At 52.4% G+C, this 57387-nt stretch carries 55 protein-coding genes and 1 tRNA gene (1 of these 56 only partly in view); 28 read left to right on the top strand and 28 right to left on the bottom strand.

From position 1 onward, the window contains the following. The first annotated feature begins 248 nt into the window (after window positions 1-248). The 4 genes from GGE09_RS11225 to GGE09_RS11240 all read left to right on the top strand — a co-directional run bounded on the left by GGE09_RS11225 (window position 249) and on the right by GGE09_RS11240 (window position 3159). Entirely contained in the window at window positions 249-380 is a 132-nt protein-coding gene (locus tag GGE09_RS11225; RefSeq protein ID WP_309746225.1) for a hypothetical protein, read from the top strand. A gap of 127 nt (window positions 381-507) precedes the next feature. Continuing rightward, a complete protein-coding gene (locus GGE09_RS11230; protein WP_309746226.1) occupies window positions 508-1227 on the top strand; it encodes a VPLPA-CTERM sorting domain-containing protein in 720 nt (239 codons plus the stop codon). Window positions 1228-1406: 179 nt separating this feature from the next. Further along, window positions 1407-1616, top strand: coding sequence for a hypothetical protein (locus GGE09_RS11235; RefSeq protein WP_405048547.1), 210 nt, complete (start codon window positions 1407-1409; stop codon window positions 1614-1616). A gap of 640 nt (window positions 1617-2256) precedes the next feature. Continuing rightward, window positions 2257-3159 carry a GIY-YIG nuclease family protein gene (locus tag GGE09_RS11240; RefSeq protein ID WP_309746227.1) on the top strand — a complete coding sequence of 301 codons (903 nt, stop codon included), beginning with the start codon at window positions 2257-2259 and terminating at the stop codon, window positions 3157-3159. Between the two features lie 105 nt (window positions 3160-3264). Here GGE09_RS11240 and GGE09_RS11245 read toward each other — a convergent pair whose 3' ends face one another. Beyond that, window positions 3265-3519, bottom strand: coding sequence for an integrase core domain-containing protein (locus GGE09_RS11245; protein WP_309746228.1), 255 nt, complete (start codon window positions 3517-3519; stop codon window positions 3265-3267). Window positions 3520-3551: 32 nt separating this feature from the next. Between GGE09_RS11245 and GGE09_RS23430 the strand changes: the two genes are divergently transcribed. Further along, window positions 3552-3797 (top strand): type IIL restriction-modification enzyme MmeI, encoded by a 246-nt coding sequence (locus tag GGE09_RS23430; protein WP_405048551.1) that lies wholly within the window; start codon window positions 3552-3554, stop codon window positions 3795-3797. Window positions 3798-3979: 182 nt separating this feature from the next. On the opposite strand, the gene GGE09_RS11250 is transcribed toward GGE09_RS23430, so the two are convergent. Beyond that, window positions 3980-4300 carry a hypothetical protein gene (locus GGE09_RS11250; protein ID WP_309746229.1) on the bottom strand — a complete coding sequence of 107 codons (321 nt, stop codon included), beginning with the start codon at window positions 4298-4300 and terminating at the stop codon, window positions 3980-3982. 18 nt (window positions 4301-4318) lie between these two features. Then, window positions 4319-4564, bottom strand: a complete 246-nt coding sequence (locus tag GGE09_RS11255; protein ID WP_309746230.1) for a hypothetical protein — start codon at window positions 4562-4564, stop codon at window positions 4319-4321. 198 nt (window positions 4565-4762) lie between these two features. Here GGE09_RS11255 and GGE09_RS11260 point away from each other — a divergent pair, with 198 nt between their 5' ends. Continuing rightward, a complete protein-coding gene (locus GGE09_RS11260) occupies window positions 4763-5098 on the top strand; it encodes a hypothetical protein (RefSeq protein ID WP_309746231.1) in 336 nt (111 codons plus the stop codon). A 202-nt stretch (window positions 5099-5300) separates the two neighbouring features. Here GGE09_RS11260 and GGE09_RS11265 read toward each other — a convergent pair whose 3' ends face one another. Both GGE09_RS11265 and GGE09_RS11270 read right to left on the bottom strand, forming a co-directional pair. Continuing rightward, a complete protein-coding gene (locus GGE09_RS11265; RefSeq protein ID WP_309746232.1) occupies window positions 5301-5738 on the bottom strand; it encodes a hypothetical protein in 438 nt (145 codons plus the stop codon). A 271-nt stretch (window positions 5739-6009) separates the two neighbouring features. Then, a complete protein-coding gene (locus GGE09_RS11270; RefSeq protein ID WP_309746233.1) occupies window positions 6010-9423 on the bottom strand; it encodes a TM0106 family RecB-like putative nuclease in 3414 nt (1137 codons plus the stop codon). Window positions 9424-9760: 337 nt separating this feature from the next. Here GGE09_RS11270 and GGE09_RS11275 point away from each other — a divergent pair, with 337 nt between their 5' ends. The 3 genes from GGE09_RS11275 (at window position 9761) to GGE09_RS11285 (ending at window position 10685) form a co-directional block, all read left to right on the top strand. Next, complete coding sequence (locus GGE09_RS11275) at window positions 9761-9982, top strand: hypothetical protein (RefSeq protein ID WP_309746234.1); 222 nt, start codon at window positions 9761-9763, stop codon at window positions 9980-9982. After that, window positions 9979-10197, top strand: coding sequence for a hypothetical protein (locus GGE09_RS11280; protein WP_309746235.1), 219 nt, complete (start codon window positions 9979-9981; stop codon window positions 10195-10197). The genes GGE09_RS11275 and GGE09_RS11280 overlap by 4 nt, the downstream gene beginning before the upstream one ends. Before the next feature lie 146 nt (window positions 10198-10343). Further along, the gene (locus GGE09_RS11285) at window positions 10344-10685 is read left to right on the top strand and encodes a hypothetical protein (RefSeq protein WP_309746236.1); all 342 of its coding nucleotides are present in this window, start codon (window positions 10344-10346) and stop codon (window positions 10683-10685) included. A gap of 103 nt (window positions 10686-10788) precedes the next feature. Here GGE09_RS11285 and GGE09_RS11290 read toward each other — a convergent pair whose 3' ends face one another. Next, on the bottom strand, window positions 10789-11892 hold the full coding sequence (locus tag GGE09_RS11290) for a hypothetical protein (protein ID WP_309746237.1): 1104 nt from the start codon (window positions 11890-11892) through the stop codon (window positions 10789-10791). Between the two features lie 754 nt (window positions 11893-12646). Here GGE09_RS11290 and GGE09_RS11295 point away from each other — a divergent pair. After that, on the top strand, window positions 12647-13147 hold the full coding sequence (locus GGE09_RS11295; RefSeq protein WP_309746238.1) for a hypothetical protein: 501 nt from the start codon (window positions 12647-12649) through the stop codon (window positions 13145-13147). A gap of 550 nt (window positions 13148-13697) precedes the next feature. Here GGE09_RS11295 and GGE09_RS11300 read toward each other — a convergent pair. The 7 genes from GGE09_RS11300 to GGE09_RS11330 all read right to left on the bottom strand — a co-directional run bounded on the left by GGE09_RS11300 (window position 13698) and on the right by GGE09_RS11330 (window position 23061). After that, a complete protein-coding gene (locus GGE09_RS11300; RefSeq protein WP_309746239.1) occupies window positions 13698-14345 on the bottom strand; it encodes a PEBP family protein in 648 nt (215 codons plus the stop codon). A 32-nt stretch (window positions 14346-14377) separates the two neighbouring features. After that, window positions 14378-14983 (bottom strand): YbhB/YbcL family Raf kinase inhibitor-like protein, encoded by a 606-nt coding sequence (locus tag GGE09_RS11305; RefSeq protein WP_309746241.1) that lies wholly within the window; start codon window positions 14981-14983, stop codon window positions 14378-14380. After that, window positions 14980-15957, bottom strand: coding sequence for a YHYH protein (locus tag GGE09_RS11310; protein ID WP_309746242.1), 978 nt, complete (start codon window positions 15955-15957; stop codon window positions 14980-14982). Before GGE09_RS11310 ends, GGE09_RS11305 begins: the two co-directional genes overlap by 4 nt. Window positions 15958-17414: 1457 nt before the next feature. After that, a complete protein-coding gene (locus GGE09_RS11315) occupies window positions 17415-18413 on the bottom strand; it encodes a hypothetical protein (RefSeq protein ID WP_309746243.1) in 999 nt (332 codons plus the stop codon). Window positions 18414-19265: 852 nt separating this feature from the next. Then, entirely contained in the window at window positions 19266-20078 is an 813-nt protein-coding gene (locus GGE09_RS11320) for a hypothetical protein (RefSeq protein WP_309746244.1), read from the bottom strand. Window positions 20079-20238: 160 nt separating this feature from the next. Continuing rightward, the gene (locus GGE09_RS11325; RefSeq protein WP_309746245.1) at window positions 20239-21687 is read right to left on the bottom strand and encodes an HD domain-containing protein; all 1449 of its coding nucleotides are present in this window, start codon (window positions 21685-21687) and stop codon (window positions 20239-20241) included. Window positions 21688-21969: 282 nt separating this feature from the next. Continuing rightward, window positions 21970-23061 (bottom strand): hypothetical protein, encoded by a 1092-nt coding sequence (locus GGE09_RS11330; protein ID WP_309746246.1) that lies wholly within the window; start codon window positions 23059-23061, stop codon window positions 21970-21972. A 145-nt stretch (window positions 23062-23206) separates the two neighbouring features. Between GGE09_RS11330 and GGE09_RS11335 the strand changes: the two genes are divergently transcribed. The 4 genes from GGE09_RS11335 to GGE09_RS11350 all read left to right on the top strand — a co-directional run bounded on the left by GGE09_RS11335 (window position 23207) and on the right by GGE09_RS11350 (window position 27930). Next, window positions 23207-23632, top strand: a complete 426-nt coding sequence (locus tag GGE09_RS11335) for a DNA adenine methylase (protein WP_309746247.1) — start codon at window positions 23207-23209, stop codon at window positions 23630-23632. Between the two features lie 641 nt (window positions 23633-24273). Next, complete coding sequence (locus GGE09_RS11340; protein ID WP_309746248.1) at window positions 24274-25233, top strand: hypothetical protein; 960 nt, start codon at window positions 24274-24276, stop codon at window positions 25231-25233. A 322-nt stretch (window positions 25234-25555) separates the two neighbouring features. Then, a complete protein-coding gene (locus GGE09_RS11345; RefSeq protein WP_309746249.1) occupies window positions 25556-26257 on the top strand; it encodes a hypothetical protein in 702 nt (233 codons plus the stop codon). Window positions 26258-26973: 716 nt separating this feature from the next. Beyond that, complete coding sequence (locus GGE09_RS11350) at window positions 26974-27930, top strand: HNH endonuclease signature motif containing protein (protein ID WP_309746250.1); 957 nt, start codon at window positions 26974-26976, stop codon at window positions 27928-27930. A gap of 180 nt (window positions 27931-28110) precedes the next feature. Here the strand turns inward: GGE09_RS11350 and GGE09_RS11355 are convergent, their stop codons facing one another. Next, window positions 28111-28911 (bottom strand): OST-HTH/LOTUS domain-containing protein, encoded by an 801-nt coding sequence (locus tag GGE09_RS11355; protein WP_309746251.1) that lies wholly within the window; start codon window positions 28909-28911, stop codon window positions 28111-28113. 81 nt (window positions 28912-28992) lie between these two features. Beyond that, window positions 28993-30080 (bottom strand): IS3 family transposase gene (locus GGE09_RS11360; protein WP_309746252.1). Its coding sequence is split into 2 segments (ribosomal slippage): window positions 28993-29819 and window positions 29819-30080, totalling 1089 coding nucleotides; the frame shifts between segments, so codons are not numbered across the junction. 828 nt (window positions 30081-30908) lie between these two features. Between GGE09_RS11360 and GGE09_RS11365 the strand changes: the two genes are divergently transcribed. Then, the gene (locus GGE09_RS11365; protein ID WP_309746253.1) at window positions 30909-31910 is read left to right on the top strand and encodes an LLM class flavin-dependent oxidoreductase; all 1002 of its coding nucleotides are present in this window, start codon (window positions 30909-30911) and stop codon (window positions 31908-31910) included. A 12-nt stretch (window positions 31911-31922) separates the two neighbouring features. Here GGE09_RS11365 and GGE09_RS11370 read toward each other — a convergent pair whose 3' ends face one another. The 9 genes from GGE09_RS11370 to GGE09_RS11410 all read right to left on the bottom strand — a co-directional run bounded on the left by GGE09_RS11370 (window position 31923) and on the right by GGE09_RS11410 (window position 39216). Beyond that, window positions 31923-32423 carry an OsmC family protein gene (locus tag GGE09_RS11370; protein WP_309746254.1) on the bottom strand — a complete coding sequence of 167 codons (501 nt, stop codon included), beginning with the start codon at window positions 32421-32423 and terminating at the stop codon, window positions 31923-31925. Then, the gene (locus GGE09_RS11375; RefSeq protein ID WP_309746255.1) at window positions 32420-33448 is read right to left on the bottom strand and encodes an SMP-30/gluconolactonase/LRE family protein; all 1029 of its coding nucleotides are present in this window, start codon (window positions 33446-33448) and stop codon (window positions 32420-32422) included. The genes GGE09_RS11370 and GGE09_RS11375 overlap by 4 nt, the downstream gene beginning before the upstream one ends. Before the next feature lie 3 nt (window positions 33449-33451). Continuing rightward, window positions 33452-34381, bottom strand: coding sequence for a fumarylacetoacetate hydrolase family protein (locus tag GGE09_RS11380; RefSeq protein ID WP_309746256.1), 930 nt, complete (start codon window positions 34379-34381; stop codon window positions 33452-33454). A 5-nt stretch (window positions 34382-34386) separates the two neighbouring features. After that, window positions 34387-35163, bottom strand: coding sequence for a cyclase family protein (locus GGE09_RS11385; RefSeq protein WP_309746257.1), 777 nt, complete (start codon window positions 35161-35163; stop codon window positions 34387-34389). 15 nt (window positions 35164-35178) lie between these two features. Further along, window positions 35179-36492, bottom strand: a complete 1314-nt coding sequence (locus GGE09_RS11390; RefSeq protein ID WP_309746258.1) for a TRAP transporter large permease — start codon at window positions 36490-36492, stop codon at window positions 35179-35181. Continuing rightward, the gene (locus GGE09_RS11395) at window positions 36489-37058 is read right to left on the bottom strand and encodes a TRAP transporter small permease (protein WP_309746259.1); all 570 of its coding nucleotides are present in this window, start codon (window positions 37056-37058) and stop codon (window positions 36489-36491) included. Before GGE09_RS11395 ends, GGE09_RS11390 begins: the two co-directional genes overlap by 4 nt. A 64-nt stretch (window positions 37059-37122) precedes the next feature. Then, a complete protein-coding gene (locus GGE09_RS11400; RefSeq protein ID WP_309746260.1) occupies window positions 37123-38196 on the bottom strand; it encodes a C4-dicarboxylate TRAP transporter substrate-binding protein in 1074 nt (357 codons plus the stop codon). A gap of 38 nt (window positions 38197-38234) precedes the next feature. After that, a complete protein-coding gene (locus GGE09_RS11405) occupies window positions 38235-38912 on the bottom strand; it encodes a TetR/AcrR family transcriptional regulator (RefSeq protein ID WP_309746261.1) in 678 nt (225 codons plus the stop codon). A 214-nt stretch (window positions 38913-39126) separates the two neighbouring features. Further along, window positions 39127-39216 (bottom strand) — tRNA-Ser (locus GGE09_RS11410). Between the two features lie 125 nt (window positions 39217-39341). Here GGE09_RS11410 and GGE09_RS11415 point away from each other — a divergent pair. The 8 genes from GGE09_RS11415 to GGE09_RS11450 all read left to right on the top strand — a co-directional run bounded on the left by GGE09_RS11415 (window position 39342) and on the right by GGE09_RS11450 (window position 47164). Then, window positions 39342-41279, top strand: a complete 1938-nt coding sequence (locus GGE09_RS11415; protein WP_309746262.1) for a sulfotransferase — start codon at window positions 39342-39344, stop codon at window positions 41277-41279. 204 nt (window positions 41280-41483) lie between these two features. Next, window positions 41484-42158 carry a 50S ribosomal protein L21 gene (locus tag GGE09_RS11420; RefSeq protein ID WP_309746263.1) on the top strand — a complete coding sequence of 225 codons (675 nt, stop codon included), beginning with the start codon at window positions 41484-41486 and terminating at the stop codon, window positions 42156-42158. 11 nt (window positions 42159-42169) lie between these two features. Then, window positions 42170-42439 (top strand): 50S ribosomal protein L27, encoded by a 270-nt coding sequence (rpmA, locus tag GGE09_RS11425; protein ID WP_309746264.1) that lies wholly within the window; start codon window positions 42170-42172, stop codon window positions 42437-42439. An 84-nt stretch (window positions 42440-42523) separates the two neighbouring features. After that, a complete protein-coding gene (locus tag GGE09_RS11430; RefSeq protein ID WP_309746265.1) occupies window positions 42524-43123 on the top strand; it encodes a LysE family translocator in 600 nt (199 codons plus the stop codon). Between the two features lie 3 nt (window positions 43124-43126). Then, a complete protein-coding gene (locus GGE09_RS11435; protein WP_309746266.1) occupies window positions 43127-43669 on the top strand; it encodes a GNAT family N-acetyltransferase in 543 nt (180 codons plus the stop codon). A 71-nt stretch (window positions 43670-43740) separates the two neighbouring features. After that, window positions 43741-44772 carry a GTPase ObgE gene (gene obgE, locus GGE09_RS11440; protein WP_309746267.1) on the top strand — a complete coding sequence of 344 codons (1032 nt, stop codon included), beginning with the start codon at window positions 43741-43743 and terminating at the stop codon, window positions 44770-44772. Next, window positions 44760-45902, top strand: a complete 1143-nt coding sequence (proB, locus tag GGE09_RS11445; protein ID WP_309746268.1) for a glutamate 5-kinase — start codon at window positions 44760-44762, stop codon at window positions 45900-45902. The genes obgE and proB overlap by 13 nt, the downstream gene beginning before the upstream one ends. Further along, entirely contained in the window at window positions 45899-47164 is a 1266-nt protein-coding gene (locus GGE09_RS11450; protein ID WP_309746269.1) for a glutamate-5-semialdehyde dehydrogenase, read from the top strand. Before proB ends, GGE09_RS11450 begins: the two co-directional genes overlap by 4 nt. Window positions 47165-47286: 122 nt before the next feature. Here the strand turns inward: GGE09_RS11450 and GGE09_RS11455 are convergent, their stop codons facing one another. Continuing rightward, window positions 47287-47865: a DUF882 domain-containing protein gene (locus GGE09_RS11455; RefSeq protein ID WP_309746270.1), complete on the bottom strand. Its 579-nt coding sequence runs from the start codon at window positions 47863-47865 to the stop codon at window positions 47287-47289. A 314-nt stretch (window positions 47866-48179) separates the two neighbouring features. Between GGE09_RS11455 and GGE09_RS11460 the strand changes: the two genes are divergently transcribed. From GGE09_RS11460 to GGE09_RS11475, 4 genes are all read left to right on the top strand, one after another. Further along, window positions 48180-49787: a L,D-transpeptidase family protein gene (locus GGE09_RS11460; protein ID WP_309746271.1), complete on the top strand. Its 1608-nt coding sequence runs from the start codon at window positions 48180-48182 to the stop codon at window positions 49785-49787. 80 nt (window positions 49788-49867) lie between these two features. After that, window positions 49868-50962, top strand: a complete 1095-nt coding sequence (lpxD, locus tag GGE09_RS11465; protein WP_309746272.1) for a UDP-3-O-(3-hydroxymyristoyl)glucosamine N-acyltransferase — start codon at window positions 49868-49870, stop codon at window positions 50960-50962. Between the two features lie 38 nt (window positions 50963-51000). Continuing rightward, window positions 51001-51267, top strand: a complete 267-nt coding sequence (locus GGE09_RS11470) for an acyl carrier protein (RefSeq protein WP_405048548.1) — start codon at window positions 51001-51003, stop codon at window positions 51265-51267. A 4-nt stretch (window positions 51268-51271) separates the two neighbouring features. After that, a complete protein-coding gene (locus tag GGE09_RS11475) occupies window positions 51272-52486 on the top strand; it encodes a beta-ketoacyl-[acyl-carrier-protein] synthase family protein (RefSeq protein ID WP_309746274.1) in 1215 nt (404 codons plus the stop codon). Between the two features lie 54 nt (window positions 52487-52540). On the opposite strand, the gene GGE09_RS11480 is transcribed toward GGE09_RS11475, so the two are convergent. Continuing rightward, entirely contained in the window at window positions 52541-53170 is a 630-nt protein-coding gene (locus GGE09_RS11480; protein WP_309746275.1) for an invasion associated locus B family protein, read from the bottom strand. 409 nt (window positions 53171-53579) lie between these two features. Between GGE09_RS11480 and GGE09_RS11485 the strand changes: the two genes are divergently transcribed. Next, entirely contained in the window at window positions 53580-55151 is a 1572-nt protein-coding gene (locus GGE09_RS11485; RefSeq protein WP_309746276.1) for a DUF853 domain-containing protein, read from the top strand. Window positions 55152-55234: 83 nt separating this feature from the next. Here GGE09_RS11485 and GGE09_RS11490 read toward each other — a convergent pair whose 3' ends face one another. Together GGE09_RS11490 and GGE09_RS11495 are read right to left on the bottom strand one after the other, a co-directional pair. Further along, a complete protein-coding gene (locus GGE09_RS11490) occupies window positions 55235-56551 on the bottom strand; it encodes an HlyC/CorC family transporter (protein ID WP_309746277.1) in 1317 nt (438 codons plus the stop codon). Window positions 56552-56676: 125 nt separating this feature from the next. After that, a protein-coding gene (locus GGE09_RS11495) for a site-specific tyrosine recombinase XerD (protein WP_309746278.1) crosses the window boundary here: on the bottom strand, window positions 56677-57387 show its 3' portion. 210 nt of this gene lie beyond the right edge of the window; 711 of the gene's 921 nt are visible here — the last part of the coding sequence; its start codon lies off the right edge, out of view; its stop codon occupies window positions 56677-56679.

Here is a 57387-nt window from a genome sequence, read left to right on the forward strand (position 1 = left end):
CGTCTGAAGTTTGTGACGCGCGCGCATCGGCTGACGGATAAAGAGATTGGTCCGGCGATCGCAAGACGGTTGCGGCTGGCTGTTCAAACCGCGCGGTGAGGATGGGAAAAAGCCATTGGGTCCTTCCGGGCCCTGGGTGTCACGGGGGTAATTCGCGCCCCATGAGTTTTGTGTGTTTGGGAATTTTTTGAGGGGAAGATTAGGGTTGGTGTTGTTGTTGTGCAGACGCCCTGACGGAAAGGGCGATCATGACACCTGCACCTCCTGAACCTCTGTTGAACCGCGGGCAGATTGCCCAGTGTTTTAACGTCTCGGAAAACACCATCAACAAATGGGTCGGCAAAGGCATGCCGGTGGAGACGGAGGGTGGCAAACCGTAGCGAACGGCAGCAAGGAGCCCAGAGTGACAGACGCATCGTGATGAACGAATGTCTGTCTGTCATTTTAAATTGCATTCTAGGAATTTTTGTGTAGCATTAATAACATCTATTGAGTTTGGAATACTTAATGCCACGCATCCCTTTTCTATCCATTGCTATAATATCAGGACTGATTGGCTTTGGCTCAATCGGTTCAGCTGCAACATTGGCAATCGATGCGACCCGTCTCGGATACACTAGTAAAGGCGGTATCAACCAAGCTAGAACCGTCCCGATTACGGGTACGTTTGCAACGTACGGTGACGTCTTCAAAGCCCACTACATTTTCGACTTTTCCAGTTTCGTGGGTAGCGATATTAATGTTACCTCGTTGACGCTAGAACTTGGAGTTCACAGCTTCATGAGTGGTCAGGTTGAGACACTGACAGTCGGCGGTTATTCAGGTGACCTGTCGGTTCTAAAGACGGACAATTTCCGAAGTCCGACATTTGCGACCAATAGGAATATCTACCCTGATCTTGTCGAGGCGCCATTCGGCGAAGTGACGCTGGGTAGCCAAACCTCCGCAGGTGACGTCCTATCGATTGGCTTGAATGGTGATGGCCAAAATGCGGCGCAGGTTGTAGCAGATACGGATGGTTTGACTGAGTTTGCGCTTGGTACTTCGTTTGGCATCCCGGTTTGGGGTGCTGAAAGCCGTTATCTGGGCTCTAGTAGTGCGCGACTAATTGTAAACTATGATGAGCTGAATACCCCTACGCCTGTACCGCTTCCGGCCGGTCTTCCGCTGTTGCTGGCTGGCCTCGGGGGACTGGGGCTGCTTTCTCGACGCAAGCGCTCATCCTAAACCTCCATCACAGCACCTTTCCAATAGGCCACCCAATCGGGTGGCCTATTTCTCGTTGGCCTGTTGCTATGTGACAGCCTGAGACACTCATTTTAACACATTTTACAGCACGCAATATTCGACAGAGCCACTGTCCGCCGCATGAGATAAAAATTTCGGTTCAGGACCTAAATGGGACCATGCACAAACTGCTTTATGAGGCAGCCAACATCCTGATCCAACGTGTGTCGCGCTTCTCACCGCTCAAGGCGTGGGCCATGCGGCTTGTCGCACGAAGGGGAATGAAAAAAGCCATCGTTGCAACGGCGCGAAAACTGGCTGTCATCATGAGCCGCATTTGGCGCGACGGCACGACCTTCGCCTGGACCAAAGAGGAGCTGCCTGCATGAGATAGCCCAATATCGAATACGCCCGTCCGGGTGTAAAGACGTCCCATCGGGACGGTGGCCGGATGACCTCGTTGTCGAATGTCGATGCGCCTGAAGTCAGGTGACCTCGCAGCAGACCTTTTTGAGGCACCAGTCCCCGACGCCATTATGAGGCGGCACTGCCGACCTCGGAGAGAACCATGAACCCGATGAGACCGAAATACACTCTTGATTTAATGGCCGCAGATAGAGAACATTAACTGGCCTTCTATTTTTTCAATCCACAAGCGGCTCTCTATGCGCAGTTGCACGACCCGCACACGGCATGTTAGCCCAGCCATAGCCATTCCTGGGTATGCTGCTTAGGTGTCGGTTAGGGCCGTTCGTGTAGGTCTCATGTAGGCTGATCTCCTATGATGTTGCAAAGCGGAGAACGGCGGCTTCGAGCCCTCTTTGTCACTTTTGTACAGTGCGGCGAAGGTCTGCTACCACAGCATTTGCAAAAAATGCTAAATTGCCAACTGTGTTTCGAAAGGGAATTTTAGCAGCTTCAAACGGGGTGGTTGGCATACAAAAAAGTGTCGTTTGTTCCGAGCTATATTTTGATTGCAAACACAGATAATATTAAGTTTTACCTGACCCTCGCCAGAAAAGAGATTACATGTTTGACGTTTCAAAAATTGCTTTTGAAGGTGACCGCATTCTAGCAAATGACTTTGTGAGAACCCTCCCTAGAGGCTCGTTTTACACCTATCTGCTTTTGACCCCTGAACTGGAGCCGTTCTACGTCGGAAAGGGAAAAGGCATACGGCTTCTACAACATGAAACAGAAGCGCTTAGGGAAACAGAAATTTACAAGACTAACCCCTTTAAATGTAACAAAATACGCAAGATAGTGAGTTTGGGGAAGCACGTTACTTATAGAGTGGATCGAGTGTTCGGAAGCGATGAAGAAGCCTGCTTGCGTCGCGAGGAAGAGCTCATTTCATTTTATAAAAGGCGTTGTGACGGTGGCATTCTTACCAACCTCGCAGCAGGTCTTGGCAGTCTTTCATCACGTGATCCCCTTACGGCAGGCCGACAGGCCGCTACACTTTCTGGCGTGGTTCACGGCAATCCTGAGCGGACTACAATGAATCTATTCCTCCAATCTTTAGGGCAGGTTGCCAGTGTACCTATTAAGCCTCTCAATGAATATCGAACCAGGCTCGTAGGTGCCTATCCGAGCCCAAAGTCACTAAAGAATGTGACGATGAGAAACGGACTTACGATAATTGCAAGTGCCTTGGCTTCAGGCCTCAAGATCGAGCCAAGAGTTATCATACCTCGAAAATTCACTATCGCTCCTGAGTTGGAAAACTGGCCCTTGGAAACTCCGCCACCAACAAAGGTTGAAGGCGTAATTGAGAATGGTGCTGCGAGCGATATTTTGAAGCTTAACCTTGTGACGCTTGTTCCTGCCGAGCTACCAGAAGACGAGGCGTTTGAGTTAAACTCTGCACAGGCGCAGCGGATTATAAGCCTTGTCGGAGAAAAGACATTGTTGGAGTTCGACCTTATCTAACCACGTTTTTTAAGGGCTCAACCGAAGCCGACATTGAGGCAACCTGAAGTGGTCCCACTTATTTGGACAGTTTTGCGGCTGAGCTAAGATGTAATCGGGTTGGTGTCATGCCGCTTTTCGTATTTCCGCTTGGGTAAAGTATGCTGTGTCCGGCGTGCGCTTATCAAGAGCGGTGTGAGGGCGCTCGGAGTTGTAGAACTCGATCCAGTTATCGATGATCCGTTTGGCTTGGAACCCGTCCTGTAATTCGTGCAGATAAACGGCCTCCTGCTTGAGTGACCGCCACAACCGTTCGATGAAGATGTTATCGAGATAACGGCCTCGACCATCCATTGAGATTTTGACATTTGCCTCGGTCAAGGTGGTGATCCAGGCTGCACCTGTGAACTGCGATCCTTGACGCCCGCGCAAAATACCCTGATGTCAGCTTGGCCGACCTCTACGATCCCGACATTATGCCCACCGACCTACGCCGTGCCCACCAGGCAAATGACAAGGCTGTGGACCGGCTCTATCGCAGGGCTGTGTTCAAGTCCGAACGCGAGCGCGTTGAACACCTGTTCCAACTCCATGAGAAAATGACAGACCCATTGCTGGCGAAGCCTGCTAAGAAGCGACGGGGCAAGCGGGTTTCGTGAATTTGGTCTGAAATGGTCGCTGCCCTTTTCTGTGCGTCTAATACCTTGCTGCAACACAGCTTTCGGATTTTAGTTTACTGCTTTCAGGGAAAGGCTGGATGAGCTGTACCTCAGAACAAGGTGGCTCATTTCCTTCACAACGGAAAGCACCTGCGAAATACCTTAAACGCACAACACTCAGATCACCTTTTGAACATAAATCCCAAGACTACGCCGAGGATAGTGGACAACAAAGACATGCCGAGTTGGATTGCCGTCTGCTGTTTCGTGAAAACCCCGATTATCATAGAAATTGCTCCAAGAGCCAGGCAACAGAGGATCACGATTTTCGCAAGCCAAAGCTGCATGTCACGCGACTCTATGTCTTTGTCATGATGGTCCTGTTCGCGTGAAACTTGTACATCGTCGGGTGCGGTGACCTGTTGTGCCTGCTCTATAACTGTTCGCATGCCAGTAGTTTCCAAAACATCGGCACTTATAGGTTTAGCATCATCTTCTGGCATCACCGCCCCCAATCTATGTTAACTTAATCCGACGAATTCACGCTCGATCCGAACGCGGTTATCCTTATCTTCTTTCCAAGCCCCAACAGTCATTGAGTCATGCCGCGCATCTTGCGCTCTCAAGAGGAAATCTATCGCCAATCTCATGAGTTCGGATTTCGTTTTTCCTGTCTCATCGCCAATGTCCTCCAGCTGCTTGTTGATAGCTTCCGACAAATCGAGGGTGAGCCGAACTTTATCTTTTTTTGCCATGATATTACCCATAATCCTTTCCGCATTTTTGCGAGAAGAAGTAGCGGTAGGGTGCTAGCCTTTTTACTACTCCAAACGTGTTCTGAGCCACCTATATGCTCCTCTAAATCTGCAAAAGCAATGAATTTTACATTATTATTTACTGCAAATGGGTGACAATACCACACACCTATGTTACTAAGGCGGGCAACCCGCTTCTAGGATTGTCTCATGAGCATACACGATACAGCCCGCAGTTTTTCACTTGATAACCTACTTGCCCTTGAGGGTCAGGCTATCGATTTTTTTTCCGAACTCAATGAGTTAGAGAAGTCCGAATTTAGATCAGCATGTGGTTTCTTGGTTTCGGCGATTCTAAGAGTCGGTATAGGGAAAGAGCTGGGTCAGTCGATGTCGATTCAAGACTGGTCGCTCATACACTTGTTTTCAGATCATGACAGATGGCCACTGACAGTGACCTTGGGAAGTTACGTTATGAAAATTTCCAAGAGTATCGGCCAGCAGCCCTTTGTTTGCTTTGCCGCATGCAGGGCACTGCCCGCATAAATTATCGAGAATATCTCAGCTCGGACAAAACCCGCAGACAACCAGCATATCCTGCCAATGTGCCCCCAATGTGCCCAATGCCCTAACTTCGCATTAAAACCGATTAAGCCTCAGAAGATCAGTGGGTTTTCGAGCTGACTGGTAGGCGAACAAAGACCCCCCTATTTCCTGCCAACTTCGCACGCCTCTAAATCAACCAATTTTAGAAACGGTGTTTGTCTTCTAGATTAAACCCGAACTGCTCAGCAAGGCCAGCCAAAGCACGACTTACGAAACGGTCATGTTTCCAGCGCAAGCGGTCAAAGGTGGCGTGATGCATCCCCTTTGGCCTGTTCCAGGGTTCCGCGCCGTTCAATATTCCAGCTTCCCAGCCCAGCTTATCCCTGATCCTATCAGCCTTGCGGGCCGCTCTATCCCCCGGCTTTTCACGCTGAGAAGGATAAGCCAGCCGGTAGCAATGGCAGCACGCGAAGATTGCGCCGCCGTAGAGGACAGCAACGCGACGACCGCACCCACGGGCAGGGCAGAGGAACCAATGCCTCTCACCGCCCATGTGGCAGGGTGTGGTGTCGAGATGGACCGGATATTTCTCGGCCCGCCATTCGCCGCCATGATCACGCTGGCGATAGTCCAGGACCACGCGGCCTTGCCTAGAGCCAGTAGGCTTTCGATCTCAACGTGTACTGAGGATCTCGCTCCCGTGCCATCATTGAATTTGATGCCGCCCTCCGCTTATATATGTTCTATACGAATAGCAGCTTCGGCGCGCCGCAATGCAGCATACTGGTCTCGGATCCAATGTCGGAAACGGGCCAGACTTGTCGTTCTACATTCATGGCGGGAAGCATGCGTAATTGGGCTGCTGCACACTTTGGTCTGACGCCAACGCGTTGTTGCAGCTTGTGAAAGCTTCAAGTCTCGATTTTCTGACTCATCTCAAGATACCGGCAGAATGCATTGATCAACTGCATTTGGCGTGGTGTCTGACAATCAGCCTCAAAAACCTGAGGCGACGCGACCAAAATGGCCAGACACTGCGCTCGAGAAATGGCCACGTTGAAGCGGTTCCCGCTGTAAAGAAATTCCATGCCTCTTGGCGCATCCGCATGATTTGACGTTGCCATCGAATAGATCGCAATCGGTGCCTCCTGACCTTGGAATTTATCAACGGTTCCAACACGTGCAGTCGGCAGACGCTTCTGAATTTCAATCACTTGCGCGTTGTACGGCGCAATGATCAGAATATCCTCAAGTGTGACCGGCTTGGTCACCCCATCCCGATCCGTCCATGCTGCGCCTTGGTTTAAAATATCTTCCACCAAGGATTTGACCATGTCGGCCTCTTCAATAGACGAGCTGGTGTTGCCGCTGTGTGCTACCGGTAGGAAGCGCATTCCAGCACCCGATGCAGCGCTCTCCGTTTCAACGAGTTGCTGCTCGCACCCTTCAACTGCATGCAGTTTGCTTTCGTAGAAAAGTTCGGAATTAAACGCGCAAATCTCTGAGTGTAGGCGATAGGTTGTTCCAAGGAAAAGGCCTTGGCTCGGCTCGATTGTTTGACGACCCCCAAGCAAGTGATCCAGTGCTGAAACGCCTGTTCCATCTGGATGCGTCCCTTGCGTTGGCTGTTCGAGTTGCTGTGGATCACCTAACATGATCACCGTTTGTGCCGCTTGGGAAACGGCCAAAACATTAGCAAGAGACATCTGACCAGCTTCATCAACAACAAGCACATCAACGGCTTCAAATGCATCTTCTCTTGCCCAGAAGAAGTGGGTCGCACCAGCGACCTGAGCTTCACCGTTAGCAAGCTTGCCTAAAACATCATCATTGTTTTTTGCGAAGATGAGGTTCGGTCCGTCGGCCTCCTGATTACCCTGCTCGGGCTTTTGAATGCAGGTCAGATCGACGCCCATTGTTGGCGCAGCTTCAATCACTTTATCCATCAGGTTACGGATCACTTTGTGGCTGTTTGCCGTTATCCCGACCTTCTTACCTTGCCGTACAAGCTCGCAGATCATTCGCGCTCCAGTGAAAGATTTACCTGTTCCTGGAGGTCCTTGAATAGGTAGCACACCGCCATCCATCTCTCCTGCAACACGCAATGCCGCATCAAGCGTTCCTTCGCCGTCCGCTTGGAAGGGTTCGCCTCCAATATCCATCGGTGCCCGAAGCAATAATTCGCGCGCGCTTTTATAAGGTCCATCACCTTCGATGCCGTTTTTGGCGACGTATTCACCTAGGCGAAACAGCGAGGCCGCTTGTTCCTTAGGATCGATGAACTTGTGCGCGAAAACGGCTTCGGGATGAACATCGGCAGTCGCTTTTGACTTCTTGATATCGACTGTTTGATTTTCTGACGATACAGCCACAGCCGTACCAACTTTATCGCCGCCAACATTATGCAGGCCTTCGTCGCCTCTGATGTCTGTATCCTGCGCGTCAAATCTATAGCGATGTGTGGGAATTCCGGTTTTGGATGTCTCAACAACATCGATCAATTGCAGGCGACCAATGCCCGCCTTTTCCTCCAGAAGTTCGATGCCGCTCAATGCTTGAAGTCGGAACTTTTCCCACCACACAGCTTTGTTTTCACGGCGATGCCAATCAAGAACATAAGCCAATATCCAGCGCGCTTGTTGTTCTGATGAGCGCTCTTCAGGATCAACGGGGATGTCATGGGTAAGCTGTTCAATCAGAGCCAGAACGCGCTGTTGCTGTTCGCTAAGCTCTTCGCTTGGGCCATCTTGCCCAGGCTCAGGACGCGGGATTTCGGTGCCCTCTGCCAATCTTGATGCCCTTAAGTCTTCGAGCCAATCACGCAAGCTCTTCGTCGCAAAGCAATCATCGGCATTGTAAGCCGCGACGACCGCCTTTGTGTCCACGTCAATGGATGGAATGTCGTCGAGCTCTAAGCCTGCGGTCACTCTCGTCAGTGCCATGTTGGCATCTCGCAATGAAACCTTGCGCTCATATCCACAGAATGGCTCAAGTTTCTTAAGTGAATAGCTTTCAACGCTGGCACGAATAGCGTGTTTTGTGACTGTCAAAAGATCGACCAAAACCTTGCCTCGGAGAAGATTATCCACTTCATCTTCGCGTGTTGCGTACCGTCCCATTAGTCGTTTCAAAGCCCCAGCTTCATAACCGCCAAAGTGATAGATGTGCATGTCTGGGCGATCTACACGCCGTGCGGTCACAAAATCAACAAAGCGCTCAAAGCAAGCTTTCTCGCTCGCGCGATCAAATGCCCAATCTTGTTCGTATTGCTCAGCACCAGCATCATCAAAGTAGCTGTAGCCAAACAGATATTCTAACCCTTTCTCGCCAACAAACTGATCACTTTCAATGTCAAAGAATACGTCTCCAGTCGAGGGTTTGGGCAGTGCAGCAAACCCGAATTCGGGAACTACATCCAAAAACTCAAACTTTCGCTCACCTGTCTCTCGCGCAGACACCTGGATTGCAGCTTGCGCACGCACTCTCTCAAATGATGCCGGTGCACCTCGTTGAGGTTGGAAAGGCATTGGGCTTGGCATGTCTGCCAACGTCTTTGCCGTACCGAAACCATTGGCTTGGAGCTCGGAGATTTGGTTTTTTGATATGCCCGCCACCAAGCAGAGATGATCATCGGCACGTCGCCTCTTGTCACACTGCTGTTCCCATCGACACACATCGCAGTGACTTTTTGGGTCAGGATATTCGACTTGGTCTTCTGGCAACTCCAGAGCATTTTCTGCAGCCGCCTTCACACGCCTGAAATACGCAGCATAGTCCGCAAACCGAAACTCCTGCGGCTGATAGTCAGACCACGGCGCGACGACAAAAACCTTTTCAGGCGGACGCCCCTGCGCATTGGCGAGAAGATCAGCATAAAGGCAAAGCTGAAGGACCGTGCCGCCTTTTGTTTCTCGTGCCAGCTTGGTGTCGATGATCTCATAGGAAAAATCCCCCAAATCACTCGGGGTCTCCACTCGCCGTAGAACATCCGCTCGGCCACTCCATCGTCCATGTCGAAGTGCTGCTTGAATAATGATTTCTGAGCCACTGCGCATGGCTTCGAGGGTCGCATCGACAGTAGCGTCGGTGATATCGACGCCTTCTATCTTGATCAGTTGATGACCAGCATCTCGAAGATGTTGAATATATGCGTCTTCATGCCTTTGACCTCTTTCACGGAGGATTTCGAGCAGTGGGTCGTAGTTTTCAGGCTTCTTCAGCGCACCCATTGCAACCTGCACATCAAGTGCTGTTAGGTGTCCGCAATTGAGATGACCAACAAGGTCTGTGGCGCTGAGTTGTATTGTGTCATTAATTATCTTCATAATAAGCGCCTTATCAAATAGGATTGATCTAAGTTGCCATTCAACCAGTTGTTCATGCAAGCCTTTTGCTCTACCTGATGTCGCCCATCATGAATAAAAAGAGAAATAATGACGCAAATAGTTTCTCCCGTTAATTGTTCTGCGCAACTATCGGGGCGGGCTGTCGTAAACCACGCTAGTAGTCTCGGCCTGTACACACAGCCTCTCCATGGACTGTAAGTTCGACTTGCATCAATTTTCGCGGTTGCAGCGAATGTCGGGAATGCGGGTTGCGACCGCAACATCTCGCCTCTCTGGCCAATGTCCGCAACGGGCCGTTCGCGTCCAAAGAGCCACTTTGCTGACCCGCGCTTTGCAAAGGTCACTATCTGCGCATAAACTGCCCGCACTTTATGTCTTCGCCTCGGGCGAAAGCCTGTCTCATGACGCTTTGAGCGAGGTCATGGCCCATGATCCCGTGGTTGTGGATCTGGTGGCCTCGCTGCTGATCGCAGGGGGCACATTGGCCTGGTATCTCTGGAGCACCTCGCGCAAGGCGCTGGCAAGTCTGTTCAGATGATCCGCAGCCTCCCGAAACTTTACCTCTACGGCGCGGTCGCGGTCGCAGTTCTGGCCTTCGGGCTGTGGCTGCGCTGGGATGCCGTGCGCGATTACCAAGCCGGACAAACCGTCGATCGGCTGGAGCAGATCCAAGATGCAAGGACCATCGAATATGAAACACGCAGTGATACTGACGATGCTCTTATTACCTGCCTGCGCGGGGCAGGGTGCTAGTTTTGCGGATATCCAGCGCAAGCCCCCAGTCGTGAGTGAAGCCACAGCCACCTATCTGATGCAAAACGCGCGGCCGCTTGCAGAGTGGGTCGCAGAAACAGCGAAAAAATGCGCGCGCTTTGGCTGCGCGGACTAAGGAGCAGCAGATGGAATCTGATCTGAAATGGGTGATTGGTCTGGCGATCAATCTCGGCGTGACCTTTGCGACGGCTTTGATTGCGTCCTTCCGCAATCTGGCAGGGTGCGTCTCAAATGGCGATCGCGATCTGCACAAGCGGATTGATAACGTCAAAGACAACTATGTGCGGCGGGATGATCTCGATGGGCATATCCAGCGGTTAGATGGCAACGTCAGGGATCTGCGCGAGGAAATGCGGGAGAACCATAAGCAGGTGATTGCCGCGTTGACGGTGAAGCGCCGAGGGGGAGTGCTACTAGTGGTTGGAGCTCTTTCTGGACGCAGTTCACCGACCGAAAGCCTAGACTAAACTATGAATTGCAAATCGGCATTTTCCAATGCACATCAACTGGGCGTGTATTGCTTTGGGCGATTTGTTGGCCAAGCTTTGAAGCTGAAAAAACCTTTCAGAGCTATCTACTCGCCTCGGCGATGTTAGCTTCCAGCAGCGTTGTTCCTTCGAAAAGGCAATCAATCCGATACTTCAGCTCAAGATTTAAGCCGTTCTTCGCCGTGAAGCTGGATACAAGACGTGCCCGTCCTGAAGGATGCTCTTGAAAGGCTAGATCCCAGACGTGAGAGAAATTCACAGTGGAAGGGTGCGTCGCAATGGATTTTGCATAACTTTCACAAGCCTGCGTTGCGGCAGTGCGCCCGATGGATTTTGTGGCACCGAAACTGCCAGAAATTGCCTCTGCCTCATTCGGTGAGAACCAGACGTTGAAAGCTGATGCCCCACTATTGCAGGTCACAAAGAAAACTGGTTCGCTCGGCTTGCTCCTCGAGCCTGACTTGGCGATGGAGTAAGTATCGATCTTCTTGCACTGGTTGTTCTCACGGGCGATCCGGTTCACGATTTTGATGATCTCGTCCTTGAAACTGGATGTGTCGTCGTCCCAATAGATGTCGTCTGACTTGAATACACGTTGCCCGGATGCCGTTCGTTCAATCTCTCGTAGGGCTTCGTTGGGCACCCACCCACGCACATGGGTAAGCCAGTCGGGAGTGACGATCTGGACTTCGCTCCATTCGGTTTGTACGCATAAGCGTCGTACTGTCGTCGATCCATCTATTTGATGGTATTTCGTAGTGCCAAGGGCATCGGATGCCTTAATGTTCTTGATCCGGTCCGACTTCGCATCTGGCTGCATGCGAAGCTCGTTCTCGCCTGATACCGCCACGACATCACCTAAATTTAATCCACCATCGCCACACGAGGCAGGAATCTCTGATGCCGCGACAGTCGACGCTGTCAAAACTGGTTCGGTTTCAGGGGCTGCATGTTTCACAACTAGTTCTTTTGAGTTAGCTGGAGGCATAGTTGCGGCTTGCTGTTCGCCGACCTCGGTCTGCGGCAAGTTGGCTCCGATCACGCTTGTAGCGATGAAGGTCACGACGACCGACACGAGGGCATGCTTTCGCGTCTTGAAGGGCCGAAATGGGTACAAGATCCCAGCAATCGAAACTAGAAGCCAAATCACCGCTGCCAGCACCGCAAATCCAATGAGTTTGTCCATGATCTTGTTCCTTTCAAGTAAGCGCGCATAGCGCCCACTATGTCCTAATTCCAATCGCTTTCTGACATTGAACGGAAAATCTGGCGACGAGGTGTCACTATTTAGACTAATCTTGGGTAATCTATACTTTCGCTCCGGATACCATCTCGCAAAAGGGCACTGATGGGAAAGCGTCGGAATTGATTATCTCGAACTGGAAGGCTGTGGCGGGGCTGTTTTGAGTTTGGGGTAGTTGGATTCAGTATTCGTTTCTGTCAATGTGTGTGTCTGGGCTGTCAGGAAGATAAAAAATGAAAAAGTGGCCAAACCAATGTCCGCCGAATTTCAGGGCGGCTTTCGATCGCGTTACGTCATATAGGAACTGGGGGGCAGCGGAACTCTACACTGCTATGGCGGAAGAGCTCGAGCGTTTAGGTGTGGAGCCGCCAGATGATTTGCCAACGGATCCGCCACGTGAGCACTCTGGCCAGTTTTGAATTCAGTAAGGTTGATCCGAAAGAGCGGTCATCCAACGCATTTTTCTAGAACGTCAGCTAAGCGAAGATGGTGATCTTTGCAAAGTCCCGCGAACGGCCCAAACTGGTCACTCGAAGTAGTTCTGAATTTCCGCGGTTGCAATCCGCTTTGCGGACATTCGTTTTAAGGCACCTGCGAAGCCTCTCGAATTGAAATCTGCTCCAAGATGTGTTATAAAAAAGCATTTAGGCGAGTTCATTAGGGGGGGCGATTAGGCGAGTTCATTAGGGGGGGCGAAATGACCGTTGCCAGAATTTTTGGAAAGAACGGAGTATTAATCGCGCTTGCTGCGGCGTTGGCAGCAATCTTGAGCATATGGGCTTTTCCCGAAAAAGCCTGCTCACTTTTTTATTCTGACGACGTTTTCCAAGCATCTACACCGATTTCGGTCTGTCGAGCTCAAGTCCAGTGGCGAACTTACTCTCCCCAAGCAGAAGTGGCTTCTACTGTCCAGAACGGGCAACTTAGAAACTTTGGCGATCAATGCTATGCGCACTCAGAGTGCTTGCCAGGAGGTGACGGAAGCCCGCGTTGTGTACCATTGGATAATCAAATCTCTGACTCGCCAAGATTTTGTCTGTCACGCGACAAAAACTGCTCGTTCCCGGGTTTGCCTGGATTGAACAACGAAACGATGTACACTGGCCCTTACGAAGCACAGTTCGGCCAGGCGGAGTATTATTGTGAACGCGAGACCGACGGAACCAACACCATCAGGCACTTTGTTGCGCGCAAGTGAAGGTTCGCCCTCACCCGGCCCAGACCTGCCGTTCACGCACGCTCTCGACGCTGCGACGCAGCTTCCGTGAGAGCGTGTTGGAACCACACGTTCGTGCCAACCACGCGGCTACAACCTGAAGTGCATTCAGTTCGGCGACCCGCCCTTGGCAATGCTGCGGTGCGGCCCGTCGAAGGAGACAGTCGCTGCGCGTGCTAATATCGGTCCTACTTGAATTCTACGCATCCAATGGGCCGTTCGCAAAACTTTGCCAAGGTCACTATCTGCGCTTAGCTGCCGTTCATGGATCACGCCGTGGATGGCAGCTCCCAGCCCAAAGCGGACATGCTTGTTTGACACTTCGGGCGGATTGCCGACCTTCACTGCATCTGCAAGCCAAGAACGCGCCATCGGTCGAAGCGGACATTCCGACGGGCACGATTTTGAGTTTATCGCTGCAGTGCGGAAGGTAGATCCGACCCCGTTCTACCAGTTTCTTCCTCAAGATGCCGAAAGGCAGTTCTGAAGGGCATGGCGCGTAAATTGCCACATCCTTCAGATATTGATTTACCTATTCTCTGATCGTCAAACGGCACAGCAACGTGTTGTCTTGCTTCAGGCTTTCCCCCCAGACCAGCTCTGCGCTGTCGTCCCATTTAACCTCGTCATAGCCGTCCTTCGGGCCGACGGTGGCTGTGGGATGGACGATTGCAGCGGGCCAGTCGCTGTCATCAAAATCGGGCGTGGTCCAGTCGGCAGGTATGTCAGTGGCGACAAAACCGCAGACCCCTTCGCCTGCAACGGGGTTCGCTTCTTCTGCGCAAGACGGCTCAACCGGAGCAAAGTGCACAACTAAACATTTCATAACCCCATCGGTCACGGCGAGCGTTTCACCCGACATCGCATCTCTGAACTGGGCAATCATACCGCCGTCGCCCATTTGCTGGCGATTTGTGCCAATATATTCCAGACCGGTGTCGTTTTCCTTGAAATCCTTTGCTTCAATCGCGATCACTGCTGGCAGATCGACTGAAAAGGTCGCAGTTTCTTTGTTAAAGGACCGCTCTGTCGTAATCGGGACGGAGTCTTCTATGACCATTTCGCCGTTGGCAGACATAGAGAACCAGTTGTCGACCCAGACATCGGCGGTGATGTCGCGGGTTTCGGCCTGAGCGGCACAGGCTGTCAGGGCTGCCACTGTTGCAAGAATAAAGCGCATATCGTGTCCAATCGTGTAAAATGTGTCGTGATTTAGTTCAGGAAAGAGATGGAGTCGCCTGCAAGGACATGACCCTTGAGCGCGGCCATCACGTCAGTCCAACCGGTACCGATGTCGTCTTGTACCGGCAAATTAGCCAGCGGCGCATCAAGGGCATAGACCCAGATCGTGTATTCATGGGTGCCCGCACCGGCTGGCGAACAGGGCGGCGTATAGCCAGTCGCGCGCAGGTCCTTATCGCTGCCCTCTACGCCCAATGAGCTCGGATTGCCGCGCGCCACGCCATCTGCATCGGCCGGAATATTCCAGACCAGCCAATAATGGCTCGGCTCGTTTACGCCCGGATAGGTGCCATTGGGGTAATGCTGCATGACGATGGCATAGGCCTGTGTGTCTGCGGGCACGTTTTCCCATGACAGCGGCGGCGACACACCATCCCCGCCACTGCGGGTACAGCGCAGATCATCAGGCAAGGCCGCTCCGTCCAGCAGCGCGGAACTCGTGACGGTGAACTTTGGCCCCACTGCGTGGGCGGTGGCCTCTTCGCCGAGCTTTGGCGGCGGCGTTTGCTGCGCAACTGCTGATAATGCGGTTGTGCAGCACAGCAGCGCAAGGGTTAGGGCGGGGAAACGGGTCATTCGCGGCACAGCTCCTGCTCGAACAATTCGCCGCCGTTGGTCACGGTGCGGGTCTCGAAGTAGTAGCAATTCTCGGTCTCGGACGGGGCGTATTTGATGTAGTAGTCGCCCTCATGATAACTGTAGGTCATGGTCCGGCTGCCGTCCTCGTCCTGCACGAACACCAGATCATCAACCCCGCCGCGCGGTGGCTGACCTGCCTCTGGCCCGCGACCGCCGTCTGCTGCACCCAAGGGGCGCACGCGCGGCAAGGCGTCGATGTCGGGCACTTCACCCATCAGGCATTGGATGATGTAGGGCGCTCCTTCGGACGTGTGGTAACGATAGCCAAAAACATCGTCGGCCTGCCCGTTGCACAAATCCAGAACGCCTTCTGCGATAACGCTGCCGTCGGGATTGGTATCTGCGTAGATCGGAAAACCGTCAAACGCCCAGCCGATAATTGCATCGGGGCCCTTGTTCGCCATCTGGTCAATCATGCAGGTCGGTGCGGCATGATAGTGGTAATCGTCACCGCGCCCCGCATGACCGCCGCAGGCATCAAGCTGACCTGTCGCGACGGTGTCCAAATTGGCCTGATAGGTCGCCAGATCCGCTTGCGACATCTCTCCGCCAGCGGTGTAGTCATAGATAGGCACGCCGTTCACTGCGACGCCAAGGGCCGCATCGCGGGTATGCGGCTCTGTCCCGCTGACCGGGGCCAATGTGATGGGTGAGGCGTAATTCACCGCAGGCACCGGCACCTGTTCGTTCGTGCCGATGATACCCGTCATCATCTCGTGGTTTGGATAGGTATCGCCTGCAATCAGGGCTTGGTTATCCGTGCAGGTGACTGTGACCACATCGCCAAAGCCCGCATCTGCGACAGATTCTGTTACCGCCTCGCAGTGAGAGGAGTCTTCATGGGCTTGGCCCGTGGTGGCACAAAGACAGGCAAGGACGGCTAAGCTGGGCGGAAGAAGCAAATGACGCATGTGGATGCCTTTGATAAGGATTGGTGAAGGTCTAATGGATTATACGCTGCATTTGAGGTTTTCCGTCGTTTCTTTATTTTGAAATTTGACGAGGACAGATGCCGCCGACAGTTTATGGCCTGTTACTGTCTCAAAATTTGTATGTTGGCCTAGCATTGCAATACAAGCGCAGAAGAGTGGTTGCTTTGCAAAATCAACTTTCACCAAATGCTGAAGTCATTCTTTGACAGCGGCCATTGGCGCGGCAATCATCTATTGCCGCTTTGTCCGCACGCTGTCATTTGGTCTGTCAAAATGCTGCGCGGGGCACGAATGGCGGGTTTGGTGAAGCTGCACCGCAGCGCTGACCGATGGAGCGAGCGGCGGCTTAGGGCCATTCGCGTGACTTTGCAAAGGTTGCTATCTGCGCTTAGCTGCCTTTGATGGATCGCGCAGCGAAGGTCGGCAATCCGCCCGATGTGTTACATGGGCATGTCTGCTTTGGGCTGGGATCGGTCATCCAATGAATTTTTCCGGAACGGCAGCTAAGCGGACAAAGCCGGGTCTCGCTGCAGTCTCTCAAGCGTTTACTTTGCATCGGATCATAACTTAGGATGGAAACATTGATTGACCGCCGACGTTTCGGCATGATTTGGCTGTGGTTTCAACTGGTCGTTGCAACACATGCCTCAAAATTTTCTGCTGGTGTCTGGTATTGCAAGGCCTTTCTGGAATGTTCGTTTATCAGAAGGCTTCTTAGCAGTTTTAGGTTGCCAACTCTGTCGGTTGCAAAACCCTGCAGGGTGGGCCAATAAAGGACGAAACCGATGAACTTGCCAATAACGGGCCTGCCAAACGGGTACGAAGGATTGCTTATTATAGCTCCTTCTGGTTCCGAGCCCTACTATTGCTTGCCCATGAACGAGTATATCAACCCTACTTCGGTGCACAACGGCGACAAGAACCCGTCGATATGGTGTTTCGTTTGGCCAGTTGACAGCGTACATAATTGCTGTGGGTGGTTCATCTTCACCCATTATTCTGACAAGATAGTTCCCGATAACGTGGATGTGCATGAGGACCATCGGAGACAAGGCATAGCGTCTTCTGTGTATCTATTCGTAAAGAAAAATATTGGAACCAAACTTGTGCCCGCCGAAGATCAGACAGACGCGGCTCGCAAACTATGGAAGAAATTGGCTCCAGATGCGAGGTACCTTTAGTCCGACATAGTCATCGGCGGATCCGCCACTCCGAAACAGCCGCAGGCGCATCAACTCGCAACCCACCCCGGCCACATACTACTATGCGAACATTCGACGCAAACCTGACATGCTGCGGTGCAGCTAGTTTGAGCGACCTTTCGCTGTCGAAGGACACATAAATCAAAATGAATGGACCATCTGTCGTGATATACGATTCACCTCAACATTCGGTCTGACATTTCGCAACCACGCTCTCACGTCGAAAGATAGTGCTCACTCAAACGATTGTTCTCTCGCTTCATCGTACCTCTTTTCACGTTGGCGCTCGGCGGCGATCCATGTACGAGCCCGAGCAATTACCTGTCTGGCGGCATCGTGAATAGCTTGATCTTCATGCTCCAGAAGCACCCTCAAGGCATCGGTATTTTTCGTCATGATATCAGCCCTGCTGCCGGACCAGCCATTTGGCATGATCTGTTCCGCGTATCCGTTGAGTACGTCAATGGGGTTAGGGCCGGCCTCCAAGAATTGGATACAGCCATCTGATAATCGGACAAGGTTGTCCTCTCCCGGTAGGGTGAAAACTGAAAGCCCGTTGGCTAATACCTGCCAAACTTGTGGGTCTGTCTGCGCCTGGCTCCAGGTTATCAAACGCTCAATTTCAATGTCGCCCAGCACTGAACGCCGAAGGGATACGTGCTCCAGTTGTAGCTTCCTGTAACTCTGTTGATCATCAGTGCCTAGAAAGACACGATCCAGAAAATCGTCGGGCATTGCCGCGACAGTGGTTGCGATTGCACTCTCGTAACCGAAGTTTGAACCATAGCCTGCGTCAATTGTAGTGAAGAGAGCATCCAACCAATTATTCTTCTCCGCGTCGAGCCCGCCGTGTGACAAACATGCTTTTAGCACCTCAGCCAGATGATGATCGGCCATATCCGAGCCATCACGGTCTCGTTGTATCTGCTTCTTTGCGGCTTCAAGTCCAAGCTTACGTAAATCAATCCCCAAACCGTCACCTGCATCACCCGCATTGTGCAGCCGCATCCCTAGAGCTTCCAGCAGCAGTTTCGGCCCATTTGTTTTTTTCAGCAACGTGGACGCGAGCTGCACCAACTTCGCAGAGGGAAGATGCGCATATTCGTTTCTCCACAAAAGATCGCCGTGATCCCAACCGGAAACGTCTGGAACGGCCAACACCGCCATGCAGCGGTCGAGGTCTGTTTCTGTGAAGTTCCTATAGTGGTGAAGCTGAACGATAACGGTCCGCAACTGCGGGTCACTGGCACACTCGTCTAAGATTTCCTGGGCATCCTCCCCCAATGGATGCAGATATTGCGATGTTCCTCGTAAATTGCACGAGAGTCACCGCTATACTTAACCAGTCTTTCGCCGCAGGTGCGCCCTATATATGCCGAGACAGAGGATACCGACATTCACTCCAGTATTGCAGGGGAGTTTTCGCTGCATTGCAGCAAGGCGGCTCTGAGCCCAAAGCGGTCTTGGTTTTCATACTATTCAACGCTTTTCACCGTCGTTACTGAAAGCCCACCTGATCAGTGAAAATACGGCTCCAATAATACTACCCCAAATTGCCGTTTGAACCGCGAGTTTAGAAATCGAAGGCACTAAATAAACTGAAAAGTAGTCGAGTTCGGGATTCGATCCTTGAAATTGCTGTTCCGAGAGAAGTGACCAATCTTCTCCATTTCCGCTGGTAGTTAAGACAATCAAGAAAGTTATGGAGGCCGCTACGATTGCACCGAACACAGCGCCTCTGACAATTCTTTTCGCTAACAAATCGGTTCTCCAAATGCACAATCTTCAAACGTCAGTGATTAGCTCAAAGTAGACTTCAAAACAATATGCCAGAGCTCCCAATTTTCGGCGCATTTTTGCATAATATATGATCGTCGGACCTGTCCGCTGACCGACGTTTCACTTGATAAAAGGCTGCATGGTGAATGAATGACCCGTAAATAGGGGCCACACCGCAGGATCTTGAAATCGTAGCCAAGGTCTGCAGAAGGCCAGAAGTGCCGTCAACACAAAGGGCGGAAAGCCGACCTTAGCTGCAACTGCATATTGCAAAACAACTTGGATTTTTCCCTAGAGGATCGCCAATCAGAAAGGGATTTCGTCAACATCCATTGCCGCTTTCGGCAATGCTCCATGCGGCAGCGGAACATTCAATGTCACGTATAGGTCCATAATATCGTCTCGATCCATAAATAAGATTTGACTACGCTTTGAAGCATCAAGCTTCCCGCCTAGCCAGTTTTTAGCTTGTTTTGTAATTGTTCCGCCAGCAATTATGAACGCATGGTCAACTAAGGCCTTCTTGTTTGTTTCTGGATCGAATACTTCGTGTCCCAACATCATTAATACTTGGTTATAAATCTCGGCAACATTCGCATTTGACCCTTTCGTCGCCCCAGCTGAATCTAGCTTGCCTTTCTTGGCTTGTATTCCAAAGTATAGAACATGCTGTGTAGGGAGGACAAATCGCATCCATACGTCCTTCCCGTACTCAAGCGCTTTATCTGAGTGACCTGCGGCCGATACTCTATGAAAGCCCTGCTGCCTAAATAGCGGAAGTAAAATTTCTTCAATCAACTCGTCTTCACTGCACCGATCGAGGTAAGAATTCAGTAACTTCTTACGCTCGGCTTCCTTCGGCGTTAATGGTCGGTGGGGGTTCGTTGCTGCAGAAACAGTCTTGCTACCTATATGCTGTGCCTGAAGTATGCGATCTTCGTCGAAATACGCTTCGAACCCTTCACGCATGAGTGGTTGGTTTAGGGTGTCCAATGCTAGTTGATGTCCTGGATCGTTATCCTCAGCTTCTCTCTGATCCAATAAGTTTCGGAGAACAATTAAAAACCTAGCAGGTAGATGAAATGCAGCAGGTTGCGGGTCTTCGAGTAATTCGGACAATCGTTCAGATGTCCAAATTGCTCGTGTTGATCCGTCATGAACGAATTCTAGATCACACTCTTCAAAAACTGCGTAATGTAGAAGCTAGACCGATAAGGAAAGTAGTCGCTATCGCCGATTACCATATTCGCAATTGCTCTAAGGTTGCGGGACTTAAATTTCATGACGAAGCGACAGCCTTATCTTCGGGAAATTTCTGCTTGAATAGCGCGTCCCTGAGCGTTTCTCTTAGGGAGATGTTTAGTTCCGCAACCTCTGTAAAGCTATCGGGATCGAAGTATAGACGATGGATGTGGAAGCTCGCTGAGCTTGCAACTATTGGAGACATGTCGAATATGTCTACAAATTTGTCACCAATCTTAATGTTGATTTGCTGGGGGCTGCCTTTGCCGCTGGAGGCCGGAGAATAGACTTTTCTGGAGTAATTGTCGTAGAACAGATGTGCTCCCCAATCCGGGTGTTTATCACATAATTTTTCATATGCCATCGGACAGATCTCATTAAGAATTTCAACACGACTCTTAGCAGTATATTTATTCTCCATTCCAAGCTCGGAGTATAACTCATCAGCAAGCCGCCAAAGGTCAACCATCTTGTCTATTTTGCGATTTGAAATTGCAATTGCTAGGTTTCTAACTATCCCGTCGTCACAACTTCTAAACTGATACATGCTCCCCCACAGTACCGTGTCGTCGAGTAAGAGAGAGTTATCAAGACTTGAAGGATCGCTGAAGAATTGCACAAACGGGTGACTGCTCGATATGCCTGTATCGGACGACCTGCCTTCTGAAATCAGCTCAAAAATACGACATAGCATTTTAGAGAACATATGTTCTAAAGCTCGAGTTTTCTTGTGAAGATATATTGTAGGATAAAGCTGGAAAAGGCTAACGGCAAATTGCTCCATAGAAATGTAAGCCTTTGTATCAAAATATAAAAGATCCCCAGTATCAGAGTATCGTAGGTTCTTAATTATCCAATCAATATCTATTCGACCCGAAGAAACCCCCGCAAAATATGGGTCCCTCAAGATATAATCGAGCCTATCTGCGTCCAGTTGGCTCGAAACAATGGAAGTATAAATACAAGTTTTATCCTTGCCACGAACGATATCGGAAACGAGCTTGGGGAAGTCTTCGCCTCCAATGTCTTTAAGAGTGTCCGCAACGGAAGATTCCATGATTATCCGCTCGCTTATCTTCTCGTGGTTCACAGCGGCACGAAGCGCACTATCCTGCCCGTCAGACAGAGTGGCTTCTTTAAGGAAATTCTTCATAGCTCCCTCAAAAGCGTGACTAAACATCCCATGCCCGACATCATGAAGTAGGGCTGCCGCTAGGCATGCTTTTCCTTTTTTACTCCATTCATCTAGACCTGCCTTAGGTTCGACAATTTCGAGCATTCTTCGCGCGACACAGTACACCCCCAAGGAATGGGAGAACCTAGTATGTGTCGCTGACGGAAATATGTGGTCGGAAAATCCCAGCTGTTTGACTTTACGAAGGCGCAAGAAGAAAGGATCGTCGAGAAGTTGCCTGAGTCCATTCTCAAAATCCCCCTCGAACTCAATGAAGCCGTGTATGGGATCTTTTATTGCTTTAATTGTCATATCAATTACCTAAAAATTTTCTAAACCCAATAAATGCTAACCTCCCCTGCTATGCAAGTTAAGGTTGCGCCTTGCGGCCATGTTGTTAGCCATTTCAAATGAGTACAACTGCTTCGGCTTCGCGGGTCAACATCAATCGATCAGATTGCTGCCTCGCAGCATTAGTGCAAACCTCTAAGGTCGGCTTTGGGCCGTTCGCGGGACTCTGCAAAAATTACAACTTCGCATAGTTGCCGTTCTAAAAACATGCATCGGACGACCGCTCCCAGCCCAAAGCAGACCTTATGCCAGGATCTGTGGGAGCGATCTGCCCCCCGCTTTTGTAATTTTCTCCAATTGAGCCAGAAACTGCGCATTTGGAGTAGACCCCTTCATCATATTGACGCAATTAGCAACGAGTTGAAGATTGTCCGGCGTATAATGCCCATCGCTTTCGACACGGTCAGGACTCACGCACCATTCTCCCGGGGCGAGGGTCATTTGAACTCTCGTTAACGCACATAAACCACTTTGCCCGTGATAGAGGGTCTCGAGATAATCTGCCATGGTGTCGGCACTTTCAAAACCAAACTCCTTCCATTTACTGATTGTTGTGGTCTCTTTGCCGGACTGCTTTGTTGTCCGTTCGGCTCGGTATGCGATGATCAGTAGGGCCCTACGCAAATCGCCTGACGCTGCGCCGCGCACTCCAAACGGAGTGGTTGCAGCAAGTGGAACCTCAGACAACTCCTCTGACAATTGGAATGTCACGGTGGCCATTTCACCGTCTGGCGTCACTTTTTCAAGAAGTTGGTCAATCCGGTAGATGCCCAGATAACTGTCGCGGGCTCGCGTCTCTACGCCACCTTCGACCTTGCCTTTTTGGATGACGGCATAACCATTATCAAAAGCTGACAGCCATCGTTGGTATTTCTTGCTTATCTTTTTGAAGGCATCATTATAAATGGGAGGATCCTGGGTCCAATCAACGCGGATATTGTGGCAGACGGGTAGTTCCAAGCCTGTTTCTGTTGCTACGATCCAAGTCCCACGAGCGCCTCGCAACTTGGGTTGTTGGCGCCGGAAATCGCGATAGACTTGTGCGGCCACGGAGAAGGCTGTCCCGTGAGCGACGCCCGCATCAATTGCTACATCGCGACCTTCTGCTTCGGTCAGTCCCTGCTTTGTGGCTTTGAGTAAGATTGTTCGAGCCGTCGCTACTGGATCTGGAACCGAAGACGATGACATGTAGGCTTTGTGTCGGGTCTTACGCCAGAAATTTCGGACTGCTGTTACCGTGGATCGTTTGTCACCCTTAGTCAGCTCTTCGATTGTCGAGTCAGGTTTTGCGTTCAAAGCCGCAAATACGCGTTCATAGATCGTTTTGTTTAACACTTTTGCAATCCGGATATTTTTGAAAATTACTTGGGTTCGATTATAGATTCTAACTCGCTACGGGCACAATCTGAAAATGCTTACGTGCATAAACGTCAATTTTGTACGACTTTCGCTTTCCTGTGCTCAACTGCCGTTGAGGGGGGTGTTTGGTGTCGCCGCTGCGCGCAGCTCGCGCTTTGACCTCACCCGCCTCGGGCCGATCCTGGAGGAAGCCCATGAACGTCTGGCCGGCGTCGTCTTTGAAAGCCTCGACTGGAAAGATGTGGTCGAGCGTTATGACACGCCTAGTACATTGTTCTATCTTGATCCGCCCTATTTTGGCGGTGAGAAAGACTACGGGAAAGATATGTTTGATCGCCAGCAGTACAAAACCATGGCCGAGACGCTTGGGAAAATTAAGGGCAAGTTCCTGCTATCTATCAACGACAAGCCAGAGATCCGTGAGTGGTTTGACGGGTTCTACATCGATGAGGTGCGGCTGAAATATACCATCTCGCAAAAGGGCACTGACGGGAAAGCTTCGGAGTTGATTATCTCGAACTGGAAGGCGGTCGCTGGGTTGCTTTGATTGGGGGTAGTTGGATTCAGTATTCGTTTCTGTCAATGTGTGTGTCTGGGCTGTCAGGAAGATAAAAAATGAAAAAGTGGCCAAACCAATGCCCGCCGAATTTCAGGGCGGCTTTCGATCGCGTTACGTCATATAGGAACTGGGGGGCAGCGGAACTCTACACTGCTATGGCGGAAGAGCTCGAGCGTTTAGGTGTGGAGCCGCCAGATGATTTGCCAACGGATCCGCCACGTGAGCACTCTGGCCGGTTTTGAATTCAGTAAGGTTGATCCGAAAGAGCGGTCATCCAACGCATTTTTCTAGAACGGCAGCTAAGCGAAGATGGTGATCTTTGCAAAGTCCCGCGAACGGCCCAAAGCTGACGTCCGCTCTAAACACGTCTAATGGCCGCTCCCAGCCCTAACAAAACCTTTGCTTCAGGCGGCTGGATTAAGCAGTGCGTCGGGCAAGAAGAGTGGTCTCTATCCGCCGGATGTTTTGCGAAGTGCATACCAGTTCATTGAACTGGTATGAAGGCGACACGGATGGTTGTTGACGTATCAATATGCCCACGCATTATGAGAATGAGGAATCATTTGGTGTGTCTAGGTTTGATAGCAAAGTAGGATTATGTTCATTAGAATTGTTAAATAGGACTATTTATGACTGAAACTGAACATTCTGAGCAAACAACGAGTGAGCTCCAAAAGGTAGCCGATGCCAATCAAGGCAGCGAAGGTTCTAGTAGTTTTCGGAGATGCGTCGACTGCATGTCCCAAATTTCTGAAGAGGCAAAAAAGTGCCATGTTTGTCACTCATTTCAGCACAAAGGCCGTCACTTTCTATCTCTGGCCCCAGCCCTGAGCTTATTGGTTGCCATCCTGGCATTGGCACCTACAACGGTGTCCGTAATTGGCAAAGCAATTTCCGAAAAAGAACCACGTTACAGTGTTCTCACTTTTTACGCTGACAATATCGCTGGTCCCAATGGTCATATTCTCAATCCTCTAGATTTTGCGATCAATGCCCAAATTACCAACTTATCTGAAGAAACCCTAATCGTGGACGATTCTTTGTCATGCCAAACACGTAAAGGGGTTTGGAAGGCACCTTCTGAGATATCCAGCTCTGAAGATGGATTGCCAATGGCTTTAGCTGGTGATCGCTCTGGATTTGCACTGTACTTCGAAAACGCTGAAAAGCAGCTGATACCCGCCAAATCAACCCAAACAATTTCATGGCAGGTTACAGACGACCAGTTCGTGGAACTTAATACGTGGAGTACGTGGCAGACGGTGGGGTTAACAAAATTCGCGGCAAGGGATTTGGGCGCATTTTATCAAGCAATTATCAATGAGTTCGAATTATCAAGAAGTAGTGCAGGTGAGCGAGAATTCCCTCGTGGAGCAAATTTTGATGGAGAGAGTTTGGCTTCGTTTTTCCTGAATCTTGACTGTGACATTTCATTGGAAAACTCTTATTCCGAAGTTAGCGAGGAGCTGCATTTGGAGTTTGTAGTCGAATATTCTGGGGATGGTGGAAACTATCCGACTTGGCAGATTGGCAAAAATATTGGTGGTGGTTTTGGTAATGGGCCGGGGGGCAGCAACGGCGATGGCTAGACTTTCGCTGCGCCTTGCATAGAGGACCGCTTTGCGGACGAAGATAGCTTTCGCTGCAAGCGTACCAATGTCCGGTTTGGTGAACCCTTCAACAAACGGTGGTTTTTGGGCGGCTTTCGAAAGCGCAGCCAATGATGGCTACAAGCCCAGATTAACGAATGCCGCGCTGCATACGAAGATCCGCCTACTTGGGGAATGTCTTTTGACACTAGCGAACCAAAAACACTAACATTTGCGCAATGTCAGCCTTTCAAATATCGTTAAGGCATAGTTCGAAAATCGTTAGTTTTTGCGACCACTAATTGTGAGGAGACAAATCCGGATGCTGCATACTTTACATCAAATCTTTACAAAATGGTGGGGCAAGTGTTTGGCTGCTGGCGTCATTTTTTCGGCAGTCATCGCTTTCTTAGCATCGCTGAGTGGCAGCTCGCCTTTGCTTACTAAGCAAGGCTGGAGAGATTTCCGAAGGAAGGACGTAAACTACAATATTGCCTATTCTTCACCATACGATATGCGAGCAGAACATTTCGAAGTAGAAATTACGATTCAGAACGACGGGCGTTCCAAATTGTTTTTACAAAAGAGCTTTGCTTGCGATCTAGATATGCCCGTGTTCCGGGACACAACTCCAAAGTTTGTTGCGTTTGCGTTGACTAGAGAAATTGAGGTGCCCGCTGGGCCAGCAAAGTTCAGAACAAGTTATCAACTATTCAAAGCGCCCATGATTGAGGAGCTTCCAAGCTTCGAGATACCCAGCGACATTGCGGGAGATCTTTTTCCCAATTGGGACAGTGATACGATGCTGGAAAGTGATCAATCCCTTGCTTTTGTAGGTGCCAAATACATTTGTGAATTTATCATCTCTGATGAATCAGATAACTTAGTAACGCACAAAGCATTCGTAAATTTCGAAGGCCTACAGATTGCAGGTGTAGGTGGGAATATATCTATGGCCACTTTTCTAATGAAGATATCTGGAGACAAGATTGAATCTCAGCTCAACTCAATAACTGTAGAATAGCCTAACTAAATCTTTATTGTGAGGGGGCAGATATAGGCCTAGTCTGTATTGACAATTGATCGCCTTAGATTCGTCACTAATCGATCACAAGATTGATACAATTTATTTGGGGGGCAAACATGCCTGCCACGCTGGGTAAGATACATTGCAGACACTGAGTCCTCCGTGCTGAATAGGAGATATGTCTGCAGAGCCACCGTTCACGTGGTCAAATTTCGGCGGAGCATTACCAAAGTCCGCTTTGGGGAAGCCGCATGGCAGAGAACGACGAAACTGTGAAGGACCGCTATGGGCCGTTCGCGTAGGTGGTGTGACCCTTGACACGAAGAGCGGAGAGTTGCCGCGCGCTGCGCCCTGCACCGATGTCCGCTATGCGCAGATAGCGACCTTTGCAAAGTCACGCGAGCGGCCCAAACCGGACTTTGGCCTCGTCTCTCAGCGCTGCATTGCAACTTCTCGAAAGCGGACGTTGAGAATCAGTGCAGCATTTCGAGAGTTACCTTAGCAAAACCTGGCATCACAAATGTCATACCTTGAGATGTCTACTTTGGGCGTGTTAAACAACTACGCGAAAGGGTCAAAAGAACGAGACGCGACGCTTGCATCACCGACAACGTCCCGCATACTGAACCCAACCAGGTGAGCCGAGCTCGTTCTTAGCTTAGGCCGCCATTGATCGCAAAAATCCTGACGACGGACAAAGAGGAGATGGGCGTGTGAAACGCTATTTTTTTAAAGTCGACCCGATCAACGAATGCGTTGGTGCTTTTGGACAGTCTCGCATGACCTCTCGTTGGGAAGGCGGTGAAATTACCTTCAAATCGACAGGACCACGATATGCAATAAAAAAGTCGACGAGGTTAGCACCGCAGATCCAGATCGGTGATGAACTCTGGATTTGGACCCACGAAGAAAAAGGTGGGCAAGGACTGGTTGCCCGTGCGTTAGCAGTAGAAGATGTTGATCCAAGTGACGGTATGCTCAGCATCACGCTTACGGACGTCAGTCTTTTGTCCTCACCTTTTGGGTTTGATAAGTTCAAGAAACGGCCAGACAACGGTCATTTTACCGGGACTCGACTGCTCGATTACAAATCAATCAATCGTGCTACTGGCGCTTATATGATCGAAGAAGACGAGGTTGCCGAGTTCCTTGATATTGTCGAAAAGTTTGGAAGCGGTTTTTCGTCTGACCAAAAAAGTGCAGCTGAGGGGATTGCCTCGTCCTCGACGAAGTTTTCTTGGGCGAATGAAATCAAGACACATAAAGACGAAATTCTTTGCGATCTTACCGAACGCCGCCAAAACTGGCAGAAAGTGCGACCGGTTCAGGGCAAGTTTCGTGAAGATCTTTTTAATCTTTATAATGGCAAGTGTTTACTGACCTCGAGCAAGGTCAAACAAGCATTAGAAGCGGCACACGTCCTGCCACATAATGGCGACCGAGTTCGCGACAGAGCGGACAACGGTATGCTGCTCCGCCGTGATCTTCATACAATGTTCGATGCCATGCTATGGAGCATCGACCCTAAAACTAACAAGGTTCGTCTTGCACGACGCCTCGTTGACGAGTCCTACATTGCGTTAGAGGGAATGGTGATCGATCATCAAGTCGATCCGGATGCCTTGCTATTTCATTTCACGCAGTTTCAGAAGGTAGACAAGAATGCTTGACCAAACTCACACCCACGCTGATATTCATTGAGAAAAGGTCTTTCAGGCCAATCTCTTAGCATAGGACGCAAAAGTAAAACGGCCCTAAGCCGACATTGACCGATTGTAGCATCGCCGCGATGCAGGTTCCCTGAAGCGGACGTGGGATAAAGCATAGCAATTAGGCGACGCCAGCGTAATTTAATGCAACTTCGCGGGACGCTCCTTCTCCCGATAACAGGCAGTGCGCTTTCCATCCATTTCAAAGTACCGAAGTTCTAAAATGTGCGTCTCATGCACGACCTGCCGCCAACTGGCGCATTCATACTTGGCAGGTAGTTGCTCGGGGTACCGCTTGGCTACCCATCTTCCAGCCTCAGGTAGAGATGCCCACCCATCGACAACCAACGCATCGAATGCTTCTCGCAAGGCGCTGACGATGCCCGAGCCATCCCAATTTACTTTTCCATCGGGGGAAATACTGTTGACGACGAAGTCTATGACCTCTTCGGACTGCAGGGCATCAGACATCGCCTGCCGCGTTTTCACAATTGTTTCAGCCCATTGCCGAAGTTGTCCAAAATGTTGGTCAATGAGGGTGTATGCTGAGATCAATGTTTCTTGCGCGCTGCGGCATCCATCCGAGCTCGAAATGTCATGTTGATCGATAAAGTGGTGAACCAGATTGTTCCGCAGACGCACCAATTCTTTCAATTCACTCTCGACCCGGACGAACTCTGCGGCCGGTAAGCCAAGCTTCATCTGCATGGCGAACCAATTGACGTTCTCAGGGGAGTTGGTTTCCGTCTCTTCATTGGGGTCGATTTCACCAGCAACGAAATATGATCCAAGGAGTTCGCCAACCAAGGTGCCAAGCGTCTTAAGGGCTGTGCCGTCAATCTGCGCAGACCGTGCCTCTTCCAACGCATTCATCGGCCCCGAGAGCTTATGATCCACCACCATGGCTTTGATCAGCCGTTCATACTGTTGCAGCCGTAACATGCACCGCCCCAGCAAACGCTGAACGTCTTGCTGAAGTGCCCGGGTAATCCCCCCATTTTTAATGGGGTCCAGCAGTAGAATTCACGCGGCTGCTTTCAGTTTCATGGCCGGTGTCATACCACCGATGCCCATGTTGGGTCGCTCGTTGTTGTAAGTCCAGAGCCATTCAGTCGCCTGGTCTTGTGCCTCCTCAATCGTTTCGAAGATGTATTGTCCCAGCCATTCGCCGCGAACGGTGCGATTATAGCGCTCGATATAGGCGTTTTGCTGAGGCTTGCCAGGCTGGATGTATTCCAGCCGCACATTGTGTTTTTCAGCCCATTCCATAAGCCTTCCACTCACATATTCTGGGCCGTTGTCGACTCGAATTGCCTGAGGTTGTCCGCGCCATTCGATGATCTGGTTTAAGCTTCTGACAACTCTCTCTGCGGGCAGTGAGAAGTCCACTTCAATACATAAGCCTTCACGATTAAAGTCATCCAGCACGTTCAATGTCCTGATCGAACGCCCATCTGCGAGCTGATCAGCCATGAAATCCATCGACCATGTCTCATTGGGCCTGTCAGGCACAGCCAATGGCTCGGGTTTATCCCGCTTCAGCCGTTTCTTGGGTTTGATCCGCAAGTTCAACTCCAACTCGCAATAGATCCGGTAGACCCGTTTGTGGTTCCAGCCATAGCCTTGCACATTGCGCAAATACAGAAAGCACAGGCCAAAGCCCCAGTTGCGTTTATTGGCTGTCAAACGCTCCAGCCAGTCCGAGATCTCTTCGTTCTCGTCGTTCAGCACAGGGCTGTAACGATAGCAGGTCTCGCTGATCTCGAACGCACGGCACGCCAATGCGATACTGACGCCGCGCCTTACGACTGCATTCATGGCCATCTCTCGCCTTTGAGACGGCCTCAGCGCTTTTTTCCAAGCGCTTCCTTCAGCAAGTCGTTTTGCATGCTCATTTCGGCACACATGCGCTTCAGGCGGCGGTTCTCCTCCGCCATATCCTTCATCTCTGAAATCAATGACGCATCCATGCCGCCGAACTTCGACCGCCATTTATAAAAACTTGCGCTGCTCATTCCATGCTCCCGGCAAAGCTCAGAAACCGGAACACCGCCCTCCGCCTGCTTCAACACCGCCATGATCTGCGCGTCGCTGTATCGTCCATTCTTCATCGAAAATCTCCTCAGATATCTTGCCGAGAAAATTCTACTTTTGAACACCACTAATTTTAGGGGGGATTACCGGGGCTGCGAACCAGAAACCGTCTTGTGTCAAATAACGCTATATGGGACCATAAGCGCTGACGTCAGACAGGAAAACAGTGCATATGATTTTGTCCTAAGAACTGTTTGTCAGGTCACTTGGTAAAACAGGTTGTAACCCTTTGGTATAATTCAGAAGGGACAAATTGAACCATTCAATCGTGTCGTCACCTCCAAAGTGAACCCAAGTGTCATCATATGCAGTTCGTACTTCGCTAATCGTGAACAGAAATCGATATCCTTTTTTGAACAACTCCATTGGAGTTTCGCACTCGGATACATCATCATCGTCATAAACATCCTCTGACGAGGTTAAAATATTGTCACTATCCTTCCAACCAAAGGTTGCGGGGGCAAAATGAATGTGTCGAAATCATAAGTTCTTCGTCTATTATAAAATTCAACCCAAGTTACAGTTTCTGTCACTTTATGTTTCTCCTACTGCATCATGCCGCGTCCCCAAATATTATACCCTCCGCGACCATTCAGGTTCAAGGACGGTTGATTTTGTGGAGCTCTGTGTGACGCAGTTGGTAATGCAGACAAGGTGCAATACCTCTTCTCGCAGAGTAGTCTCAGACCCTTTTGACCATTCCAAGATTTCCATCGCTTGCCCCTTCACCGTTCTCACAGCCGCGTTAAGCACGTGTGGTTGGGCTTGTGCTACCCCCGAAACTACGATTGATCTGGGGGCAATCCCCATTCGGGGAAATACAACTCAAGTTTATGAAGGCTGACATGAAACATTTTTCACTTCTTGACCTCTCTCCCGTGCCCGAAGGCCAGACGGCTGGTGATGCGTTGCGTAATACTGTTGATTTGGCGCGGCTGGCTGAAAAGGCCGGCTATCACCGCTATTGGCTGGCGGAACATCACAATATGCCCGGTATTGCCAGCGCGGCGACGGCTGTGGTGATCGGCCACGTGGCGGGAGCGACCTCAACTATGCGCGTTGGGGCAGGGGGTATTATGCTGCCCAATCACGCGCCGTTGATGGTGGCTGAATCCTTTGGCACACTGGCAACGCTTTATCCGGATCGGATTGATCTGGGGCTGGGACGCGCGCCCGGTACGGACATGGCCACAGCACGGGCGCTGCGCCGCCATATGTCGCCCGAGGATACCTTTGTGCAGGATGTGCAGGAATTGATCGGGTATTTCGACGACATGCCTGAAAATGCCCCTGTGCGGGCGATTCCCGGGGTCGGCACCAAGGTTCCTGTCTGGATTTTAGGGTCGAGCCTGTACGGCGCACAACTGGCAGCGATGCTGGGGTTGCCCTATGCCTTTGCCAGCCATTTTGCCCCCGCCATGCTGGACCAAGCGATTGAAATCTACCGTAGTTCTTTCCGCCCCTCGGCTATTTTGTCCAAACCCCATGTGATGGTCGCGGCCGGGGTTTGCGCGGCTGAAACCGATGCGCAGGCCTATTTTCTGCGCTCTTCCCAAATGCTGGCCTTTGCGCGACTGCGCACCGGCAAGCCGGGGAAATTGCCGCTGCCAATAGAGAATGTGGAATCAGAAATCCCCCCCGCAGTGATGGACGGTGTGCAGCATGCGCTGTCTGTTTCCGCTGTGGGCGCGCCTGAAACCATCAAGCCGCAACTGCAAGCCATCCTTGACCGCTACAAACCGGATGAGCTGATTGTCACTGCGATGATACATGATCACAAAGCGCGGCTTGCGTCTTTTGAAATTGCTGCGGATGTGTTGTCAGGGCTGGTCAGCCCTGACGCTTAACGGCGCGCTTCGCTAAACATCAACCCAGCCATCGGGTGTTTTCATCCGGTGGCGAATGGTGTTGGCTTGGCCAAGGGTTTGTTCCAGAAAACAGCCTTTTTTCGCGGCCTCGATCAGGGCGATCACTTTGTCTTGGGGATCATCGCTGTCAATCAATACGTCAATTTCAAACGATTTGGGGCCGGTTTCATAAACGCGGCCTTTCGATTCCCAATCCCAGATCACACGGGTTTCCACGTCGAGATCTTTGATTGTGACCTTCAGTCGTTTCGCAAATGCGCGGATTTGGGTCATGATGCAGCCCGTCAATCCCGCCACAAACAAGGCAAGCGGCGGTGGGGCGGATGCGTCGCCACCGTGAAATGACCCCTCATCCGTGGCCATCAAAAACGGTCCCTCGGCAAAGGGTTGGGTCATATGAACCTCTAGGTCATTGCGCATTTTACCAACCGCGTGGCCGGTGCAGTCGAATTGAACCAGTGCTTTGTCAGGCTGTTGTGCTGTCTCTGTCAATTTTTTGTCCTCTCGTTCCAATGGATCATTGGCAATCCTGCCACGGGTGCGGTGAAATAGGGAATGGTGGTCCCGCGCAGGCTGCCGATGTAAACTTGGCGCAGGTCGGCACCGCCAAAGGTTAGGCTGGCCATCCAGTTGGCAATGTTGCCACCACAGGCCAGTTGCAATTCGGGAGTTACCTTATCTTGCGCAAAAGCCGAAAGCAGCGCCTTGCCTTCGGCCGAGCCTTGGTCGTCATCCAGCAAAATCCGCAAATCCCCGTCTGGCTTTATGGCAAAGATACGATCCGTCATCACATGGGTGCCCCAAAGATTGTCATAGGCATCAAAAGCAATCCCGTCGATAAAGGCGTTGTGGTTTTCTGGTCCGAAGGTTTCACGCCCGCTTAGATCGCCGTTTTCTGCCACCTGAAAACGGGTAATCTTCATGCCGCAAGTCTCGACAGCATATAGAAATTTTTCATTTTCATCAAAGCGGATTTCATTGGTGAAATGCAATCCGTCCGCCATGATCCGCAACCCGTTTTCATCCGCCATAGCAATATAACCGTCGATGATATTGGGGCTACAGGCTTCCATCCAATTGGCAATCGTGGTGGATACTGTCAGCCACAGCCGATCCTTGCTGTCGCGCAGTACAAAGTTCACCTTGCCGATTGGCTTGCCGTTGATGGTGTCATAAAGAACCTCGCTTTCGCCTGTGCGTTTCATCAGTTCCAACCGGTCGGTGCCGAAATTGGAAATCAGAATGTCGCCGTTGCGGGCAAAGGCCAAACCGTTGGGCAGGGTGCCTGTGGTAAAGCGGCTGGCGTCATCTGTGGCGTCAGAGAACCCTGTCGCCGTATCCTGTGCGATCAGGGTTTGGCTGCCATCGGGGCGGATATGAACCACGCCGCCCCGTGCATCGGCGGACCAGAGCGATCCGTCCGGTTCCGCCAGAATACATTCGGGCCGCTGCAAATCCGTGCCGATGGTTTTCAGGCTAGCGGGATCAATTTCAAAGCCGTCAATGGGATTGCCCATAAGTTACGCTCCTTTGACGATCCGGTTGGCCAGAATACCGATTTTTTCGATCTCCAGTTCAAAATGATCCCCGTCGGCCAGACGTTTGCCCAGTTCCAACCCGCAGCCAGTGCCAACCGTACCCGACCCGATAACCTCGCCCGCGTAGATGGTTTCAGAGGCCGAGATATGGGCCAGAATAGCGCCGAAATCATGCTGCATCTGGCTGCTGTTGCCGCCGCCCCAGCGTTCGCCATTGACGCGGGCTTCCATGTTCAGGGCGACAGGATGGGGAACCTCATCCGCGGTCAGAATATAAGGGCCGAGAATGTTGCCTGTGTCAAAATCCTTGCCTTTACAAGGGCCTAACTGCCCCGGCATTTCTGCCATTTGCGCGTCACGGGCCGAAACGTCATTCAGGATGGTATACCCGAAAATATGGTTAATCCCGTCTTCTTTGGTAATGTTCTTGCCCGTTTTGCCCACCACAATGGCCAGTTCCAACTCGATATCCAGATGCTCGGCATAGTTGGGCCACTGCACATCCGTACCATGGCCGATAAAAGACATACGATTGCCTTTGTAATAGATCGGTTGTTGATACCAGACATCAGGCACCTCGTGTGTGCGTCCGGTTGTGGCCTCCATCACTTTGAAACAATTGGTTAAATGGTCTTCGAACACCAGACAGTCACGGTATTGAACAGGCATGATCGGCGGCAGGAAGGTCACATCTGCCTGTGCGATTGTGGCGGATTGCTGGGGGCTGGACACCAGTGCGCGGGCCAGTGCCAATCCGCGTTCCCCCGCATCAATCAGCGTTTGCATCGAGTCAAAGACGGCGCTGTCGTGACCGGCGTTTTTACTGGCCTGTCGCAGGTTTAACAAACGTTCGTCGTGGATCGCGGCCACCAGCAAAGCTGTGCCGTTGTGGTTAACAGTTGCGAGACGCATGGGGATTACTCCGTAAAAATGGCAACGGCACGGGTGAACCCCGCAGAGGCTGCCTTGATTTTGAAAGGGAAGCAGGAAATCTCAAATCCGGTTGGCGGTAGGCTGTCCAGATTGCTGAGCTTTTCCATGTGACAATAGCCGATATCCATGCTGGCGCGGTGGCCCTCCCAGATGATCGACGGGTCTTTGGTTTCGGCGTATAATTTGGCAGTCAGGGCAAAAGGCGCGTCCCAACTCCACGCGTCGGTGCCAGTAACGCGCACGCCCCGTTCGGTCAGATACAGCGTGGCTTCACGACTCATGCCGCAGCCTTTCATCAGGTAATCCGGATTGCCATAAGCTGCACCTGCGGTTGTATTAACAACCACAATATCAAGAGGTTGCAGGTCATGGTTGATGCGCTTCAGTTCCGCTTCCACATCCGCCGCCGTTACCAGATAGCCGTCTTCAAAGTGGCGGAAATCCAGTTTTACACCGGGGTTCATACACCATTCCAGCGGCACCTCGTCGATGGTGATCGCCCGCTCGCCATTGCTCATGGTAGAATGGTGATGATAGGGCGCGTCCAGATGGGTGCCGTTGTGGGTGGCGACGGTCAGGGTTTCCACAGCCCAGCCTTCGCCGCCGGGCAGATCCTCTTTTTTCAGGCCCGGAAAGAAGGACATAACCTGTTCGGCGGTTTGATCGTGGGTCATATAGTCTATCTGTGGCAGCATGATCGGCGGATCGGATGCAATCCCCATTTCCAGCGGGACAGAAAGATCAACAAAACGGCGGGGCATAGTCAGGTTCCTTTATTAAAGTAAAGCGGTGGCAAGCTGCGGGAAGGCGAGCACAAGGCCCAACACCACCAGCATCAGCACCGCAAAGGGCGCGGCACCGTAGAAGATATCGCCAAGGGTGATGCTTGGATCATCCAGCGAGGATTTGATCACAAAGACCGATATGCCAAAGGGCGGTGTTAACAGCCCGATTTCAACGGCGATGATTGTGACGATGCCAAACCAGACCAGATCCACCTGCATCAGAGCCAGAACCGGCAGCATCAAGGGGACCAGGATCAGCATGATGGATGAGCTGTCCAGAATCGTCCCCATCAGGATGACCAGTAGAACATAAGCAAGGATCACCCCCCAATAGCCGATCTCGGCAGTGGCCACAAAGTTGCCAAAACCCGCCGGTACGCCGGACAGGGCCAACATGCGCGAATACATTTGTGCGGCGATGATCAAAAAGGATATGGACGCGGTGATCAGGCCGGTGTCGGTCAGAACCTCCCAGAAGTTCTTCAGGGTCAGGGCGCGGCGTAGCAGGCCGATGATGATGGCCCCCGAGCATCCGATAGCGCCTGCCTCGATCGGGGTGAAAAACCCGCCATAGATGCCGCCCAGTACCAGACCAATCAGGGCGGCGATGGGCAGGCCTTTGACCATGACTTCGCGGCTGGATAGGGCGTCTGTTTCATTGTGGGGCAGGGTGATGCCCTCTCCGATCAGTTTGGGGCGGATCATCGCGACCAGAAAGATGCCTAGGCAGAAGACAAAAGCCAGTAGTAGCCCCGGCAAGACGCCTGCGATGAACAGATCACCGACGGATTGTTCTGTCAGCAGGCCATAAAGGATCAGCAACAGGCTGGGCGGGATCAACATGCCCAGAACCGAAGACCCGGCAACAACGCCTACGGAAAACCGTTTGGAATAGCCGTGGCGGCGCATTTCCGGCACGGCAATACGGGTGAAGACTGCTGCAGAAGCGATTGAAATTCCAGTAATAGCTGCAAAGATTGCATTTGCGCCTACTGTGCCAATGCCAAGCCCGCCGCGCACCCGTCTAAACATGTGGTTGGCCACATCAAAGGCATCGCGCCCCATACCCGTGACCGACACGATAAACCCCATCATGATAAACAGGGGCACCACGCCAAAGAAATAGCTGGAAATGGTTTCTGATGCGGCAAGGGCCAGTAACTTGCCAGCCAGAACGGGCGATCCCTTGATCACCCAGACGCCCACAAAGGACGATAGCATCAGTGCGAAGGGCACCCAGAAGCCCAAGTACACCATAACAACCATCGCCCCAAAAGAGGTAAGGCCGATTTCAAAGGGGCTCATGATGTGGTCCTTTTGGTGGAAAACAGATGAAAGGCGCTGGTGGCTGCATGCAGAACCAATTGCACCAGCAAAGCGACACAGCCGATCAGGATGATCAGTTTGACAGGCCAGATAGGTGCAGTGAAATCGCCGACTGTGCCTTCATATGTGCCCCGCACCCATGCTTTGATGAACAGCGGCTCACTTGCGCTATAAAGCTGCCAGATCAAGGCGATAGCTGCTAAAGTGAATGTGAACTCCAACAAGCTGCGCAGCTTTGGCGCGCGTTTGGCAACGTAATCCAACACGGCATCTGTGCGGGTCAGACGGCCTTGGCGAAAGGCCTGCGCCACTTGTAAAAACACGATGGCCACGATGGACATGGACACGATTTCAGGGACGCCAGACACAGGAGCGTTGAACACCACGCGCCCGATCACATCGGCATTTACCAGCACCATGACGGCCAAAATCAACAGCGTGCCAACTACATTCAGCACCAATGTCATGGCGTCTACGATCTGCCTTAGTCCCAGAAACCAGGGCGGCAGAAAATCCTGCCCTGAATCGGCATTAATATGGGTCATTCTTAAAGGTCCAATCAGCCTGAACAAAAGGGCGGGCCGAACGACCCGCCCCGTTTCGTGTGATTTATTCTTGGTCCCAATTGCGCACAGGGGTCGCACCTGCCGCACGCATGGTATCCATATAGGCTTTTAGTACATTGCTGCCTGCAACCCCGTCACTGTCCAGCTTTTCCGCCCAAAGCTGTGCCACATTATCCATGCCAGCAGCCCATTCATCGCGAAAGGCTTGATCCACTTCAGTGATAGTTGCGCCATTGTCTTTCATGACGGTCAGGAATTTTTCCACCGTGGCATCAAGGTCTTTGTGATAGGCAATCCGGTCGGTGATGGCCGCCCCTTTCAGGGCTTTTTGCACCAGCGGGGGCAGGGCGTCATACCAGTCTTTATTGGCCGCCAGCCCGCCAGCATATTGCGCGCCAAAACCGACCCGCGTGACATAAGGCGCAACTTCGTACAATTTGCCCGGCACCGCTGCGGAGGCAAAAACAATCACCCCGTCATACACACCGGTTTTGATTTCATTGTAATAGGTGGTCAAATTGCCCGACACCCCAACAGCGCCTGTGCCTTTCAGCCAGTTCACCGCAGGCCCCGGTGCGCCGATCTTTTTGCCGTCCAGATCAGAGATTTTGTTCACCGGAAAATTGGTCATCAGCAAATAGTCATCAATCCCGATGGCGCCGCCCAGATATTCTAACCCGTTGGCTTCCCATGAGGCTTTCATATCGGCATTTTTATGCTGCAATTCATCCATCCATTCGGCCACAACCGTTGAATCGCTGGACACAAAAGGCGTGAAGTAAGTGACGTTTTGAACCGCCAGTTTAGCCGGATCAAACAGGCTGGATATCAGTCCGATTTCGGCCAGCCCTTCCTCGGTTGCTTCCAGTTCATCGCCCACTTTGGCCAAAGAGCCGCCGTATTGTTCGCTCCAGTTGATGGTGTAATCTGATCCTTCAAGGGCTGCGTTTACCGCAGGAATAAAGGTTTCGCTGGCATGTTTGACCCAGCGAAACACCGGCGGGTGGCCCGCCACAACTGTAGCGTTGATTTCCTCGGCCAGCACCGGCGGTGCAAGGGCCGTACTGCCAGCGACAAGGGCCGCAGCCCATGCACCTGTTTTGAAAAATTTGCTCATTCTATCCTCCCAGAATAGTCAAGTGGTTTGGTTTAAACTTAAGTCAGTGCGCGTATCCCCGAACAGATAAACGGCACAATTTTGGTCAGCATTTTATCTGCATCCCCGTCATCACACAGCCCGTTGGACAGACGCGCTGCACGGCCGGTTTTGGCCATCATGGTCATGCCGACCCCAATGGCGAACATATAGGCCCATACCGCATCTTCGCGGGTCAGGCCCGGTTCTACCTGAATGAAAGCCGTGATAAATTTTTGCGCGATCGGGTCGTAGTATTTCTCGGTCAGCAGCTGATCCCGATCGCTTGCGGAATTGGCTGTGGATACCAGAATTTGTGCAAAAGCCCCACCATCACGGGCCTGTGAAATCCCCGCCTCGATGGTGGGGCGGAACAGGGCCTCTACGATGTGTTCCAGACGGGGGGCAGCTGTGTCTCGTAGGATTGCGCCCAACAAATCCGCACGCCCCTGATTGATGTGTTCGGAGCGCCGCGAGATCATCGCCTCGAACAGGTCTTCTTTGGTTTTGAAATGGTAATGGATCAACCCCTGCGCCACACCCGCACGCTCTGCGATTTCACGCATGGTAGCGCCTTGATAGCCCGAGTTGGCAAAGACTGTTTCAGCGGAATCCAGAATCGCATCAAAACGCGTTTCCTTGGCTGTGGATAAAGTCTCCACACCAGCCGCCTTCACGTCACTTCCTCCAAGCCCCATTTCACCTCCCCAAGCTGCGGCAAAGCCGCTGAAATTAAGTGCTGTGTGATTTAACTGGTCACTCAGTCAGTATTTGATAGAGAAAGATTCGAGTCAAGCCTGTTGGGGTGAAAGTCGGTGTAGCGGAGAAGGGGATTTCGCAACTAAACTTGAATCGCAGAATGAATGGCCAAGTTCATGAAGGGAACTAAAGAGGGCTTAGGACGGGGATTTATGGCGGAGAGACAGGGATTCGAACCCTGGGTAGGCTTGCGCCCACAACGGTTTTCGAGACCGCCCCGTTCGACCACTCCGGCACCTCTCCGCGGGGTGTTGCTGGTCTCAACGGGCGCTTCTTAGCCAGCGTTGGGGTGCTGTGCAAGTCTGAAAGCGCTGGACAGGGCGAAGTTGGCTTGTCAAAAGCGCAGTTACACGGAAATTGGGGTTACTATGGCGGGCGCAGGCGCAACGATTAAACAGGTTCTGGATGCAGCGGAGCAGGCGGCGACAGCGGGGGATGTCGCACGTGCAGTGGCGCTTTACCGTCAGGTTTTGACCAAAGCCCCGAAACATTCCAAAGCAAAGAAAGCCTTGGCGCGGTTGGAAAAACAGGGCGGTACGGTCGGTCGGGCGATGACGCAGGCTGACGCTAATGTTTTGGTGCAAGTGCTGAATTCTGGTGATTTTGCGAATGCCCAGCGGGTGGCTCGTGACATGTCGGCAGCCTTCCCGAATGAACCCTTTGTGTATAATATTCTGGGTTATGCCAGTGGCATGGTTGGCGATCAAAAGGCGGCGATTGAGGCTTTTAAATGGGCGATCAAATTGAACCCGAATTTTGTTGAGGCGATGTCGAATTACGGGTCCTATCTGGTTCAGATCGAACGACCTAATGATGCGGTGCCTGTGTTGCAAAAGGCCATCGCGAAAAAACCGGATTATGCCGAGGCACATCACAATCTGGGGGTGGCATATTTCGCCATGGGTCAGTCGGATGCAGCGCTACAACACTATGATCTGGCGTTGAAATATGCGCCCAATTATGCCAATGCACTTAACAGTCGGGGGTCGTTGAAAACATCACGCCATGATCGTGTCGGGGCAGAAGCTGACTTTCGCGCAGCCCTTGCTATTGCGCCCAAAGATGCAGGGGCTTTGGCCAATCTGGCCGGGGTGTTTGCCGCGGACGGTAAAAGCGCCGAGGCGGTTGAGCTGCTAGAGCAGGCTCTGGTGATTGATTCCAAGAACACGGAAACTCTGCTGCAACTGGCGATCATATATAATGAGTCGGGCCAAAGCACGCAGGCGATTGGGGTATTCGAACGGGTGCTTGCAATTGAGCCCGCCCACGCACAGGCGTTGCGGATGATGCTGGATCTTGTGCCGCTTGGGGATCGCGGGCCGCTAATCTCGCAGATGGAAACCTTGTTTCAGGCTGAGCAAACTGCGCAGATTGATAAGGTTCACCTTGGTTTTGCGCTGGGACATCATTTTGAAAAAACCGGTGACTATGGCAAAAGCTATGCCTGTCTGGAAACGGCCAACAGGCTTTACCGCCAAGACATGCCGCCACTGCCCGAAACGGATGACAAGAAATTCGCTCGGATCACCAAGGCCTTTGAAACAGATGCTTTTGCCGCGCTACGCGATGCCGCGGACCCGACCGAGGTTCCGGTTTTCATACTGGGGATGATGCGCTCTGGCACGTCTTTGGTGGAACAGATCATCGCGACCCACAGTGATGTTTTCGGCGCCGGAGAATTGAACGCGGTGACGGAAATGGGCAAAACCCTTTATGATAAAGGTGCAAAGGCCACAGCAGCGGACGGGCAAGGGTTTACGACCGCTTATCTGGCAGAACTAACCCGCAATGCAAAAGGCGCCGCGCGGGTTGTGGATAAAATGCCGGGGAATTTTTTCAATGTGGGTTTGATTAAAACCCTGTTCCCAAATGCCAAGATCATCAACACGGTACGCGACCCGCGGGACAATTGCTTTTCCATCTATAAGAACTTCTTTGACACATACGCCCATCAATACGCCTATGACCAAGTTGAACTGGCGCGATTTGCCAACAGCTATAAACAAATGATGAACCGTTGGGATGAATTGTTCCCGGATCAGATTTACCACGTCAGTTACGAAGCACTGGTGGCTGACCAAGAGGGCGAAAGCCGCAAGCTGTTGGACTATTTGGGTCTTGAATGGCAAGATAGCGTGCTTGAGTTTCACAAAACAAAGCGGGCGGTGCGCACGGCCAGTGTCAATCAGGTTCGTCAGAAGATTTACCGCTCTTCGGTTAAGTCCTGGCAGAATTACGCGCCCTATCTGCAAGACCTGTATGAGGGTTTGGACAAAAAACTGTGGGCCGATGCTTTTGTGGATTGAAAAAGGGGCAAGCGGGTTGACAACGCACCTCTGATACCCGATACCCCGCGCACCTGACCTACATCCGTTCGTCGGGTAATTTTAATTTCGTCTAACCAAGACGCGCTGTCCGAGGCAGGGAAATCCCCTACGAACACCTCTGATCTGGATCAAAACCCGATCTAAGGGTGGCCACAGGACGCGGTAGATAAGAAGGTCGAACATATGTTCGCAGTCGTAAAAACTGGTGGCAAACAGTATAAAGTTGTTTCTGGCGATGTGCTGAAAATCGAAAAGATTGCAGGCAACGCCGGTGAAACCGTTCAATTCAACGAAGTTCTGATGCTGGGTGGTGATAGCACCACTGTTGGCACACCCACCGTTGCTGGTGCTGGTGTACAAGCTGAGATCCTTGAGCAGGCCAAAGGCCCGAAGGTTATCAACTATGTCAAACGTCGTCGTAAGCACTCTTCGCAGCGCAAAAAAGGCCACCGTCAGCAACTGACCGTTCTGCGTGTCACAGACATTTTGGCATCTGGCGCCGATAAATCTGGCGTTATGGCCGCTGTAAACGGCGCAGGCTTTGTGGTTGCACCTGTTGAAGCTGCCCCCAAGAAGGCCAAAGCAGACAAGAAAGCGGCCCCTAAAGCTGCGAAAAAATCCGAAGCAAAAGCCGAAACCGCTGCACCCGCAGTTGACGGTGCTGACGATCTGAAAAAACTGTCCGGCGTTGGCCCTGCACTTGAAAAGAAACTGAACGCTGCTGGCGTGACGTCTTTTGCGCAGATCGCAGCATGGGGCGAAGCAGACATCGCCGAGTTCGACGAGAAATTGTCGTTCAAGGGTCGTATTGAGCGTGAAGGCTGGGTAGACCAGGCTAAAGAACTGACTAAAGGCTAAGGAGAGACCTAATGGCACATAAAAAAGCAGGCGGCTCATCCCGCAACGGTCGCGACTCCGCTGGGCGTCGCTTGGGAATTAAAAAATACGGCGGCGAAGCTGTTATTCCGGGCAACATTCTTGCGCGTCAACGCGGCAACAAATGGTGGCCAGGTGAAGGCGTCGGCCAAGGCAAAGATCACACAATCTTTGCAACAGTAGAAGGCGCCGTGTCGTTCCGTAAGGGATTCAAAAACCGTACCTTTATTTCGGTTCTCCCGGTGGCAGAGGCCGCAGAATAAGCCGAACCAACATCGGAATTTAAAAATTCTAAAGGGTCGGTTGAAAAACCGGCCCTTTTTCCATTTCAAAGGCACCTATTTCAAATGAGCGTTGCAACCGTGACATTTCTGGCATTCGCAGCCAGTCAGGTCGGCACACCGGGCCCGGCAAATATGGCTTTGCTGGCAACGGGGGCCCGCTATGGGCTGCGCGCATCATTGCGATTTGTGGCTGGTGTGGCGGTTGGTAAGCAGTTGATCATCTGGCCAATCGGTTTTGGGTTAATGGGGCTGGCCACGCAAGTTCCCTTGCTCTTTACCGCGCTGAAATTCATCTCGGCAGCCTATATCATCTGGCTGGCGTGGAAAGTTGCGAATCTGAAGCTGACACCGGGACGGGCCGCAGGCGCGGCTCCGGGATTTGCCGCAGGTTTGATTGTTCATCCGCTCAACCCCAAGGCTTGGGCGATGATAACCGCAGGATTTACCAATTTTGTGGAACCAGGCACGCCAACTCTACAGGCCACTGCGATTATCGCGGCTTGTTTGTTCGCCTGTCAGGTCGTTCTGCACCCGTTGTGGTGTTGGGGCGGCGATCGTTTAGCCGCGACGGTGGCTGGGAAACCAGCGGAGCGGTGGTTAATGTGGGCGCTTGCCGCGCTTACAGTTCTAAGTGTTTTATTTGTACTGGTTCAGGGAGGTTGACCCATGATGCAATCTGAAATTTCCGGCCAAATGGTCATTCCGACAGAGCGATTTACGCTGCGTCCGATCCGATCATCCGATTGCGGCCTAATTGAGCTTTACGCCGCAGACGTGCGTTTGGCTAAAATGACAACGGATATTCCGCACCCGCTGCCTCCGGGCGTGATGGCGGTCTATTTGGACCGCGTGACCAAGAAGGACAGCGCCGAAAACGTCTGGGCCATTGATGGCACCAGTCAGGACGCGGGGGAGTTTCTGGGCCTGATGGAACTGGAAAACGTCACCGAAGGCCAGTCCAAGGTCAGTTACTGGATTGCGCCGCAATTCTGGAACACCGGTCTTGCCAGCGAGGCGTTGACCGCGCTGGTCAAGGCCAACCCATTGAATGATCGTTCACTGGTTGCAAGTATCTTTCAGGACAATCCTGCCTCGGCAAAGGTTGTGACCAACGCGGGATTCGCCTTGATCGGCGAAAGTGAGGTGTTTTGCCTTGCACGCAACGGTATGGTGGATACATGGGACTATGTGCTGCGCATCGAAGATTAGCCCAACTGTCGGGTTGAGCCGCGCTTGCCCTTGATATATCCGTGGCCCAACCGGTCAGAAAGCCTAACCACATGAAATTCCTCGACCTAGCCAAAGTACATCTTAAATCCGGCGCAGGCGGCAACGGCTGTGTCTCGTTCCGCCGCGCTGCCCACGAAGAATTCGGCGGGCCGGACGGGGGTAATGGCGGGCAGGGCGGTGATGTCTGGGCTGTCGCTGTTGATGGGCTGAACACGTTAATCGACTTTCGCTATCAACAACACTTCTTTGCCAAAAACGGCCGCCCTGGTATGGGCAAGCAGCGTTCGGGAAAAGACGGCGAAGACAGTATTTTGCACGTGCCTGTGGGAACGGAAATTCTGGAAGAGGACGAAGATACCGTGATTGCGGATCTGACCTATGTGGGGCAGCGGGTTTTGCTGGCCTCGGGTGGGAATGGCGGGTTTGGTAACCTGCATTTCAAATCTTCAACCAATCAGGCGCCGCGCCGCGCCAATCCGGGTCAGCCGATTGTAGAGCGCACCGTCTGGCTGCGGCTGAAACTGATCGCGGATGCGGGTCTTTTGGGGCTTCCCAATGCAGGAAAATCCACCTTTCTGGCCGCCACGTCCAATGCGCGCCCGAAAATCGCTGACTATCCCTTCACAACGCTGCATCCTAATCTGGGCGTTGTGGGCGTGGACAATGCTGAATTTGTGATCGCTGATATTCCCGGCCTGATCGCAGGTGCCCATGAAGGCAAAGGCATCGGGGACCGGTTCCTTGGCCACGTAGAACGCTGTGCGGTTCTGTTGCATCTGATTGATGGCACCAGTGATGATGTTGTGGGCGACTATCACACCATCATTACCGAATTAGAAGAATACGGCGGCGATCTGGCCGATAAACCCCGTGTAACTGCGCTGAACAAAATTGACGCGCTGGACGATGTCGAGCAGGCTGAAAAGCACAATGCGCTGGAACAGGCGACAGGGGGCACGGTCTATCAGATTTCCGGCGTGGCACGGGATGGTTTGACCGAGGTTCTGCGTGCGGTACGGGCCGAAATCCTAAGCCGGAACAAGGCGGAGGCAGCACCGGAGGATACTGGATGGCGTCCGTAAACTCTGGCTTTGAATCTGTTGGTGAAAACCCGCTGAAAACCGCCAAACGTGTGGTGGTCAAGATCGGCTCTGCGCTTTTGGTGGATGCGGCGTCTGGCCAGTTGCGGTTAGACTGGCTGAAATCACTGGCTTTAGATATTTGTGCTCAAAAGAAGCAGGGGCGTGACGTTGTTGTGGTCAGTTCAGGCTCAATTGCGCTGGGACGGCGGGTTCTGGGGCTGGCAGAGGGTGTTTTGCCGCTGGAACAGGCCCAAGCGGCGGCGGCTGTCGGGCAAATCCGGCTGGCGCGGGCTTACGAAGAAATTCTGGCACCCTATGATATAAAAACCGCACAAGTTCTGCTGACGCTGGACGATAGCGCCAACCGGCGGCGGTATCTGAATTCCCGCGCCACGTTTGAGGCTTTGCTGGGGTACGGCGTGGTGCCGATCGTGAATGAAAATGACACGGTGGCCACCGATGAAATCCGCTTCGGTGACAATGACAGGCTGGCCGCACAAGTGGCCTCTATGGCGGGGGCGGATGTGTTGGTTCTGCTGTCTGACGTGGATGGTTTTTACTCAGCCAATCCCAAAACCGATCCGGATGCCCGTAAGTTTGAAACTGTTTCGGAAATCACGCCTGAACTGGAAGCTATGGCAGGAGATGCTGGTACAGCGGCGGCCAAGGGCGGGATGAAGACCAAGCTGATGGCGGCGAAAACCGCAATGCAGGCGGGGTGTGCCATGGCGATAATGGAAGGCAACCAGTTGGAACCGCTCGGGGCATTGCAAAGCGGCGCGCCTTCGTCGTGGTTTCTGGCGGCGACCAATCCCAAAGCGGCGCGCAAGCAATGGATTGCAGGTATGAAGCCGCGTGGCACAGTCGTAGTGGATGCAGGCGCAGCACAGGCGTTGCAATCGGGAAAATCCTTGCTGTCTGCCGGGGTTTTATCGGTGCAAGGCAAGTTTGATCGGGGTGATCCTGTTCGCATCGTTGATTTAAATAATATTGAGTATGGTCGCGGCCTTATCGGGTACAGTTCAAGCGAAGCTGTGGCGATTGCAGGGCGTAAAAGCAGTGAAATCGCTGAGGTTTTGGGCCACACAGGCCGCGCGGCGCTGGTGCACCGCGACGATATGGTGACATGAGGGAAGACATGGATATTCAGGCAGAAATGCAGACCATTGGCAAAGCCGCCAAAACAGCCAGCGCGGAATTAGCCTATGCCACGGCAGATCAGAAACAGCAGGCTTTGAACGCTGCTGCGGATGCAATGGAGCGGCGCATGGATGATCTGATTGCAGCCAACAGGCTGGATTTGGATTTTGGGCGCGACAAAGGCCTGTCGCCTGCCATGATGGACCGTTTGATGCTGGACGCAGATCGTATAACGGCCATGGCATCGGGTGTTCGCTCGGTCGCGGGGCAGGTTGATCCGGTTGGCAGTGTGATCGCTGAATGGACCCAGCCTACGGGCCTGCATATCCAACGGGTGCGCACGCCTTTGGGGGTGATTGGGGTGATTTATGAAAGCCGCCCGAATGTAACCGCTGATGCGGGGGCTTTATGCCTGAAAGCGGGCAATGCGGCAATTTTGCGGGGTGGGTCGGAAAGTTTCCATTCCTCGGGATTGATCCATGAATGTCTGGTCGAAGGTTTAACCAACGCGGGCCTGCCTGCTACGGCCATCCAACTGGTGCCGACGCGGGATCGCGCGGCCGTGGGGGAAATGCTGGGCATGACCGATTATATCGACGTGATCGTGCCTCGGGGGGGCAAAGGTTTGGTGGCGCGGGTTCAAGCCGATGCGCGAGTACCGGTTTTTGCCCATCTCGAAGGGATTTGCCACATCTACGTGGATGCCAGCGCGGATGTTGAAAAAACCTGTGCGGTTGTGTTGAACGCTAAAACGCGGCGCACAGGGATTTGCGGTTCAGCCGAATGTCTGTTGGTGGATCGCGGCTTTTTTGAAACGCATGGCGCACCCTTTGTTGAAGATCTGTTAAAGGCTGGTGTTGAAGTCCGCGCGGACGCCTCTTTGCAAGGGATCAACGGTGTTGTGTCCGCGTCGAACGATGATTTTGGTCATGAGTTTCTGGACATGATAATCGCCGCCAAACTGGTTGACGGGGTGGACGGTGCGATTGCGCATATCCAGCAGTATGGGTCAAACCACACGGATTGTATCATGGCCGAAGACGGCGTCGTTGTAGACCGTTTTTTCAGTCGGTTGGACAGCGCGATTTTGATGCACAATGCCTCGACCCAATTTGCAGATGGGGGAGAATTTGGCATGGGGGCGGAGATCGGCATCGCCACAGGTAAAATGCACGCACGCGGGCCCGTAGGGGCGGAACAACTGACCAGTTTTAAATATCTGGTGCGTGGGGACGGCACTGTACGGGCTTGATTTAAAAGCCTTTTGCAACGGGCACACCAATAAGACAAAATAAAACCCGCAGCAGCGGGTTTTATTTTGAACTGTGTGGAACCTTTTAGGTTCCAGCGCGTTATATATGTAAGACGGTTAGATTAGCCGCCCCAAGTACGAACAGGACCGCAATCCAGATGCACAAAATTGGACCGATAGTATTTGCCCACACCACCTGCATGACAGGCAAGGCCCGCTTTGGAAATTTGTGTGACCGAACGGGAACCAAGACGCAAATCAGCGGCCATGCCTTTGATGTGGTAGCTGGATTTGGCAACACCCCGTGATCTGCCGCGCAACATCGCGTTCGTGCGGGCTGTGCGGTAACCGGACAGAACCAAAAACGGTTCTGTTGTTTCCAGCAGATTGTGCGTTGCTGCGATCAGGTCGACGTTGCGGCGATCCATGTTGCGAACAGAATTTTCACGCCAGTCGCGCATGAAGTAGTTGATCTCTTCCAGCGCTGGATTGATGTATTCACCTTCGATCCAATAGATCGAATTCAGCGATTCACCTGTCCGTTGGTTCCGAAGGTTCACTTTGCGAATATTGCCAGCGCCTTTATTGTAGCTGGCAGCCTTGGCGAAGTGCGGGGCTGCTGGAACCATTGCGACTGCTGCGAAAGCGCCCAGCAGTTTACGGCGCGATAATATATCGGTGGGAGTGCCCATGATTGTCATTCTCTGTCTCGTCTCTGCGGCCCCACTTAGGTGGCGCTCATTTAGTGTCCCGGTAACATTTGCTGACGTTTTATTACACATTCCGATTCTTGCGCCAAGTTTTTAGATTTCGGATGAGCGTTTTTCTGCTTACTTCCCGAAGCCTTACCTGTTTTATTAGAATGCGTGATTTTGATCACATTTTGTTCCGCCTCACCGTTGTAGATAAACAGCGATTTAGGCGAAAATAAGCTAAAAACACGATTGAACTATATTTTTCCTTCAGGCGCTGGAATAGGTAAGGGAAGGAAAACTATCTGAGTACTGAGGGAACTATGTATTTTTTAAGAACCGGATTATTAGGATTCGCAGCTTCTGCGGCCATAACACTTGTTTCGGGTTTTGCCATCCAACCCGCTTTTGCCAACACCACCAACGTGGAATTATCCACTGCGATTCTGGGCGACAAATCCGTTGCCAGCGATGCACGCCAGTTTTATGCCAACCGCAATTACCAGCCAATTTGGGTTGGCACCGCCAACCGCGCACGGGCTGAAGCCCTGATTGACGCTTTGCGCAATTCATCCGAGCAGGGGTTGCCGACCTCGCAATACCGTGTGGCTGAATTAGAAGACGCGCTGCGCAAAGCCCGCACCGGCGATGGATCTGCCACCGAATTGATGGCCACACGTATTTTCCTAGATTATGCGCAGGACCTGTCTTCGGGTGTGCTTGAGCCGATCAAAGTTGATCGCGAAATTGCAGTTCAGCCGCCGCGCCGTTCCGAGATTGCATTGCTAGAAGCCATTTCCAAAAGCTCCCCCAGCGGGTTTTTTCGGGCTTTGGTGCCACAACACCCTGAATACGCGCGTCTTTTGAAAGAAAAGGCACGGTTGGAACGATTGATCGGAATGGGCGGCTACGGTGAGAAAATTCCCGTTGCAACTTTGAAACCCGGCTCATCCAGCAAGAACGTCATCGCCATGCGGACCCGTCTGTCGCAACTTGGCTATGGCTCATTGGGCGCGGACACCGCCTTTGATGAACGTCTGGTTGAAGTGGTTAAGGAGTTTCAAACCGATTACGGCCTGACAGCGGACGGCGTTGCGGGACCGGGTACTCTTAAAGTGATGAACACGTCGGCGGAAACGCGGTTGCAGCAGGTTTTGGTAAACCTGGAGCGGGAACGCTGGATGAACCGCGAGCGGGGTAAACGCCACATTGTAGTGAATTTGGCAGATTTTTCGTTCAATCTGTACGATAACAACAAAGTGTCTTTCACGTCGATTACTGTAATTGGTAAAGTTTCCAAAGACCGCACACCCGAGTTTCACGACGAAATGACCCATATGGTCGTAAACCCGACGTGGCACGTTCCGCGTTCGATTGCTGGTAAAGAGTATTTGCCAATTCTGAAAAAAGACCCGGGATTTCTGGCCCGCCGGAACATGGTTATGGTCGGGCGCAATGGTAAAGCGGTAAATCCGGCGGCTGTGAATCTGGCTGGCTATTCTACCAAAAACTTTCCCTACAGCATCAAACAGCGGCCTTCTAACAGCAATGCGCTGGGGCTGGTGAAGTTCATGTTCCCGAATAAATACAACATCTACCTGCATGACACGCCGTCCAAAAGCCTGTTCAACCGCGAAGTGCGGGCGTTCAGCCATGGCTGTGTGCGGGTCCAAAAACCCTTTGAATTCGCCTATAAACTGCTGGAGCGTCAGACCTCTAATCCAGAAGGCGCTTTTAAGTCCTGGTTGAACACAGGGCGCGAGCAATATGTGAACCTTGAAACGCCTGTTCCGGTCTATCTGGATTACCGCACCGCGTTTTTCGGTGAAACGGGCCACGTAAACTATCGCCGTGATATTTATGGCCGCGATAAAACAATCTTCAACGCGCTTCACAAAGCTGGGGTGGCCTTGGAAGCCGTTCAAGGCTAAAACCGCGACAGATTTCGGGGAAACGGGCGCCGGATCAGGCGCCCGTTTTCGTTTGTAGACTGCATCTTTCGGGGGCACCCTTGACCAGATTCACCATAAAACAGATCGCTAATGCGCTCGGGGCCGAGGCTGTTGGCGACACCAGCCTGATGATTTCAGCGGTGCAAGAGCCGCAAAATGCTGCGACTGATCAATTGGCCCTTGCGATGGAGCCAAGCTATGCAGAGCCTTTGACCGCTGGTCGGGCGCAGGCGGCTATCTTGTGGGACGGTGCTGATTGGCAGGCGCTGGGTTTGAAAGCAGCGATCTTTGCACCCCGCTCGCGCTATGTGCTTTCAGGGGTGACGCGGGTGTTTGAACATGCGCCTGACATTCCCGAAGGAATCCATTCAACTGCGGTGATTGATCCCACTGCCAAATTGGGTGCCAATCCGTCGATTGGCCCATTTGTGGTGATCGGGGCTGGAGCTGTGATCGGGGATAATGCGCGGATTGCCAGCCATGTGTCCATCGGACGCGATGCGCAGATCGGCAGGAACGCGACGATTTACCAAGGTACGCATATCGGCGCACGGGTGCGCATTGGCGATGACTTCTACGCACAACAAGGGGCTGCAATTGGGGTGGACGGGTTTTCTTATGTCACTCCGAAACCCGGCGCAGTTGAGGAAGCCCGCGCCACAGGGCAGATCACCAGCGCCAGCCAAACGGCCGGATTTGCACGGATCAACTCGCTTGGTTCGGTGATCCTTGGGGATCGCGTAGAAGTGGGCGCGAACACGGCAATTGATCGCGGGACTATCGCCAACACAATCATCGGAGACGGGACCAAATTGGATAATTTGGTGCATGTGGGGCATAATGTGACTGTGGGGCAGAACTGTTTGCTGTGTGGTCAAGTGGGCGTGGCTGGCAGCACCAAGATCGGCGATCGCGTGGTGCTGGGTGGTCAGGTGGGCGTGGCGGATCACATCACCATTGGCTCTGACGTGATTGCGGCGGGGAAATCCGGTATTTCCAGCAATGTGCCTTCGGGCCGTTTGATGATGGGCAGTCCGGCAATGAAAATGGACCTGAACATCGAATCCTATAAGGCGCTGCGCCGCTTGCCCCGACTGGTGGCAAAAGTCGCACGTTTGGAAAAGACTGTTTTCAAGTCGGACGAAAATGAGTAATCACTCAGCCGAGACTTGAGCCGAGGACGCGTTTGCACATGTCAGTCAGTGAAAAAATCCGTGAAATCCTGGCCGAGCAGGCGTTACTGTCCGCGTCAGACGTATCTTCTACAGCCACGCTTGAAGACTTGGCGATCGACAGCATGGGGGTGGTTGAAGTGATCTTCGCCATCGAAGAGGCGTTCACGATTGAAGTGCCGTTTAATGCAAATGATCCAGAAGCCTCGGCCTTTGATGTGTCCTCGGTGCAGGCCATCACGCAGGCCGTGGAACAGTTGATCGCCGCTCAAAAGCCCACAGGATGATCCAATGACCCGCCGTGTTGTGATCACAGGGCAAGGCGCGATTTGTGCGCTTGGACATACGGCCCCGGCCATTGTATCTGCCATGATGGAAGGTACCTGTGGCATCGGTTCGCTGGATTTTCCGAATGTTGACCGCCTGTCCATCCAGATCGGTGGGCAGGTTCAAGGCTTTGATCCGACACAACATTTTACCAGATCCCAAATGGCGCTGTTTGATCCTTTTACCCAATTCGCTGTTCTGGCCGCCCAAGAGGCCATGGCCCAGTCCGGTGTCACCCTGACGGATGAGCTGTCCTTAAAAACGGGTGTTATTTTAGGGTCGGCTGGCGGCGGATTGCAGACACAAGATGAAAACTACCGCACTGTCTATGAAGAGGGTAAAAACCGCGTTCACCCCTTTGTGGTGCCCCGTTTGATGATGAATGCGGCCTCTAGCCAAGTCTCGATGATTTTTGGTGCCCGTGGGCCGTGTTTTACGGTGGCAACGGCCTGTGCCTCGTCCAATCATGCTATGGGGCAGGCCTTTCAGATGATCCGCAGCGGCGCGGCGGATGTTATGATCACAGGTGGCAGCGATAGTATGCTGTGCTTTGGCGGGATCAAGGCGTGGGAGGGTCTGCGCGTTATGTCTGCCGACGGGTGCCGCCCGTTTTGCGCTAGTCGTAACGGCATGGTGCAGGGTGAAGGCGCTGCGGTGTTTGTCTTTGAAGATCTGGACCACGCCCGCGCAAGAGGCGCAACCATTCTGGCCGAGGTGGCAGGGTTTTCCATGACTGCGGATGCTGGTGATATTATTGTGCCAAACCAAGACGGGGCGGCACGGGCCATGCGTGGCGCACTGGCGGATGGGGGTATTGATGCGGCCCAAATCGGCTATGTAAACGCCCATGGCACCGCCACCACTGTGAATGACAGAACCGAAGTGGCAGCGCTGCGCAGCGCTCTTGGTAGCGCCGCAGAAAGTGTTGCGGTGTCGTCCACCAAATCCATGCACGGGCATATTATGGGGGGCACAGGGGCGGTTGAGCTGTTGTCCTGCATCGCCGCGGTCAAAGACGGGCATCTTGCCCCCACTGTGAACCACCGTACGCCTGATCCGGACTGTGATCTGGATATCGTCGCCAATATTGCCCGTGACGTAAAAGTTGATGTGGCGATCAGCAACGCCTTTGCTTTTGGCGGCCTGAACGCCGTTATCGCCCTGCGCCGTTTCCCATAAAAAAACCCCGCCGAAGCGGGGTGTTTTCAAATCGTTAACTTGGCAGGTGCCAGATTATTTTGGTGCGATTGCAGTCCATGCGGCGGTGAACCCGCTTAGGGACAGTTCCAGTTCCAGCGGCTCTTCAGGGGCTGCAACGGATGCGATGGTCACGACGGTTGTAACACCCTTTTTCATGGCATCAATTTCACCAGCAGTCATACCGAAACGGGCATAACACCCAAGGTTGTCACACCAAGTATAAGGGTAGCGCTTTGCTTTGGCTGCGTCGATTTTCATCACCAGTTGTGCTGTCAGCAATGTGCCAAGCGGGGTTGCCATATCAACGCCAGCAACCGCTTTGCCACCTTTTGGCAGGGCTTGCATATCCAACTGCGCAATGCTGTTGCCGTCTTTGTCGGTCAACAGGTTGAACAGACGGCAGACTTCCTCTTCGCCTTCGGGGGCTTTGATGCAGCGCACTTGCCACTGGCCGTGCTCTTCTTTCAGATAGCCTTGGCCTTCTTCAGGGGCTGCATTTTCGTCAGCTACTTTATATTCGCTGTCGGCCGCGTTGGCTTGGTCCGCTGGGGCGGTTTCAGTCTGTGTTGTTGCTTCGGTGGTTTCTGTCGTGGTCTCTTGTGCATGGACGACAGGGGCTGCCAACAACAAAACAAGAGCAAACGGGATCAGTGTATTCTTCATCAAGAGGCCTATGGTCTGGTTCGTTTCAATGGGCGTTACATAAAACGATTTTACGGGAATGTCAGGAGTAAATTTCAAATGTGCGGGCCTTCGCCCATGGGGTGCAGTCAACAGTCCGTGTAGAAAAAACAAGGGTCTGACATGAAGAAGACGCTCGGAGTGTTCTCCTAAGCGTCTTCGGTTCTGCTGTAAGCAGTTCTCCCCGTCGGACTGGCCGATCAATTGTAAATGCACGCTATGCGAGAATTTTCGTCGCGTCAACAGGGGCTTGGGGCAAACTTAACTTATTTAGTAATTCTTGCGGTCTTGGTGGAATTACTGACCGAATAGTCAAAAAACAGGGTAATTCCGCAGTGGTAAACACGTCTGATTTCGCTATTCTCGGCGCAAATTTGCAGGAGCAGCAGGCATGGATACTTCAGAAACTCTTTTCATCGGTGGCGGTGGTGAAAACTACGGTGAACCCCAATCCCTGATATTGAAATATGCCAACCGCCACGGATTAATCGCAGGAGCGACTGGCACCGGAAAAACCGTCACCTTGCAAATTCTTGCCGAAAGTTTTTCCAAAGCGGGCGTGCCAGTGGTGTTGTCTGACGTCAAAGGCGATCTGTCCGGATTGGCCAAATCAGGCTCGCCCGATTTCAAATTGCACGAAGCATTCACCAGCCGTGCCGAAAAAATCGGCTTTTCAGACTTTGACTATGATAAATTTCCCGTCACGTTTTGGGATTTGTTCGGCGAGCAGGGCCATCCGGTGCGCACGACAATTTCCGAAATGGGGCCTTTGTTATTATCCCGCCTGATGGAATTAACCGAGGCGCAAGAGGGCGTGTTGAACATCGCCTTCCACGTGGCGGATGAACAGGGTCTCGCGCTGCTGGACATGAAAGACCTGCGCGCCATGTTGGTCTGGCTGGGCGAAAACGAGGACGCGATTTCGCTGGAGTACGGCAATGTGGCCCGCAGTTCCATCGGTGCGATCCAGCGGCGCTTGCTGGTGTTGGAAAATCAAGGCGCGGATGCGTTTTTCGGGGAACCGGCACTTGATCTTAACGATATGATTTCCACCACTGCGGGCGGGCAGGGGCGGATCAACATCCTTGCTGCTGATAAGCTGATGCAATCCCCCCGGCTCTACGCCACTTTCCTGCTGTGGATGCTCTCTGAATTGTTCGAAATGCTGCCCGAGGTGGGCGATCCTGACAAACCAAAACTGGTTTTCTTCTTTGACGAGGCCCATTTGCTGTTTGATGATGCCCCAAAAGCCCTGCTCGACAAGGTGGAACAAGTGGCCCGCCTGATCCGCTCCAAAGGGGTCGGGGTTTACTTTGTGTCGCAAAATCCGGCTGATGTGCCGGATGATATTCTGGGCCAGCTTGGCAACCGCGTCCAACATGCCCTGCGCGCCTTTACCCCCAAAGACCAGAAAGCCCTGCGACTGGCCGCCGCCACTTTTCGCGCCAATCCCGCCTTTGATACGATGGACGCCATCACCCAAGTGGGTGTGGGCGAGGCGTTGGTCTCGACCCTTGAAAAGAAAGGCATGCCTTCCATTGTGGAACGCACCTTGATCCGCCCGCCATCATCGCAATTGGGGCCGATCACGGACGTAGAACGCAAAGCCGTCATCGCGAATTCCCCCGTTGCGGGCCTGTATGAAACCCTGGTGGATCGCGAAAGCGCCTTTGAAAAACTACGCAAACGGGCCGAAGATGCAGCAACCGAGGCTGAAAAGCTGGAACGTGCCGCGCAAGACGCAGAAAACCGCGATAATGCCGAGGCCGAACGCACCCGCGAATTCCAAAGGGCGCGGCGTTATGACGGGCAATCCACCCGCAGCAGTACCCCCACAAAACGCAGCTCCAGCCGCGACAGTATCGGTACAACTTTTGCCAAATCACTAGCCCGCCAATTGGGCACTAAAACCGGCCAAACCCTGATCCGCGGCGTGTTGGGCAGCCTGTTCAAAGGCCGCTAAACCAAAAACGTCAAAGGACGGGGATTCTCCAACCTCTTTTTGGTTCAAATATCCAAATCCTACCCCGGCAGCGGATCACAGCCCTACAAAGGCTTGATCCGCAAGCTGGTGATTTTATTCTGCTCGCGGTCCACCACTTCGAACCGGAACCCGTGAAAGGCAAAAACCTGCCCCACATCGGGGATCATCTGTGCCTCGTGGATCACCAGTCCCGCGATAGTGTTGGCTTCGTCATCGGGCAAAGACCAGTCAAGCGCGCGATTAAGGTCGCGGATGGTCATGGCCCCTTCAATCAAATAGTGGCCCATTGTGTCAATTTCGGGCATGGTCTGGTCGTCAACATCGTGTTCATCCGAAATTTCTCCGATAATTTCTTCGATGATGTCTTCCAGAGTGATCAACCCCTGCAAGGCGCCATATTCATCCACCACAAGGGCAAAATGGGTCTTACGGCGCAGGAATTCCCGCAACTGATCGTCCAGCGTGGTGGTTTCAGGTACAAAATACGGTGTCATCACCACATCCATCACCTTAAACCCGTCCAGATTGCGCATAGACGCCCGACCACCGCGCAAAATCTTGTTCACTGCGCGCAGCAAGTCTTTGGCGTGCAGCACACCAACAATGTTTTCGGGGTCCCCTTGCCAGACAGGCAGGCGCGTGTGTGAAGATGTTAGACATTGGTTGATAATATCTTGCGGGGCGCCAGACCCGTCGATCATCTCCATGTCAGAGCGATGCAACATGATCTCTTCAACCTCGCGGTCTTTCAAATCAAGCGCACCCAGCAACCTGTCACGGTCATCGCGATCTACTGTACCTTCAACGTGGCCAAGGGAAATTGTGCCTGCGATTTCAGCCTGTGCCGCCGCCGCTTCGCTTTCAGCCTCGGCACTGACGCCAAGGGCGCGCAGAATAGCACGCACTATGAATTGCACGGTCATTACAATCGGGGAGAGTGCGGCAACCACCACGGTAATTGGCAGAGCCACGAGAGTGGCGGCTTTTTCGGATTGCAGGATGGCGTAGGTTTTGGGCAGCACCTCGGCAAACACCAGCACCAGAAAGGTCATCACAATCGTAGCAAAGGCCACACCGTTTTCGCCAAACAGTCGCATGAACAAGCTGGTAGCCAAAGAGGCCGCCAGGATATTCACCAGATTATTGCCCAACAGAACCGCGCCGATCAGGCTTTCCGAATTTTCCGTTAACCGCAAAGCACGGCTGGCGCCCGCTGATCCGCGATCCGCCAAAGAGTGCAATTTCCCCCGTGATGCGGCTGTCAGAGCGGTTTCACTGCCTGAAAAGAAAGCAGAAATCAGCAAGAGCGCAATAATTCCGGCGATGGTAGCCCATGCGCTGAAATCAAGTACAACAGTTGCGGTTTGTGCGGTGTCCATCCGGTGTATTCCTCGGTAAAAAAGCAGCTTCGTTATGACTATAGTGCGGTTCGAAATAAACCGGAATCTTTAAGAATTTCAATGTGCCAAAGGGATTTTATCGTCCCTCCGCTGATAATGCAGGGTTAGTCCTTGGCCAGCGGGTGGTGGTCCATCACCAGTTTTTTCAAGTTTTCATCCAGAACATGAGTATAGATTTCCGTTGTGGCTACATCCGCATGGCCGAGCAACATCTGGATCACCCGCAAATCCGCACCGCCTGCCAACAGGTGGGTGGCAAAGGCGTGGCGCAGGGTGTGGGGGGTAACCGTTTCAGGGCTGACACCGCCATTAACGGCAAATTCCTTGACCAGTGTATAAAACCGGATGCGGGTCAGATGGCCCAGTTTCCCGTTCGAGGGAAACAGGAAACGCGATACAGGTTTGCCTTTCACGCGGGCCAGGTCTTCATCCGCATCACGGCGCTTCAGCCAGGCGGCAATGGCGATTTTGGCAGGCGGAGACAGGGGAACCAGCCGTTCCTTATCCCCTTTGCCGCGCACCAGCAACATTTCAGGATTGCCGCGCACTGCTGCGACGGGCAGCGAGACCAGCTCGCTGACCCGCATGCCTGTGGCGTAAAGTAATTGCATCAAGCAGGTGTTGCGCAAGCGGTCCGACGGGGATCGTCCCGTGGTTTGGGCGGCTTCCAGCAGGCGATCCACTTCTGCTTCGGTCAGGGTTTTGGGCAGGTGGCGTTTTTTGCGTGGGCCGCGAATTTGTGTGGCGGGATCATCAATGCGCCAGCCTTCTTCAAAGGCAAAACGGAACAATTGGCGTACGGAAGACAGCCTGCG

Source organism: Roseobacter sp. N2S (assembly GCF_031454055.1).
GTDB lineage: Bacteria > Pseudomonadota > Alphaproteobacteria > Rhodobacterales > Rhodobacteraceae > Amylibacter.

What these genes read in the sequence shown, in the direction of transcription:
- GGE09_RS11225 (WP_309746225.1), top strand. Translation starts at nt 249, where the DNA reads ATGACACCTGCACCTCCTGAACCTCTGTTGAACCGCGGGCAGATTGCC.
- GGE09_RS11230 (WP_309746226.1), top strand. Translation starts at nt 508, where the DNA reads ATGCCACGCATCCCTTTTCTATCCATTGCTATAATATCAGGACTGATT.
- GGE09_RS11235 (WP_405048547.1), top strand. Translation starts at nt 1,407, where the DNA reads ATGCACAAACTGCTTTATGAGGCAGCCAACATCCTGATCCAACGTGTG.
- GGE09_RS11240 (WP_309746227.1), top strand. Translation starts at nt 2,257, where the DNA reads ATGTTTGACGTTTCAAAAATTGCTTTTGAAGGTGACCGCATTCTAGCA.
- GGE09_RS11250 (WP_309746229.1), bottom strand. Translation starts at nt 4,300, where the DNA reads ATGCCAGAAGATGATGCTAAACCTATAAGTGCCGATGTTTTGGAAACT.
- GGE09_RS11255 (WP_309746230.1), bottom strand. Translation starts at nt 4,564, where the DNA reads ATGGGTAATATCATGGCAAAAAAAGATAAAGTTCGGCTCACCCTCGAT.
- GGE09_RS11260 (WP_309746231.1), top strand. Translation starts at nt 4,763, where the DNA reads ATGAGCATACACGATACAGCCCGCAGTTTTTCACTTGATAACCTACTT.
- GGE09_RS11270 (WP_309746233.1), bottom strand. Translation starts at nt 9,423, where the DNA reads ATGAAGATAATTAATGACACAATACAACTCAGCGCCACAGACCTTGTT.
- GGE09_RS11280 (WP_309746235.1), top strand. Translation starts at nt 9,979, where the DNA reads ATGATCCGCAGCCTCCCGAAACTTTACCTCTACGGCGCGGTCGCGGTC.
- GGE09_RS11285 (WP_309746236.1), top strand. Translation starts at nt 10,344, where the DNA reads ATGGAATCTGATCTGAAATGGGTGATTGGTCTGGCGATCAATCTCGGC.
- GGE09_RS11290 (WP_309746237.1), bottom strand. Translation starts at nt 11,892, where the DNA reads ATGGACAAACTCATTGGATTTGCGGTGCTGGCAGCGGTGATTTGGCTT.
- GGE09_RS11295 (WP_309746238.1), top strand. Translation starts at nt 12,647, where the DNA reads ATGACCGTTGCCAGAATTTTTGGAAAGAACGGAGTATTAATCGCGCTT.
- GGE09_RS11300 (WP_309746239.1), bottom strand. Translation starts at nt 14,345, where the DNA reads ATGCGCTTTATTCTTGCAACAGTGGCAGCCCTGACAGCCTGTGCCGCT.
- GGE09_RS11305 (WP_309746241.1), bottom strand. Translation starts at nt 14,983, where the DNA reads ATGACCCGTTTCCCCGCCCTAACCCTTGCGCTGCTGTGCTGCACAACC.
- GGE09_RS11310 (WP_309746242.1), bottom strand. Translation starts at nt 15,957, where the DNA reads ATGCGTCATTTGCTTCTTCCGCCCAGCTTAGCCGTCCTTGCCTGTCTT.
- GGE09_RS11325 (WP_309746245.1), bottom strand. Translation starts at nt 21,687, where the DNA reads ATGACAATTAAAGCAATAAAAGATCCCATACACGGCTTCATTGAGTTC.
- GGE09_RS11340 (WP_309746248.1), top strand. Translation starts at nt 24,274, where the DNA reads ATGACTGAAACTGAACATTCTGAGCAAACAACGAGTGAGCTCCAAAAG.
- GGE09_RS11345 (WP_309746249.1), top strand. Translation starts at nt 25,556, where the DNA reads ATGCTGCATACTTTACATCAAATCTTTACAAAATGGTGGGGCAAGTGT.
- GGE09_RS11355 (WP_309746251.1), bottom strand. Translation starts at nt 28,911, where the DNA reads ATGTTACGGCTGCAACAGTATGAACGGCTGATCAAAGCCATGGTGGTG.
- GGE09_RS11365 (WP_309746253.1), top strand. Translation starts at nt 30,909, where the DNA reads ATGAAACATTTTTCACTTCTTGACCTCTCTCCCGTGCCCGAAGGCCAG.
- GGE09_RS11375 (WP_309746255.1), bottom strand. Translation starts at nt 33,448, where the DNA reads ATGGGCAATCCCATTGACGGCTTTGAAATTGATCCCGCTAGCCTGAAA.
- GGE09_RS11380 (WP_309746256.1), bottom strand. Translation starts at nt 34,381, where the DNA reads ATGCGTCTCGCAACTGTTAACCACAACGGCACAGCTTTGCTGGTGGCC.
- GGE09_RS11385 (WP_309746257.1), bottom strand. Translation starts at nt 35,163, where the DNA reads ATGCCCCGCCGTTTTGTTGATCTTTCTGTCCCGCTGGAAATGGGGATT.
- GGE09_RS11390 (WP_309746258.1), bottom strand. Translation starts at nt 36,492, where the DNA reads ATGAGCCCCTTTGAAATCGGCCTTACCTCTTTTGGGGCGATGGTTGTT.
- GGE09_RS11395 (WP_309746259.1), bottom strand. Translation starts at nt 37,058, where the DNA reads ATGACCCATATTAATGCCGATTCAGGGCAGGATTTTCTGCCGCCCTGG.
- GGE09_RS11400 (WP_309746260.1), bottom strand. Translation starts at nt 38,196, where the DNA reads ATGAGCAAATTTTTCAAAACAGGTGCATGGGCTGCGGCCCTTGTCGCT.
- GGE09_RS11405 (WP_309746261.1), bottom strand. Translation starts at nt 38,912, where the DNA reads ATGGGGCTTGGAGGAAGTGACGTGAAGGCGGCTGGTGTGGAGACTTTA.
- GGE09_RS11415 (WP_309746262.1), top strand. Translation starts at nt 39,342, where the DNA reads ATGGCGGGCGCAGGCGCAACGATTAAACAGGTTCTGGATGCAGCGGAG.
- GGE09_RS11420 (WP_309746263.1), top strand. Translation starts at nt 41,484, where the DNA reads ATGTTCGCAGTCGTAAAAACTGGTGGCAAACAGTATAAAGTTGTTTCT.
- rpmA (WP_309746264.1), top strand. Translation starts at nt 42,170, where the DNA reads ATGGCACATAAAAAAGCAGGCGGCTCATCCCGCAACGGTCGCGACTCC.
- GGE09_RS11430 (WP_309746265.1), top strand. Translation starts at nt 42,524, where the DNA reads ATGAGCGTTGCAACCGTGACATTTCTGGCATTCGCAGCCAGTCAGGTC.
- GGE09_RS11435 (WP_309746266.1), top strand. Translation starts at nt 43,127, where the DNA reads ATGATGCAATCTGAAATTTCCGGCCAAATGGTCATTCCGACAGAGCGA.
- obgE (WP_309746267.1), top strand. Translation starts at nt 43,741, where the DNA reads ATGAAATTCCTCGACCTAGCCAAAGTACATCTTAAATCCGGCGCAGGC.
- proB (WP_309746268.1), top strand. Translation starts at nt 44,760, where the DNA reads ATGGCGTCCGTAAACTCTGGCTTTGAATCTGTTGGTGAAAACCCGCTG.
- GGE09_RS11450 (WP_309746269.1), top strand. Translation starts at nt 45,899, where the DNA reads ATGAGGGAAGACATGGATATTCAGGCAGAAATGCAGACCATTGGCAAA.
- GGE09_RS11455 (WP_309746270.1), bottom strand. Translation starts at nt 47,865, where the DNA reads ATGACAATCATGGGCACTCCCACCGATATATTATCGCGCCGTAAACTG.
- GGE09_RS11460 (WP_309746271.1), top strand. Translation starts at nt 48,180, where the DNA reads ATGTATTTTTTAAGAACCGGATTATTAGGATTCGCAGCTTCTGCGGCC.
- GGE09_RS11470 (WP_405048548.1), top strand. Translation starts at nt 51,001, where the DNA reads ATGTCAGTCAGTGAAAAAATCCGTGAAATCCTGGCCGAGCAGGCGTTA.
- GGE09_RS11475 (WP_309746274.1), top strand. Translation starts at nt 51,272, where the DNA reads ATGACCCGCCGTGTTGTGATCACAGGGCAAGGCGCGATTTGTGCGCTT.
- GGE09_RS11480 (WP_309746275.1), bottom strand. Translation starts at nt 53,170, where the DNA reads ATGAAGAATACACTGATCCCGTTTGCTCTTGTTTTGTTGTTGGCAGCC.
- GGE09_RS11485 (WP_309746276.1), top strand. Translation starts at nt 53,580, where the DNA reads ATGGATACTTCAGAAACTCTTTTCATCGGTGGCGGTGGTGAAAACTAC.
- GGE09_RS11490 (WP_309746277.1), bottom strand. Translation starts at nt 56,551, where the DNA reads ATGGACACCGCACAAACCGCAACTGTTGTACTTGATTTCAGCGCATGG.